54 protein-coding genes (2 of these 54 only partly in view) are annotated in these 55627 nt (G+C 72.0%); 26 read left to right on the top strand and 28 right to left on the bottom strand.

What is annotated here, in order from left to right:
• Nucleotides 1-713 carry the 5' portion of a RecB family exonuclease gene (locus AC29IT_RS09850; protein WP_488218493.1) on the bottom strand. 214 nt of this gene lie to the left of the window's left edge, so only the first 713 of its 927 coding nucleotides appear in the window; its start codon is at nt 711-713; its stop codon lies off the left edge, out of view.
• Nucleotides 714-801: 88 nt separating this feature from the next.
• On the opposite strand from AC29IT_RS09850, the gene AC29IT_RS09855 reads away from it, so the two are divergent.
• The gene (locus tag AC29IT_RS09855) at nt 802-1944 is read left to right on the top strand and encodes a site-2 protease family protein (RefSeq protein WP_488218494.1); all 1143 of its coding nucleotides are present in this window, start codon (nt 802-804) and stop codon (nt 1942-1944) included.
• Nucleotides 1945-2078: 134 nt separating this feature from the next.
• On the top strand, nt 2079-2909 hold the full coding sequence (locus AC29IT_RS09860) for a tRNA (adenine-N1)-methyltransferase (RefSeq protein WP_224960100.1): 831 nt from the start codon (nt 2079-2081) through the stop codon (nt 2907-2909).
• Nucleotides 2910-2954: 45 nt separating this feature from the next.
• Here the strand turns inward: AC29IT_RS09860 and AC29IT_RS09865 are convergent, their stop codons facing one another.
• The gene (locus tag AC29IT_RS09865; RefSeq protein ID WP_488218495.1) at nt 2955-3749 is read right to left on the bottom strand and encodes an Rv0361 family membrane protein; all 795 of its coding nucleotides are present in this window, start codon (nt 3747-3749) and stop codon (nt 2955-2957) included.
• A 570-nt stretch (nt 3750-4319) separates the two neighbouring features.
• Here AC29IT_RS09865 and arc point away from each other — a divergent pair.
• A complete protein-coding gene (gene arc / locus AC29IT_RS09870; protein WP_358442219.1) occupies nt 4320-6119 on the top strand; it encodes a proteasome ATPase in 1800 nt (599 codons plus the stop codon).
• A 127-nt stretch (nt 6120-6246) separates the two neighbouring features.
• A complete protein-coding gene (locus AC29IT_RS09875) occupies nt 6247-7191 on the top strand; it encodes an aldo/keto reductase (RefSeq protein ID WP_488218496.1) in 945 nt (314 codons plus the stop codon).
• A gap of 12 nt (nt 7192-7203) precedes the next feature.
• Here AC29IT_RS09875 and AC29IT_RS09880 read toward each other — a convergent pair whose 3' ends face one another.
• Nucleotides 7204-7719 carry an NUDIX hydrolase gene (locus tag AC29IT_RS09880; RefSeq protein ID WP_488218497.1) on the bottom strand — a complete coding sequence of 172 codons (516 nt, stop codon included), beginning with the start codon at nt 7717-7719 and terminating at the stop codon, nt 7204-7206.
• A 124-nt stretch (nt 7720-7843) separates the two neighbouring features.
• Here AC29IT_RS09880 and dop point away from each other — a divergent pair, with 124 nt between their 5' ends.
• From dop to prcA, 4 genes are all read left to right on the top strand, one after another.
• On the top strand, nt 7844-9343 hold the full coding sequence (gene dop / locus AC29IT_RS09885; protein WP_358442210.1) for a depupylase/deamidase Dop: 1500 nt from the start codon (nt 7844-7846) through the stop codon (nt 9341-9343).
• A 166-nt stretch (nt 9344-9509) separates the two neighbouring features.
• Nucleotides 9510-9701: a ubiquitin-like protein Pup gene (locus AC29IT_RS09890; protein ID WP_184478281.1), complete on the top strand. Its 192-nt coding sequence runs from the start codon at nt 9510-9512 to the stop codon at nt 9699-9701.
• A gap of 174 nt (nt 9702-9875) precedes the next feature.
• Entirely contained in the window at nt 9876-10724 is an 849-nt protein-coding gene (prcB, locus tag AC29IT_RS09895) for a proteasome subunit beta (protein WP_488218498.1), read from the top strand.
• Between the two features lie 74 nt (nt 10725-10798).
• Nucleotides 10799-11563, top strand: a complete 765-nt coding sequence (gene prcA / locus AC29IT_RS09900) for a proteasome subunit alpha (RefSeq protein WP_358442205.1) — start codon at nt 10799-10801, stop codon at nt 11561-11563.
• Between the two features lie 5 nt (nt 11564-11568).
• On the opposite strand, the gene AC29IT_RS09905 is transcribed toward prcA, so the two are convergent.
• Nucleotides 11569-12612 carry a zinc-binding dehydrogenase gene (locus AC29IT_RS09905; protein WP_488218499.1) on the bottom strand — a complete coding sequence of 348 codons (1044 nt, stop codon included), beginning with the start codon at nt 12610-12612 and terminating at the stop codon, nt 11569-11571.
• 74 nt (nt 12613-12686) lie between these two features.
• Here AC29IT_RS09905 and AC29IT_RS09910 point away from each other — a divergent pair, with 74 nt between their 5' ends.
• Nucleotides 12687-13268 carry a TetR/AcrR family transcriptional regulator gene (locus AC29IT_RS09910; RefSeq protein WP_488218582.1) on the top strand — a complete coding sequence of 194 codons (582 nt, stop codon included), beginning with the start codon at nt 12687-12689 and terminating at the stop codon, nt 13266-13268.
• A gap of 238 nt (nt 13269-13506) precedes the next feature.
• On the opposite strand, the gene AC29IT_RS09915 is transcribed toward AC29IT_RS09910, so the two are convergent.
• Nucleotides 13507-14991 carry a phosphatase PAP2 family protein gene (locus AC29IT_RS09915; protein WP_488218500.1) on the bottom strand — a complete coding sequence of 495 codons (1485 nt, stop codon included), beginning with the start codon at nt 14989-14991 and terminating at the stop codon, nt 13507-13509.
• 67 nt (nt 14992-15058) lie between these two features.
• Here AC29IT_RS09915 and pafA point away from each other — a divergent pair, with 67 nt between their 5' ends.
• Together pafA and AC29IT_RS09925 are read left to right on the top strand one after the other, a co-directional pair.
• The gene (gene pafA, locus AC29IT_RS09920) at nt 15059-16417 is read left to right on the top strand and encodes a Pup--protein ligase (RefSeq protein ID WP_224960113.1); all 1359 of its coding nucleotides are present in this window, start codon (nt 15059-15061) and stop codon (nt 16415-16417) included.
• 114 nt (nt 16418-16531) lie between these two features.
• Entirely contained in the window at nt 16532-16930 is a 399-nt protein-coding gene (locus AC29IT_RS09925) for a VOC family protein (RefSeq protein ID WP_488218501.1), read from the top strand.
• Nucleotides 16931-17014: 84 nt separating this feature from the next.
• On the opposite strand, the gene AC29IT_RS09930 is transcribed toward AC29IT_RS09925, so the two are convergent.
• Nucleotides 17015-17758: an SDR family oxidoreductase gene (locus AC29IT_RS09930; protein WP_358442194.1), complete on the bottom strand. Its 744-nt coding sequence runs from the start codon at nt 17756-17758 to the stop codon at nt 17015-17017.
• A 200-nt stretch (nt 17759-17958) separates the two neighbouring features.
• Here AC29IT_RS09930 and AC29IT_RS09935 point away from each other — a divergent pair, with 200 nt between their 5' ends.
• From AC29IT_RS09935 to tatC, 5 genes are all read left to right on the top strand, one after another.
• Nucleotides 17959-18966, top strand: a complete 1008-nt coding sequence (locus AC29IT_RS09935; RefSeq protein ID WP_358442192.1) for a helix-turn-helix transcriptional regulator — start codon at nt 17959-17961, stop codon at nt 18964-18966.
• Nucleotides 18963-19937 (top strand): helix-turn-helix transcriptional regulator, encoded by a 975-nt coding sequence (locus AC29IT_RS09940; protein WP_488218502.1) that lies wholly within the window; start codon nt 18963-18965, stop codon nt 19935-19937. Before AC29IT_RS09935 ends, AC29IT_RS09940 begins: the two co-directional genes overlap by 4 nt.
• Nucleotides 19938-20332: 395 nt before the next feature.
• A complete protein-coding gene (locus tag AC29IT_RS09945; protein WP_488218503.1) occupies nt 20333-20539 on the top strand; it encodes a bacteriophage holin in 207 nt (68 codons plus the stop codon).
• Nucleotides 20540-20609: 70 nt separating this feature from the next.
• A complete protein-coding gene (gene tatA, locus AC29IT_RS09950; RefSeq protein ID WP_358442184.1) occupies nt 20610-20882 on the top strand; it encodes a Sec-independent protein translocase subunit TatA in 273 nt (90 codons plus the stop codon).
• A gap of 102 nt (nt 20883-20984) precedes the next feature.
• Complete coding sequence (gene tatC, locus AC29IT_RS09955) at nt 20985-21860, top strand: twin-arginine translocase subunit TatC (protein ID WP_358442181.1); 876 nt, start codon at nt 20985-20987, stop codon at nt 21858-21860.
• A gap of 112 nt (nt 21861-21972) precedes the next feature.
• On the opposite strand, the gene AC29IT_RS09960 is transcribed toward tatC, so the two are convergent.
• From AC29IT_RS09960 to AC29IT_RS10020, 13 genes are all read right to left on the bottom strand, one after another.
• Nucleotides 21973-22818, bottom strand: a complete 846-nt coding sequence (locus AC29IT_RS09960; RefSeq protein ID WP_358441109.1) for an NADase-type glycan-binding domain-containing protein — start codon at nt 22816-22818, stop codon at nt 21973-21975.
• 452 nt (nt 22819-23270) lie between these two features.
• Nucleotides 23271-23840 carry a phage tail protein gene (locus tag AC29IT_RS09965; RefSeq protein ID WP_358441112.1) on the bottom strand — a complete coding sequence of 190 codons (570 nt, stop codon included), beginning with the start codon at nt 23838-23840 and terminating at the stop codon, nt 23271-23273.
• The gene (locus AC29IT_RS09970) at nt 23837-25801 is read right to left on the bottom strand and encodes a putative baseplate assembly protein (RefSeq protein ID WP_488218504.1); all 1965 of its coding nucleotides are present in this window, start codon (nt 25799-25801) and stop codon (nt 23837-23839) included. The genes AC29IT_RS09965 and AC29IT_RS09970 overlap by 4 nt, the downstream gene beginning before the upstream one ends.
• Nucleotides 25801-26223 carry a GPW/gp25 family protein gene (locus tag AC29IT_RS09975; RefSeq protein WP_358441118.1) on the bottom strand — a complete coding sequence of 141 codons (423 nt, stop codon included), beginning with the start codon at nt 26221-26223 and terminating at the stop codon, nt 25801-25803. The genes AC29IT_RS09970 and AC29IT_RS09975 overlap by 1 nt, the downstream gene beginning before the upstream one ends.
• Nucleotides 26220-26534 (bottom strand): PAAR domain-containing protein, encoded by a 315-nt coding sequence (locus AC29IT_RS09980; protein WP_358441120.1) that lies wholly within the window; start codon nt 26532-26534, stop codon nt 26220-26222. Before AC29IT_RS09980 ends, AC29IT_RS09975 begins: the two co-directional genes overlap by 4 nt.
• Nucleotides 26535-26613: 79 nt before the next feature.
• On the bottom strand, nt 26614-28431 hold the full coding sequence (locus AC29IT_RS09985) for a VgrG-related protein (RefSeq protein ID WP_488218505.1): 1818 nt from the start codon (nt 28429-28431) through the stop codon (nt 26614-26616).
• Nucleotides 28431-29150 (bottom strand): CIS tube protein, encoded by a 720-nt coding sequence (locus AC29IT_RS09990; RefSeq protein ID WP_488218506.1) that lies wholly within the window; start codon nt 29148-29150, stop codon nt 28431-28433. Before AC29IT_RS09990 ends, AC29IT_RS09985 begins: the two co-directional genes overlap by 1 nt.
• Nucleotides 29151-29163: 13 nt before the next feature.
• A complete protein-coding gene (locus AC29IT_RS09995; RefSeq protein ID WP_358441128.1) occupies nt 29164-29592 on the bottom strand; it encodes a phage tail protein in 429 nt (142 codons plus the stop codon).
• A 14-nt stretch (nt 29593-29606) separates the two neighbouring features.
• A complete protein-coding gene (locus AC29IT_RS10000; RefSeq protein ID WP_488218507.1) occupies nt 29607-32474 on the bottom strand; it encodes a hypothetical protein in 2868 nt (955 codons plus the stop codon).
• A 5-nt stretch (nt 32475-32479) separates the two neighbouring features.
• Nucleotides 32480-32638, bottom strand: coding sequence for a DUF6760 family protein (locus AC29IT_RS10005; RefSeq protein ID WP_358441133.1), 159 nt, complete (start codon nt 32636-32638; stop codon nt 32480-32482).
• Nucleotides 32635-33102 (bottom strand): hypothetical protein, encoded by a 468-nt coding sequence (locus tag AC29IT_RS10010; RefSeq protein ID WP_488218508.1) that lies wholly within the window; start codon nt 33100-33102, stop codon nt 32635-32637. The genes AC29IT_RS10005 and AC29IT_RS10010 overlap by 4 nt, the downstream gene beginning before the upstream one ends.
• On the bottom strand, nt 33099-33539 hold the full coding sequence (locus tag AC29IT_RS10015) for a phage tail protein (protein WP_224959754.1): 441 nt from the start codon (nt 33537-33539) through the stop codon (nt 33099-33101). Before AC29IT_RS10015 ends, AC29IT_RS10010 begins: the two co-directional genes overlap by 4 nt.
• 224 nt (nt 33540-33763) lie before the next feature.
• Nucleotides 33764-35284 (bottom strand): phage tail sheath family protein, encoded by a 1521-nt coding sequence (locus tag AC29IT_RS10020; RefSeq protein WP_488218509.1) that lies wholly within the window; start codon nt 35282-35284, stop codon nt 33764-33766.
• A gap of 234 nt (nt 35285-35518) precedes the next feature.
• Between AC29IT_RS10020 and AC29IT_RS10025 the strand changes: the two genes are divergently transcribed.
• Nucleotides 35519-36094: an eCIS core domain-containing protein gene (locus tag AC29IT_RS10025; RefSeq protein ID WP_488218510.1), complete on the top strand. Its 576-nt coding sequence runs from the start codon at nt 35519-35521 to the stop codon at nt 36092-36094.
• A gap of 87 nt (nt 36095-36181) precedes the next feature.
• Here AC29IT_RS10025 and AC29IT_RS10030 read toward each other — a convergent pair whose 3' ends face one another.
• Together AC29IT_RS10030 and AC29IT_RS10035 are read right to left on the bottom strand one after the other, a co-directional pair.
• Entirely contained in the window at nt 36182-36616 is a 435-nt protein-coding gene (locus AC29IT_RS10030) for a VOC family protein (protein ID WP_488218511.1), read from the bottom strand.
• Between the two features lie 388 nt (nt 36617-37004).
• Nucleotides 37005-37238, bottom strand: a complete 234-nt coding sequence (locus AC29IT_RS10035) for a hypothetical protein (RefSeq protein WP_488218512.1) — start codon at nt 37236-37238, stop codon at nt 37005-37007.
• Between the two features lie 662 nt (nt 37239-37900).
• Between AC29IT_RS10035 and AC29IT_RS10040 the strand changes: the two genes are divergently transcribed.
• The gene (locus tag AC29IT_RS10040) at nt 37901-38749 is read left to right on the top strand and encodes a helix-turn-helix domain-containing protein (protein WP_488218513.1); all 849 of its coding nucleotides are present in this window, start codon (nt 37901-37903) and stop codon (nt 38747-38749) included.
• The gene (locus AC29IT_RS10045) at nt 38746-38949 is read left to right on the top strand and encodes a DUF397 domain-containing protein (protein WP_358441155.1); all 204 of its coding nucleotides are present in this window, start codon (nt 38746-38748) and stop codon (nt 38947-38949) included. The genes AC29IT_RS10040 and AC29IT_RS10045 overlap by 4 nt, the downstream gene beginning before the upstream one ends.
• A 68-nt stretch (nt 38950-39017) precedes the next feature.
• Here the strand turns inward: AC29IT_RS10045 and AC29IT_RS10050 are convergent, their stop codons facing one another.
• Nucleotides 39018-40079, bottom strand: coding sequence for an aldo/keto reductase (locus AC29IT_RS10050; protein ID WP_488218583.1), 1062 nt, complete (start codon nt 40077-40079; stop codon nt 39018-39020).
• Nucleotides 40080-40211: 132 nt separating this feature from the next.
• On the opposite strand from AC29IT_RS10050, the gene AC29IT_RS10055 reads away from it, so the two are divergent.
• Together AC29IT_RS10055 and AC29IT_RS10060 are read left to right on the top strand one after the other, a co-directional pair.
• Nucleotides 40212-41042, top strand: a complete 831-nt coding sequence (locus tag AC29IT_RS10055; RefSeq protein WP_488218514.1) for a helix-turn-helix transcriptional regulator — start codon at nt 40212-40214, stop codon at nt 41040-41042.
• 574 nt (nt 41043-41616) lie between these two features.
• On the top strand, nt 41617-41958 hold the full coding sequence (locus AC29IT_RS10060) for a hypothetical protein (RefSeq protein ID WP_488218515.1): 342 nt from the start codon (nt 41617-41619) through the stop codon (nt 41956-41958).
• A 210-nt stretch (nt 41959-42168) separates the two neighbouring features.
• On the opposite strand, the gene AC29IT_RS10065 is transcribed toward AC29IT_RS10060, so the two are convergent.
• Nucleotides 42169-42804, bottom strand: a complete 636-nt coding sequence (locus AC29IT_RS10065) for a TetR/AcrR family transcriptional regulator C-terminal domain-containing protein (RefSeq protein WP_488218516.1) — start codon at nt 42802-42804, stop codon at nt 42169-42171.
• 49 nt (nt 42805-42853) lie between these two features.
• Here AC29IT_RS10065 and AC29IT_RS10070 point away from each other — a divergent pair, with 49 nt between their 5' ends.
• Entirely contained in the window at nt 42854-44290 is a 1437-nt protein-coding gene (locus AC29IT_RS10070; protein ID WP_488218517.1) for an FAD-dependent monooxygenase, read from the top strand.
• A gap of 593 nt (nt 44291-44883) precedes the next feature.
• Here AC29IT_RS10070 and AC29IT_RS10075 read toward each other — a convergent pair.
• Nucleotides 44884-45282 carry a hypothetical protein gene (locus tag AC29IT_RS10075; RefSeq protein ID WP_488218518.1) on the bottom strand — a complete coding sequence of 133 codons (399 nt, stop codon included), beginning with the start codon at nt 45280-45282 and terminating at the stop codon, nt 44884-44886.
• 155 nt (nt 45283-45437) lie between these two features.
• Here AC29IT_RS10075 and AC29IT_RS10080 point away from each other — a divergent pair, with 155 nt between their 5' ends.
• Both AC29IT_RS10080 and AC29IT_RS10085 read left to right on the top strand, forming a co-directional pair.
• Nucleotides 45438-45737 (top strand): hypothetical protein, encoded by a 300-nt coding sequence (locus AC29IT_RS10080; protein WP_358441173.1) that lies wholly within the window; start codon nt 45438-45440, stop codon nt 45735-45737.
• Nucleotides 45734-46039: a hypothetical protein gene (locus AC29IT_RS10085; RefSeq protein ID WP_358441176.1), complete on the top strand. Its 306-nt coding sequence runs from the start codon at nt 45734-45736 to the stop codon at nt 46037-46039. The genes AC29IT_RS10080 and AC29IT_RS10085 overlap by 4 nt, the downstream gene beginning before the upstream one ends.
• A 13-nt stretch (nt 46040-46052) precedes the next feature.
• Here the strand turns inward: AC29IT_RS10085 and AC29IT_RS10090 are convergent, their stop codons facing one another.
• The 4 genes from AC29IT_RS10090 to AC29IT_RS10105 form a co-directional block, all read right to left on the bottom strand.
• On the bottom strand, nt 46053-48014 hold the full coding sequence (locus AC29IT_RS10090; RefSeq protein ID WP_488218519.1) for an ATP-binding protein: 1962 nt from the start codon (nt 48012-48014) through the stop codon (nt 46053-46055).
• Nucleotides 48011-48703 carry a Pvc16 family protein gene (locus AC29IT_RS10095; protein WP_488218520.1) on the bottom strand — a complete coding sequence of 231 codons (693 nt, stop codon included), beginning with the start codon at nt 48701-48703 and terminating at the stop codon, nt 48011-48013. Before AC29IT_RS10095 ends, AC29IT_RS10090 begins: the two co-directional genes overlap by 4 nt.
• 46 nt (nt 48704-48749) lie before the next feature.
• Nucleotides 48750-51815, bottom strand: coding sequence for a hypothetical protein (locus tag AC29IT_RS10100; protein ID WP_488218521.1), 3066 nt, complete (start codon nt 51813-51815; stop codon nt 48750-48752).
• 119 nt (nt 51816-51934) lie between these two features.
• Entirely contained in the window at nt 51935-52564 is a 630-nt protein-coding gene (locus AC29IT_RS10105) for a helix-turn-helix transcriptional regulator (protein WP_358441187.1), read from the bottom strand.
• 138 nt (nt 52565-52702) lie between these two features.
• On the opposite strand from AC29IT_RS10105, the gene AC29IT_RS10110 reads away from it, so the two are divergent.
• The gene (locus tag AC29IT_RS10110) at nt 52703-54028 is read left to right on the top strand and encodes a COG1470 family protein (protein ID WP_358441190.1); all 1326 of its coding nucleotides are present in this window, start codon (nt 52703-52705) and stop codon (nt 54026-54028) included.
• A 485-nt stretch (nt 54029-54513) separates the two neighbouring features.
• Nucleotides 54514-55627 carry the 5' portion of a helix-turn-helix domain-containing protein gene (locus AC29IT_RS10115; RefSeq protein ID WP_488218522.1) on the top strand. It continues 362 nt past the right edge of the window, so only the first 1114 of its 1476 coding nucleotides appear in the window; the start codon lies at nt 54514-54516; its stop codon lies beyond the right edge, outside the window.

The following is a 55627-nucleotide window of genomic DNA, read 5'->3' on the forward strand; positions in this document are numbered from 1 at the left end:
GCCTCGTCCGGCGCGTAGGCCAGCGACTGCTTGTCCGACAGGTACATCAGCAGCAGCTGCTTCGGCACCTCACCGCGGGTGCGCCACAGCACCAGCGCGTAGAACTTCATCTGGAACATGGCCTTCGCCTCGCCGATCAGCCGAGGCGCCGCGCCCGTCTTGTAGTCGACCAGCCGGATCTCCCCGGTCGGCGCCACGTCCACCCGGTCGATGAACCCGCGCAGCAGCAGCCCCGACTCCAGCTCCGTCTCCACCCGCAGCTCGCATGCCTCCGGCTCCAGGCGGCGCGGATCCTCCAGCTCGAAGTACGAATCGAGCAGCCGGGTCGCCGACCCCAACCAGGTGCGCAGCTGCGGGTCGTCCGGTCCGTCGAACAGCTCCGCCAGCTCCGGCTGCCCCGCGAGCAGGTCCTGCCAAGCCGGTTCCAGCAGGTCCCGGGCGTGCTCGGCGTCGCGCTGCTCGGTGGGCAGCGCGAACATCCGCTCCAGCACCGAGTGCACCACCGTGCCGCGCACCTGCGCCCGCGTCGGCGTCTCCGGCAGCCGGTCCACCGCGCGGAAGCGGTACAGCAGCGGGCACTGCTTGAAGTCACCCGCGCGCGACGGCGACAACGCCGGTCTGCGCCTCCCCGCGGGCAGGCTCGCCCCGTCCGACCCGCCCACGGCGGCGAGCTCCGATCGGGTGCCATCGCTGGTCCGGGCCGGTTCCACCATGCCCGCACCCTAGAACAGGGGTCCGACGGGATCGCGCACGCGTGGCGGATCACCGGCGCCTCACGGGTCCCGCTCTACCCTGTGGGCCATGTCCGCCAACACGGCCCGCGGCCGAGCCGCTCCACCGGACAACGGCCTGCTGCTGTGCCGGGTGGCCGGGGTGCCGGTGCTGCTGTCGCCGTCCTGGTGGGTGGGGGCCGCGTTCATCGTGCTGCTCTACACCCCGCTGGTCGGCCGCATCCTGCCCGCCGCGAGCGTGTGGACCTGCGCGTTCCTCGCCGCCGGGTGCACCGTGCTGCTGGCCGCCTCGGTGCTGCTGCACGAGCTCGGGCACTGCGTGGTGGCGATGCGGCTGGGTCTTCCGGTGCGGCGGATCCGGCTGTTCCTGCTCGGCGGCGTCTCCGAGATCAGCCGCGAGCCCGCCGCCCCCGCGCAGGAGGGCCTGGTGGCCGCCGCGGGGCCCGCCGTGTCGGTGTTGCTCGCCGCGGGCACCGGACTCGGCTGGTACGCGATGGAACCCGGCGGGGCGATCTGGTTGCTCGTCGCGCAGACCTGCGTCGCCAACATCGCGGTCGCCGTGTTCAACCTGCTGCCCGGGCTGCCGCTGGACGGCGGGCGGATGCTGCGCTCCCTGCTGTGGGCGGTCACCGGGCGCAGGCAGCTCGGCACCACCGCGGGGGTCGTCGGCGCCGGGCTCGTCGCCGCCGGACTGCTGGTGTGGGCGCTGCTCGGGCTGCTGCAGGACGTGGACGACCAGTGGCTGCGGCTGCTGGCCTGCGTGTTCATGGTGTGGTTCGTCATCGCGGGCGCCACCGCCGAGCACGCCGCCGAACAGCGCAAGAGCCGGCCGGTGCGGTTCTCGCTGGCCGAGCTGATGCGCCCCGTGCTGCAACTGCCCGCCGAGAGCCCCGTCGGCGACGCGCTGGTCGCCGCCGCCGGGCGCGGGGTGGTGCTGGTGCGCGCCGACGGCGTCGCGGTGGGCCTGCTCGACCAGTCCGCCGCCGAACGCCTCGCGACCCGCGCGCCCCGCGACCCCGCCGAGCACGCCGCCGAACCCGTCGGCCCGGACACCATCCTGCTGGAGGGAGAGCCGGGGGAGGACGTGCTCGAACGGGTGCGTACCGTACTGGCCTGGCAGTTCCTCGTCATCGACACCGAAGGCAGGCCCTGCGGGGTGCTGCGCCGGGAGGACCTGCGCAGCGCGCTCCGCTCCCGCGCCCGCGAACGGTGAGCACCGGCGGGAACCGCCCGGACCCTCTGCGACGATGGTCCGCCGAACCCGCCGAGCCGCGGCACCCCCGCTCACTCCCGTGACGTCCCGCGCCGGCGGCCCTTGCCGAACGCGCACTTGGAGGAACGAAGCACGTGAGCACCGTCAGCGGTGAGTTCCAGCCCGGCGACCGGGTCCAGCTGACCGATCCGAAGGGCAGGCACTACACCGTCGTCCTCGAGACCGGCGGCGAGTACCACACCCACCGGGGCGCACTGGCGCACGACGACCTCATCGGCAGCCCCGAGGGCTCGGTGGTCACCTCGGCGGGCGGCACCTCGTTCCTGGCGGTGCGGCCGCTGCTGGCCGACTACGTGCTGTCCATGCCGCGCGGCGCGCAGGTCATCTACCCGAAGGACGCCGCGCAGATCCTGATGTGGGGCGACATCCGCCCCGGCGCGCGGGTGCTCGAAGCGGGCGCCGGTTCCGGTGCGCTGAGCTGCTCGCTGCTGCGCGCCGTCGGCGAGCAGGGCAGCGTCGTCTCCTACGAGGTGCGGGAGGACCACGCCGAGCACGCCGAGCGCAACGTGCGGAAGTTCTTCGGCGAGGTCCCGGAGAACTGGACGCTGCGCGTCGCCGACCTCGCCGACTACGACGAGGGCCAGGTCGACCGGGTCGTGCTGGACATGCTCTCGCCGTGGGACGTGCTGGACACCGTCTTCCAGAACCTGGTGCCGGGCGGCGTCCTGGTGGTCTACGTGGCGACCACGACGCAGCTGTCCAAGGTCACCGAGGCCATCCGCGAGCAGCAGTGCTGGACCGAGCCGCAGGCGTGGGAGACGCTGATCCGGCCGTGGCACGTGGTCGGTTTGGCGGTGCGCCCCGAGCACCGGATGGTCGCGCACACCGCGTTCCTGCTGGTCACGCGGCGGCTCGCGGACGGCGTGACGCCGCCGCGCCCGCAGCGCCGCCCCAGCAAGGGCTGAGCGGGGTCCGGTGGCACCGCGACCCCCGCGGTGCCACCGGCCACCTCACTGCCCGAGCTTGCAGATCTTCCAGGCACCGTCCTCGACGGTGAGCACGATCGTCTGGTCGACGGGCATCGTGGCGCCGCCCAGCGTGTAGTCGCCGTTGAGCTTCGCCCGCGCCTGCTCGCCCTGCGCGGTCACCTGCCCCAGCTCCACCTGGAACCGCCCGCTGGAGAGCTGCTGGAACTGCTGGTCCAGCTCTGCGCGGTTGGACTGGCACAGCTGCGGTCCGAGCGCGGCGAAGTCGCCCGCGTTCACCTTGTCGACGAGTTCCTGCGCGGCGGGCCGGGGCTCGCCCGGGCCGCCGCTGCCGCCGAACAGGAAGAGGCCGCCGACGACGGCCCCGGCGACGACGACCACGCCGACCCCGCCGAGGATCCACGGCAGCGGGGACCGGCCCCGCTCGTCCTCGTCGTCCTCGATCTCGGCGGGCTGCTGGGTCCAGGCGCCCGCGCCGAACTCGCCGCCCCAGTTCGGGGCGGGGGCGATCGACCCGTACTGGTCCTGGAACTGCCCGAACTGCGGGTCGAGGTGGGCCTGGCCGAACGTGGGCTGCTGGCCGGGCTGGGGCTGCTGCCCGAACGGGTCCTGCCCGGGCGCGGCCGGGAAGGGCTGCTGGCCCGGTTGTGCCGGAACCCCGGCGATGGGGCCCTGCGGCCAGCCCGCGTGCTGGTTCGCGTAGAACGCGGGCTGCTGCTGCGGAGGTGGGGTGCCCTGGGTTGCCGCGCCGTCCGCCTGGTTCCCGGCGGGCTGCGGGTCCCACCCGCCCGGGCCGGGCTGTTGCGGCGGATAGGTCATGGGATGTTCCTCCCCCAAGGTCTGTGCTTAGGCCGCACGGAGGTGCGGTCGCCGTCTTCTCGGCGCGCGTAAGTAGACCAGAGCGTTATCCGGCGCATGTCAGGAGTAGACCTTTCCGATCCGTACGCCCGGGGTGTCCCTCACCGGGTGAGATGCCCGACATGAGGATCTGGCCGGAGCACGTTTCGACTGCGGAAACCCCGCGTTGTTCCAAATGATGGGAGAAGTCGGACACGCCCGTCCGCAACGACACCCGGTTGTCAGCCCACCGACACCCGGATGCCGACGTTCGGCACCGAACGCGGTGGCGGAGCGGAAAACCCGTGGTCGTGCGCCCGGTCACGCGACCACCGAAACCGGGTGGTGCCACCGAATGGACCATGATCGTGGACGCACCGTGTTCACCGTCCACTCCCACCACGCCCGGGCCGGGTCGTCGACGACGCGCGAATCATGGGTATTCGCCGATTTTTGTGGCAGGCTGGCGCATCCGGCGGGCCAATCACGACGCCGCTGTCGTCGGTGATCGCCGGTACCGTGGTGGTACGAGCACGGGAGGAGGGTGCCGATATGCAGCACGACCGTCCCGGCAGCCGGCCTGAGGAGGGCGGCGAGCAGCAGCCCGGCGGGCAAGCCGAGCTCAACAGCCAGATTCGTCTGCTCCAAGACGAAGTGGCGTTGCTGCGCCGAAAGCTCAACGAGTCGCCCCAACAGGCCCGGTTGCTGGAGAAGCGGCTGGCCGAGGCATCCGAGCGGGTGAGCCAGCTCACCGAACGGAACGCCAAACTCACCGAGACCCTGAAGGAAGCGCGCGGCCAGCTCACGGCCCTGCGCGAGGAGGTCGACCGCCTAGCCCAGCCACCCAGCGGATACGGGACCTTCCTGTGCCGCTACGAGGACGGCACGGTCGACGTGTTCACCTCCGGCCGCAAGATGCGGGTCGCCGTCTCGCCCAACGTCGAGCTCGACGAGCTCGGTCTCGGGCAGTCGGTCCGGCTCAACGAGGCGCTGACCGTCGTGGAGGCGGGCGCCTTCGAGCAGATCGGCGAGGTGTGCACCTTCCGGGAGATCCTGCCCCCGAGCCTCACCGACACCGCGGGCACCCACCGCGCCCTGGTGCTGGGCCACACCGACGAGGAACGCGTCGTGTGGCTGACCGACCCGCTGGTGGAGGCCGGGCTCAAGTCCGGTGACTCCGTGCTGGTCGACAGCAAGGCGGGCTACGCCTACGACACGGTGCCGAAGGCCGAGGTCGAGGACCTCGTGCTCGAAGAGGTCCCGGACGTGGGCTACCTGGACATCGGCGGTCTGGGGAGCCAGATCGAGCAGATCCGGGACGCCGTGGAGCTGCCGTTCCTGCACTCCGACCTCTACGTGCAGTACCAGCTGCAACCGCCGAAGGGCGTGCTGCTCTACGGCCCGCCCGGGTGCGGGAAGACGCTCATCGCGAAGGCGGTGGCGAATTCGCTGGCCAAGAAGGTCGCCGCGGCGCGCGGGGACGACGACGGGCAGGCGAAGTCCTACTTCCTGAACATCAAGGGCCCCGAGCTGCTGAACAAGTTCGTGGGCGAGACCGAGCGGCACATCCGGCTCATCTTCCAGCGCGCCAGGGAGAAGGCCTCCGAAGGCACCCCGGTGATCGTGTTCTTCGACGAGATGGACTCGATCTTCCGCACCCGCGGCAGCGGCGTGTCCTCGGACGTGGAGACCACGATCGTGCCGCAACTGCTCTCGGAGATCGACGGCGTCGAGGGCCTGGAGAACGTCATCGTCATCGGCGCCTCCAACCGCGAGGACATGATCGACCCGGCGATCCTGCGACCCGGCAGGCTCGACGTGAAGATCAAGATCGAGCGGCCGGACGCCGAGTCCGCGAAGGACATCTTCTCCAAGTACCTCACCGAGGCGCTGCCGGTCCACGAGGAGGACCTGCTCGAGTTCGGCGGGGACAAGGCCGCCTGCATCGACGCGATGATCCAGACGACCGTCGAGCGGATGTACGCCGAGACCGACGAGAACCGGTTCCTGGAGGTCACCTACGCCAACGGGGACAAGGAAGTCCTGTACTTCAAGGACTTCAACTCCGGCGCGATGATCCAGAACATCGTGGACCGCTCCAAGAAGGCCGCGATCAAGTCGGTGCTCGACACCGGGCAACCGGGCCTGCGGGTGCAGCACCTGCAGGACGCGATCATCGACGAGTTCGCCGAGAACGAGGACCTGCCCAACACGACCAATCCGGACGACTGGGCGCGGATCTCGGGCAAGAAGGGCGAGCGGATCGTCTACATCCGGACCCTGGTCAGCGGCAAGAACCAGGAATCCGGCCGGGCGATCGACACGGCCACCAACACCGGCCAGTACCTCTGAGCCAGCACGGGAGCGGCCCCCCCGGAACCAGCGGCGGGGCCGCTTCTCGTTGCGCCACCGCGGTTTCCGCCCCGGTGGAGTGGTGCCCGAGTGTCGATCCCGACGGGCAGCGATTAGGTTTTCAGGCATGATCTCCACGTCTGCGGGCCGGTTCGGACTCGGGCTGGCCGCGCTCGGCCGCCCCGCCTACATCAACGTCGGCCGCAGCGACGCGCTGCCCGCGCACCGGACCGCCGAAGCGATGCGGGTGCACACCGCCCAGGTGCTCGACGCGGCCTTCGCGCGCGGCATCCGGTGGGTGGACGCGGCCCGCTCCTACGGCTCGGCGGAGGAGTTCCTCGCCGGCTGGCTCGCCGAACGCGGCCACGGCGACGTCACCGTCTCCAGCAAGTGGGGCTACGCCTACGTCGCCGAGTGGCGCATCGAGACCGAGGTGCACGAGGTCAAGGAGCACTCGGTGGAACGCCTCCGCGAGCAGTGGGCGCAGAGCCGCGCGCTGCTCGGCGACCGGGTCGACCTCTACCAGGTGCACTCGCTCATCCCGGAGAGCCCGCTGTTCGACGACCTGGCGCTGCAGCACGAGCTGGCCCGGCTCCGCGACTCCGGAGTGCGGCTCGGGTTCTCCACCAGCGGTGCCGCGCAGGCCGACGCCGTCGAGCGGGCCTGGGAGCTGGAGATCGGCGGGGCGCAGCTGTTCAGCGCCGTGCAATCCACCTGGAACTCGCTGGAGCCCTCGGCGGGGCGGGCGCTGACCGAGGTGCACCACGGCGGCTGGCGGGTGCTGGTGAAGGAGTCCCTCGCCAACGGCAGGCTCGCGGTGGACCCGCCGGAACTGCTGGCCAGGGTCGCGCGGCGGCACGGCACCACGCCCGACGCGGTGGCGCTGGCGCACGCGCTCGCCCAGCCGTGGGCGGACGTGGTGCTCGTCGGGCCCGCCGACGTGGCGCAGCTGGACTCGAACCTGGCGGCGGCCGAGGTGCGGCTCGACGCGACCGACCTGGGCGAGCTCGCCGCGCTGGCCAGGGATCCCGCCACCTACTGGGGCGAGCGCGCGTCGATGCCCTGGCACTGACCCCGCCGGCCGTCAGGCCTCCTGCCGGGTGAACCACTCGTGGATGAACTGCCTGCTGTCGGCGGCGAACGACCACTCCGGGTCCGCCAGGCGGGCGCGCAGCTCGTCCAGCGGCATCCACCAGCCGTCGGCGACCTCCTCCGGCTGGTGCACCACCGGCCCGTCCCAGCGCACCTCGTAGACGAAGCCGTGGTGGCGCACCGAGCCGTCCTGGAACACCGAGCGGAACAGGAACCGCAGCGGCACGCCCCGGACGCCCAGTTCCTCCGCCAGCTCCCGCTCGGCGCCCACCGCCGGGTCCTCGCCCGCGGCGACCACCCCGCCCGCGAAGCAGTCGTGCGCGCCCGGGTTGACGTCCTTGTGGTCGGTGCGCCGGTGCACGTAGACCGATCCGCCGTCGACCGAGCGCACCAGGATCGAGGTGGCCGCGTGCCACAACCCGTCCCGCCGCATCCGCCAGCGCGGCGCGGACCCCGCGACCCGGCCGGACTCGTCGTACACCGCCACCTGTTCGTCCTGAGCTCCCACGCCCGCATCCTCGCAGAGATCATCCGGTGGAAACCCGGAACGCGGTTCCCGGGACCACTCGGCAGGCGGAACCGGCACCGCCGGAAACTCTGCTTCCCGGCCCGGAACCCGTAGGCTTCCAGGTATGCGGCGGATCATGGGAACCGAAGTGGAGTACGGCATCGTCGTGCCCGGCGATTCGACGGCGAACCCGGTGCTGACCTCCACGCACATCGTGCTCGCCTACGCGGCCGCGGCCGACATCCCGCGCGCCCGCCGTGCGCGGTGGGACTACGAGGTGGAGTCACCGCTGCGGGACGCGCGGGGCTTCGACCTGGGCGCCTCGGCGCCGCAGAACAACGGCAACGACAGCGACGACCTCGGCGCGGCCAACGTCATCCTCACCAACGGCGCCCGGCTCTACGTCGACCACGCCCACCCCGAGTACTCGGCGCCCGAGGTCACCAACCCGCGCGACGCCGTCATCTGGGACAAGGCGGGCGAACGGGTGATGGAGGAGGCCGCGATCAAGGCGGCCAGCGTGCCCGGCACCGCGCAGATGCAGCTGTACAAGAACAACGTCGACGGCAAGGGCGCCAGCTACGGCACCCACGAGAACTACCTGATGGCCAGGGACACCCCGTTCACCGCGGTGATCGCCGGGCTCACCCCGTTCTTCGCGTCCCGCCAGGTGATGTGCGGGTCCGGGCGCGTCGGGCTCGGGCAGGCGGGGGAGAAACCGGGCTTCCAGCTCTCCCAGCGCTCGGACTACATCGAGGTCGAGGTCGGCCTGGAGACCACGCTCAAGCGCGGCATCATCAACACCCGCGACGAGCCGCACGCCGACGCCGACAAGTACCGCAGGCTGCACGTCATCATCGGCGACGCGAACCTCGCCGAGACCTCCACGTACCTGAAGGTCGGCGCCTCCGCGCTGGTGCTGGACATGATCGAGGCCGGGGAGCGCTTCGACGACCTCAAGCTGGCCGACCCGGTGCAGGCGGTGCACCTGATCAGCCACGACCCGACGCTGCGCCAGATCGTGGAACTCGCCGACGGCCGCCGGTTCACCGGCCTCGACCTGCAGCGCGAGTACCACGACCGGGCGGCGCGGCACGTGGCCGAGCACGGCGGCGACCAGGCCGCCAAGGACGTGCTGGCCACCTGGGGCGAGGTGCTGGACCTGCTCGGCGGGGACCCGATGGACTGCGCGGACCGGCTCGACTGGCCCGCGAAGCTGCGGTTGCTGGAGAACTACCGGGAGCGCGGCAACCTCGGCTGGGCCTCGCCGAAGCTGCACATGATCGACCTGCAGTACTCCGACGTGCGGCTGGACAAGGGCCTGTACAACCGGCTGGTGGCCCGCGGCTCGATGCGCAGGCTCGTCACCGAGGACGAGGTGCGCGCCGCCGTCACCAGCCCGCCGGAGGACACCCGGGCCTACTTCCGGGGACGCTGCCTGGAGCGCTACCCGGCCGCGGTCGCCGCCGCCTCCTGGGACTCGGTCATCTTCGACCTGGGCCGGGAATCCCTGGTGCGCATCCCCACCCTGGAACCGCTGCGCGGCACCCGCGCCCACGTGGGCGAGCTGCTCGACGCCGCCACCAGCGCCGAGGAACTGGTGGACTCGCTGACTCGCGGCTGACCACGATCCGGAACACCCGGTCCGCCCGCCGCGAAAGATCGCAAGAATGCCCGCTCGGATGTGGGCGAACAGGGGTTCCGCTAGGTACTGTTCCTCACAGGATGCCCTTTGTTCGACGACCGTTCGACCAGCCCGGCATCCGACGGACAAGCACCGGGAGGGCGAGATGTCCCAGGAAAAGGTCCAGCGGCCCGACGGCGGCGACGGCGACGAGGAATCGGGTCCCGAAGCAGCCGGCCAGGAACGTCGCGAGAAGCTCGGCGAAGACGTCGACGCCATCCTGGACGAGATCGACGACGTCCTCGAGGAGAACGCCGAGGACTTCGTCCGCGCCTACGTCCAGAAGGGCGGCCAGTAGGCACCGACACCGCGCGGCCGCCGGGACCCTCGCCCGGCGGCCCTCCGCCACGCGGACGGCCGTGATCTTCGCCGTCGCGGGCGATCTTGATTAGAGTTGCGGTACGGCCCAGATCAACCGGCCTCGCCGTCGCGGCGGCGGGGCAGTCCTTCGAAGCAGGAGACGATGTCGCCGATGGAATCCAGCGCGGCTCGGAACTTTCCGGGTCAGGCCCTGCCCGCTGCCTACCTCACCTCCGGATCCTCATCGTTCACCGACTTCCTCCAGGTCACCGCGCCCGAGCTGCTGCCGGGCAACCGGGACGTCCCGCAGGGCGTCGTCGAGGCGCCGCACGGCACCACCATCGTCGCGCTGACCTTCCGCGGCGGCGTGCTGCTGGCCGGTGACCGCCGCGCCACCATGGGCAACCTCATCGCCCAGCGGGACATGGACAAGCTCTACGTCACCGACTCCTACTCCGCGGTGGGAATCGCGGGTACCGCGGGCATCGCGCTGGAGATGGTGCGGCTGTACGCGATCGAGCTGGAGCACTACGAGAAGCTGGAAGGCGTGCCGCTGTCCCTGGACGGCAAGGCGAACAAGCTCGCCACCATGCTCCGCGGCAACCTGCAGGGCGCCATGGCGGGTCTGGCGGTGCTCCCGCTGTTCGCCGGGTTCGACACCGCGGCCGAGGATCCGGACCGGGCGGGCCGGATCATCTCCTACGACATCACCGGCGGGCGCTACGCCGAATCCGGTGGCTACCACGCGGTCGGCTCCGGTTCGGTGTTCGCGAAGTCGGCGCTGAAGAAGCGGCACGACCCGGACGCCGACGTGGACTCGGCGGTGCGCAACGCGGTCGAATCCCTCTACGACGCCGCCGACGACGACACCGCCACCGGCGGCCCGGACCTGTCCCGGCGGATCTACCCGACCGTCGTGACCATCACGGCCGAGGAGGGTGCGGTCCGGCTCGACGAGCAGCAGTCCGCCGCCATCGCCGAAGAGGTCGTGCAGGGCAGGCGCGAGAACCCGGGCGGCTGACGCCGCATTCCCCCGACGATGCCGTTCCCCGCCGAGCGGGGCTGCCGAACGATTCGATCCAGGAGTGCACAGCCGTGACGATGCCGTTCTACACCTCCCCCGAACAGCTGATGCGGGAGCGTTCCGAGCTGGCCCGCAAGGGCATCGCCCGGGGACGCAGCGTGGTGGTGCTCAAGTACGCGGGAGGCGTGCTGTTCGTGGCGGAGAACCCCTCCACCACGCTGCACAAGGTCTCCGAGATCTACGACCGGCTCGGGTTCGCCGCGGTCGGCCGCTACAGCGAGTTCGAGAGCCTGCGGGTGGCGGGGGTGCGCATCGCGGACTTCCGCGGCTACTCCTACGACCGGCGGGACGTGACCGGGCGGTCGCTGGCCAACACCTACGCCCAGCACCTGGGCGCGATCTTCACCGAGCAGATCAAGCCGTTCGAAGTGGAGATCTGCGTCGCCGAGGTCGGGCAGACCGCCGAGACCGACCAGCTCTACCGGCTCACCTACGACGGTTCGATCGTGGACGAGCCGCAGTTCGTGGTGATGGGTGGGCAGGCCGACACGATCAACTCGGCGATGAAGGACTCGTTCGAGGACGGCATGGAGCTGGGCCCGGCGGTGGAGCTGTCGGTGCAGGCGCTCGCGGCCAGCGGGGAGAGCACCCGCGAGCTCGGCGCCAAGCAGCTGGAGGTCGCCGTGCTGGAGCGGTCCCGGCCGCACCGCACGTTCCGGCGCATCGCGGGCGCGGCGCTGGAAGCACTGCTGCCGAAGCCCGCCGCCGAGTCCGAGAGCTCCGAGGAGTCCGCGGACTCCGGCGACGGCGGGAACGGCTCCGCGAACGGGAAGTAGCCCGCTCAGCGGTCGACCAGCACGAGCTTGCCGACGTGCCGCCGCGAGGTCAGCTCGGCCTGCGCCCGGTGCACGTCGGCGAGCTCGTACGTCCCGGCGATGACCGGGCGGACCGCGCCGTCGCGGGCGATCTCGGCGAGCTGCCGGAAGTGCGCCGGGGTGTGCATGCTCGATCCGACGAGCGCGATGTTGTGCAGGTACAACCGGCGCACGTCGAGCTCCACCAGCGGGCCGGCGAGCGCCCCCGCCACGACCCACCGGCCGCCGTCGCGCACCGCGGACAGGCCGTCCGGGATGTTCTGACCTGCGGCTACGTCGAGGACCACGTCGACCCGGCCCGCTCCGACGGCGTCCCAGGGCCGGTCAGCGCGGTCGACGACCTCGGTGGCGCCCGCCGCGCGCACCGCGTCGAGCTTGCCCGCGCTGCTGATCGCGAGCACCTCCGCGCCGCGGGCCGCGGCCAGCTGCACCAGCGCCAGCCCCACCCCGCCGGAAGCCCCGGTGACCGCGACGGTGTGCCCGTCGCGCACGTCGCCGCGTTCGAGCATGCCCAGCGCGGTGCCGTAGGCGGTGGGGAAGCAGGCGAGCTCGGCGTCGTCCAGCGGTGATCCGCTCATGTCGTGCGCCCGGTCGGCGCGCGCGGTGACGTACCGGGCGTAGCCGCCGTCGCGTTCGCTGCCGAGCAGCCCGACCGGGTTCGCGTCCTCGCCGTCGCCGTCGTAGATCGCGGGGTCGAGCAGCACGCGGGTGCCGCGCAGAGCCGGATCGGCGCCGGGACCGACGTCGACGACGGTGCCCGCGACGTCCGCGCCCTGGATGCGGGGGAAGTCGACGGGGCCGCGCCAGCCCGCGCGGGCGTCGGGGTCTCCGGGCCTGCCGTAGGCGCCCTCGCGGGTCCACAGGTCGGTGTTGTTCAGCGCGGCCGCGCCCACCCGGACCAGGACTTCGCCGGGGGCGGGCGTCGGCACCGGGACGTCGGTGAGCTGCAGGACCTCGGGTCCGCCGTGGCCGGTGAGGCGGGCTGCGGGCATGGTGCCGGGAACGGTCATCGGGGGCCTCCGCACGCTAGTACACTGATCTGTGAAGTCGACGCGAGCGTAAGGTATACCGATCGGTGAACACAATGCCGCTGGATCCGCAGACCCTCACCCCCGGCGCGCGGCGCATCCTCGACGCCGCGGCCGCCCTGTTCTACGAGCTCGGCATCACCGCCGTCGGCGTGGATCTGATCGCCGAGCGCTCCGGGGTGACCAAGCGGACCCTCTACGACCGGTTCGGTTCCAAGGACGTCCTGGTCGCCACCTACCTCGCCGAACGCGACCAGCGGTGGCGCGCCGAGGTCACCGCCGCCCTGGAGCACCCGGGCCTGTCCGCGCTGGACCGGGTGACCGCGCCGTTCGACGCGCTCGCCGCGTGGACGGCGCAGCACTCGCGGGGCTGCGCCTTCATCAATGCGCTCGCCGAGCTACCCGACGGCGGGCACCCGGCCCGCGAGGTAGCCGCGGACGAGAAGCGGTGGCTGCTGGCGCTGTTCGAGCGGCTGGCGGCCGAGGCGGGCCTCGCCGACGCCGCGCCGCTCGCCGGCGAACTGCTGTGCCTGCACGAAGGGGCGCTCGTGGTGGGCTCGGTCCTGCCCGGCGACGCCATCGGCGACGCGGGACGAGCGGCCCGCGCGCTCGTCGCGGCCCGGGCCTGGTCGGGCTGACCGGGTCGGGTTCGGCCCGGTCGGGGGTGGCCGGTCGGGCTCGGTTCCGGTCCAGCTCGTGTCGTGTCGGGCTCGGTGCCCGTGTCGGGCCGGGCTCGTTTTCGGTCGAGCTGGTGGGTGGTCGGGCTCGTGCCGGGGCGGGCGGGCCGGTGGCCGATCGGGCTCTCGCCGGGTCGGGCTCGTGCCGGGGCGGGCCGGTGGGTGGTCGGGCTCGTGCCGGTGCCCGATCAGGCCCGCGCTAGTCGAGCTCGCGCCGGTACACGCTCAGCATCTGGTCGTGCGCGGTGAACGCGAACCGGTTGCCCGGCGTCCCGATCTCCCCGTCGGTGGCCACCGCCACCGCGGGACCCCGCACCACCACGTCCAGGAACCGGTGCTCCTGCTCCACGTAGGTGCGGCTGCGGTGCAGCGCACCGGTCATCGCCGCCAGCACGAACCGCGGCCGGGACCAGCGGACGTCGGCGCGCACGTAGCGGACGTCGAGCCGCCCGTTGTCCAGGCGTGGCCGCCACGAGGGCGCGAACCCGCGCGGCGCGTACGAACCGTTGCCCGCGAACAGGATCCAGACCTGCCGCCGCACGCCGTTGAGCTCCACGTCCAGCGGGCTCGACTCGTACAGCACCCGAGCCAGCGCCAACGCACCCGCGGGCCACTTGCCCCAGCGCCCGGCCCACTGCTCGCGGAACCGCACCAGGTCCGGGTAGCCGCCGATGCTGGCGGTGTTGAGGAACCAGCGCGTCGGCCGGGCGTCGACGGTCACCCCGCCCAGGTCGACGCGCACCGCCGTGCCCTGCTCCACCGCGTCGGCCACCGAATCGGAGTCGGACACCCCGGCGTCCCTGGCGAAGTGGTTCAACGTGCCCGCCGAGAGCACCGCGAGCGGAATGCCCCTGGTGGTGGCGAGGGCCGCGACCGCGGCCACCGTGCCGTCGCCGCCCGCGACGCCCAGCGCGCGGATGGTGCCGCCCTCCTGGTCCAGCCGGTCGGTGAGGTCCGCGACCACGTCGCGACCCGGCTCCGCGAGCACCACCTTCGCCGCCGGCCAGCGGGTGCTCACCCACTGCTCCGGGTCGAAGGTGCCGTCCCCGGAACCGGGGTTGACCAGCACCAGCACGCCTTCGCCGTCGTGTAACGCGGGCACGTCCGCCGGGTGGCGCACCGCGGCGGGCTCGTCCGGGCGGACCGGCCACCAGCGCCGCGTCGCCCACGCCAGGCCCGCGCCGATCGCGGCGCCGCACACCACGTCGCTGGGCCAGTGCACCCCGGTGTGCACCCGGGAGTAGCCGACGGCCGCGGCGAGCGGGGCCACGGCCAGCCCGAGCGCGGGCGATTCCATCCCCACCGCGGTGGCGAACGCGGCCGCGGAGGCGGCGTGCCCGGACGGGAACGACGAGGAGCTCGGCGGATCGCTGAGCCTGCGGTGCCGCGGCACCAGCCGCGCGGCCGGCCGTCGGCGCGGGAACAGCGGCTTGCCCAGCAGGTTCGTCGCCGCGCTGGACGCCGCGATCGCCGCGAGACCGCGCAGGGCGGCCCGCCGCGGCGTCCCCTTGCGAACGGCCAGCCCGGCGGCGACCGAGAGCCACAGCGCGCTGTGGTTGGCCGCCGTGCTCAGGGCTTTCAACCCCGGATCGGCGGCGGTGCGGGGGAGAGCGGCGCTGCGCCGGGCCAGGTCGCGGTCCACCGCGTCCACCTTGCGGGTGATCTTGGGAAGCCACGTCTGCACGTCCCGCACGCTACCGATGCCCGAACGGCGGACCGCCGACGGCCGTCGCAGCGCCTACTGTGGAGACATGCAGCGGCGGATCTTCGGCATCGAAACCGAGTTCGGGGTCACCTGCACGTTCCACGGGCAGCGGCGGCTCTCCCCGGACGAGGTGGCCAGGTACCTGTTCCGGCGGGTCGTGTCGTGGGGACGTTCCTCGAACGTGTTCCTGCGCAACGGCGCCCGCCTCTACCTCGACGTCGGCTCGCACCCGGAGTACGCGACCGCCGAGTGCGACGACCTGACCCAGCTGGTCACCCACGACAAGGCGGGCGAGCGGATCCTGGAGGACCTGCTCGTCGACGCCGAACGCCGCTTGGCCGACGAGGGCATCGGCGGGGACATCTTCCTGTTCAAGAACAACACCGACTCGGCGGGCAACTCCTACGGCTGCCACGAGAACTACCTGGTCGGGCGGTCCGGCGAGTTCTCCCGGATCGCCGACGTGCTGCTGCCGTTCCTGGTGACCCGGCAGCTGATCTGCGGGGCGGGCAAGGTGCTGCAGACCCCGCGCGGCGCGGTGTACTGCCTCTCGCAGCGCGCCGAGCACATCTGGGAGGGCGTCTCCTCCGCCACCACCCGGTCCAGACCGATCATCAACACGCGGGACGAGCCGCACGCGGACGCCGAGCGCTACCGCAGGCTGCACGTGATCGTGGGCGACTCGAACATGTCCGAGGTGACCACGCTGCTCAAGGTGGGCACCGCGCACCTGGTGCTGGAGATGATCGAGAGCGGCGTGCAGTTCCGGGACTTCAGCCTGGACAACCCGATCCGCGCGATCCGCGAGATCAGCCACGACCTCACCGGCAGGCGGACGGTCCGGCTGGCAGGCGGGCGGGAGGCCTCGGCGCTGGACATCCAGCGCGAGTACCACAGCCGGGCGGTGGACCACGTGGCGCGCCGCGGCTCCGACCCGATGTCCGAGCGGATCCTGGACCTGTGGGGCCGGGCGCTGGACGCGGTGGAATCGCAGGACTACTCGTCGATCGACCGCGAGGTGGACTGGGCGATCAAGCTGCGGCTGCTGGAGCGCTACCGCAGCAAGCACGGGCTGGAGCTGTCCAGCCCCCGCATCGCGCAGCTCGACCTCGCCTACCACGACATCCGGCGCGGCCGGGGCCTGTTCGACATGCTGCAGCGCAAGGACCTGGTCGACCGCGCCACCGAGGACGGGGAGATCGAGGCCGCGAAGGACACCCCGCCGCAGAGTACGCGGGCGAAGCTGCGCGGGGACTTCATCGCCGCCGCGCAGGCCGCCGGGCGCGACTTCACCGTCGACTGGGTGCACCTGAAGCTGAACGACCAGGCGCAGCGCACCGTGCTGTGCAAGGACCCGTTCCGCGCGGTGGACGAGCGGGTGGAGCGGCTGATCGGGTCGTTGTAGCGGGTCGTCGCGGCGGGGGCCACACGATGCGGTGAAGCGGCACCCGAGATCGCCTATTCGAACACGGGTTCGGATAAGGTGATCTCAGTGTCGCCTCACCGGAAGGATCCCGCCATGATCACTCAGCCGAAGTTCGCGGTGCTCCACGTCGCCGACCAGGAGCGGGCGCTGGAGTTCTTCGCCGAGACCCTCGGGTTCGAGGTGCTCACCGATGCGCCGTACGGCGACGGTGACCGGTGGCTCGAGGTGCGGCCACCAGGGGCGCGGACGTACCTGGTGCTCGCCGCCGGAGATCCGGAGCTCGCCGCTCGCATCCGGGAGCAGCGCGGGCCGATGAGCACGGTGTGGTTCGACGCCGACGACCTCGACGCGACCTTCGCGGAGCTCAGCGCGAAGGGCGTGCTGTTCCCGGTCGAGCCGCAGGCCGCGCCGTGGGACCCCGGTGGGACGACGCGGTGGGCGCAGTTCGCCGATCCGGAGGGGAACCTGTACGGGGTCAGCGCCCAGGACTAGCGCGCGAGCGGGCGTGGCGACCGGTGCCTGAACCGGTGTCCGAGTCGATGGGTGAGTCGGTGCGCGTGCTCGGCGCGGCGCCGGTCAGCGCAGCGGGTGCTGGCCGGTGGGGCGGATGAGCAGTTCGTTGACGTCCACGGTGGCGGGCTGGTTCAGCGCGTAGAGCGCCGCCTCGGCGATGTCGGTGGCGTGCAGCTTGGGGCGGTCGGCCTGCTCCGGGGTGTTCATCCCGGTCTCCACCAGGCCGGGCTGGAGCAGCGTGACGCGCACGCCGGTGCCGACGCACTCCGCGCGGATGTTCTGCGCCATGCCGGTCACCGCCCACTTGGTGGCGGAGTAGAGGTTCCCGGGCCGGATGCCGCGCCCCGCCGCGGATCCGGTCAGCAGCAGGTGTCCGCGGGTGCGCACCAGCGCCGGGAGCGTCGCGCGGGCGGTGAGCGCCGTGCCGTGGACGTTGGTGAGCACCATGTCCCGCCAGTCCGCGGGATCCGCGCCGTCGGTGCCGAGGAACGAGGTGGCGACGCTGCGGCCCGCGTTGGCGAACGCCGCGTCGAGCCTGCCGAAGTGCTGCTCGACCTGCGTCACGGCGTCGCTGAGCTCGGTCCAGTCGGTGACGTCGCAGGGCACGGCCAGTGCGCGGGGTTCTCCGGTGCGCCCCGCATCGGCGTCCAGCTCGCGGACCAGCTCGGCGAGCGAGTCCGCCGATCGGGAGAGCAGGGCGAGCCGGTAGCCGGCGCGGGCCGCGGCTCGTGCGGTGGCGGCGCCGATCCCGCGGGAGGCGCCGGTGATGAGCAGGACCGGGTCGGACGTGTCCGCAGGCGCTGGCATGACCGCAGTCTAGGAGCGGAGGAGGTGTGATGAACGACTTCACGGCCACGACACCTTCAGTGTCGAATGAAATCAATGCGGCGGCGGTGCGGAGCGCGTGGCGGGCGAAAGGGCACGTCCACCGCGGCCGAGGACGCGGCCCGCCAGGGATTCGCGTGCCCGAAATACCTGATCAACTGCGATGGAGCTAGAGTTTCAAAGTGGCCACTGCGCGTGCTGAACGCTTGGTGAACCTGGTGCTGTGCCTGCTCTCGACACGCCAGTACCTGACGGCGGAGCGAATCAGGGGGATTGTTCCGGGTTACACCGACGCGCCCAATGACGAGGCGTTCTTCCGGACCTTCGAGCGCGACAAGTCCGAACTGCGGGACCTGGGCGTGCCGTTGGAGACCGGCCGGAACTCGGCGTTCGACGCCGCCGACGGCTACCGGATCGCCCGGCGGGACTACGAACTCGGCGACATCGGGCTCGAACCGGACGAAGCGGCGGCCGTGGCGCTGGCGCTGCGGCTGTGGGATTCGCCGGAGCTCACCGGCGCGGCCCGGGGCGCGCTGCTGAAGCTGCGGGCCGCAGGGGTGGACGTCGACGACCGGGCCGCGGGCACCATCGAACCGAAGGTCCGCACCAGCGAGCCCGCGTTCCCCGCGCTGCTCGCCGCCGTGCAGGCCGGCCGGGTGGTCACCTTCGACTACCGGCGGCCCAACGAGGCGCTGGCGCAGCTGCGCACCGTGGAACCGTGGGGCGTGGTGGCTTGGCGGGGGCGCTGGTACCTGGTCGGGCACGACCGGGACCGGCGGGCGCCGCGCTGCTTCCGGCTGTCCCGCGTGCAGGGCGACCCGAAGGCGCAGGGCCGGGCGGGCGCGGTGAGCAGGCCGCCGGACGTCGACCTGCTGTCGATGGTGGCCGGGGAGCAGCGGGACGCGCCGCCGAGCACGCCGGTGCGGCTGTGGGTCGTGCCGGGGCGCGCGCAGGGCCTGCGCCGCCAGGCATCGGTGGTGGACTCGATGCGGCTGGACGGCATCGAGGGCGACGTGCTGGAGCTGGACCTGTCGTACCCGGACTTCGCGGCCTCCTGGATCGCGGGCTACGGGCCGGACGTGGTGGTGCTGGAGCCGGACGTGCTGCGGAAATCGGTGCACGAAGCGCACCTGGGTGCCGCGGCCGCGGCTGCGGCCGGAAGCGACGAAGCAGGGGAGGTGCGCCGATGACGGCCGGGGCGACGCAGCGGTTGCCGCGACTGCTGGCACTGGTGCCGTACCTGCTGAGCAGGCCGGGCATCCCGGTCGCCGATGCGGCCGCCGACTTCGGGGTCGGGGAGCAGCAGCTGCGGCGGGACCTGGAGCTGCTGTGGATGTGCGGTCTGCCGGGGTACGGGCCGGGCGACCTGATCGACCTGTCCTTCGAAGGCGAGACGATCACCGTCACCTACGACGCGGGGATGCGCCGCCCGCTGCAGATGACGGCCTCGGAAGCGACCTCGCTGCTGGTGGCGTTGCGCGCGCTCGCCGACACCCCGGGCATCGCCGACACCGAGGCGGTGCAGCGGGCGCTGTCGAAGGTCGAGGAGGCCGTCGGCCAAGCCGGTCCGACCGGGGTCGTGGTCGGGCTGTCCGGCCGGGAAGGCCCCATCGCGCCCGGGGTGCAGGACGCCGTGCAGCGTGCCGTGACCGAACACCGCGCGCTGCGGATGCGGTACTACACCGCGTCCCGGGACGAGATCAGCGAACGCACCGTGGACCCGATGCGGCTGGTGATCGTCGACGGCCGCAGCTACTTGGAAGCGTGGTGCCGCTCGGCGGTGGCGGTCCGCCGCTTCCGGCTGGACCGCATCGACGCCGCCGAGGTGCTCGACGAGCCGGCTCGGCCGCCGTGGGACGCCGAACCCACCGACTTCTCCGCCGGGCTGTTCCGCCCGATGCCGGACCAGCCGAGCGCGCTGCTGGAGCTGGACCCGGACGCCCGCTGGGTCAGCGAGTACTACCCGGTGGACGAGCTCACCGAGCTGTCGGAAGGCCGGATCCGGGTGCGGATGCGGTACTCGGACCGCTCGTGGATGGTGCGGCTCGTGCTGGGGCTCGGCGGTCAGGGACGCGTGGTCGAGCCGCGCGACCTCGCCGAGGACGTGCGCAAGCGCGCCGAGGAGGCGCTCGCACGGGTGCGGCACCTGCCCGCGCACTGACCGCAGCGGCCCGGCCGGTACCCGGCCTCGCTTCCGGCGAGCATCCGCTCGTCGCGGTCGCGGTCGCGGTCGCGTCGGTGTCCGGCTCCGTGGTCGGTGGGCTCCTGCACGTCGCGGTCGGTGGACGGCGTGGTGCCGCGCGGGTTCCGGTTCGGGCTTCGGGCGGCGTCGCTCGGCGATCTCCGGTTCGGGCTTCGGGCGGGTGCGTCGTGGGGCGGGTCCCGCTCCTCGTGGGCCGTGCCTGGGGCGGCCCCGCCGGTCGTCCGGGGGCGCCGGATGCGCTTCCGGGCCGCGCCGGGTTCGTCGCGAGGCCGGCGCCGGGCTCGGCGGAACGACCACCGCTCGCCCGGCCACGCCGCTGCGGGGGCGGCCGTCCCGCGCGCTACGGTGATCCGGTGCCGTACGTGTGGAGTCTTGTGCTGTTCGTGGTGGGAGTGCTGCTCCTGCTCGCCTTGCTGATCAGGTTCTTCGTGCTGCTCCGGAGGGTGCGCGCGGTGCAACGCGAAGTGACGGAGGACGTGGCGAACCGGTCGGGTCTGCTGAAAGCACGAGTCGCGGGGCTCCAGGTGGCGCTCGCAGAGCGGCGTAAAGGTGCCACGTGACGGCCTATGAGAGCGTCATCCGCCCGCGTACCATTGCGGTCGCAGGAAGCCCCGAGAAAGGTGTGCACTGATGGGTTTGCCAGGTGGGTGGGAACTCGTACTCATCGTCGCTGTGCTGGTGTTGCTGTTCGGTGCCACCAAGCTGCCGCAGATGGCGCGTTCGCTCGGCCAGTCCGCGCGCGTGTTCAAGGCCGAAGCGCGCGGCATGAAGGAAGACGAAGCCGCTGCCAAGCGCGACAAGGAGGCCTCCTCCGAACCGCAGCAGCTCACCACCGGTGAGCCGAGCGCGCCGGTGACCGCGACCAACGCGGAAGAGGCGCCGCGCAAAGAGAACAAGAACTGATCGGAGACGGAACGCACGGTGAGTTCAAACCCGTTGCGCCGTTTGAACCCGTGGCGCAGTGACCGCCGCCGTTGGGGGCGCAGGCACAACCCCGACGGCACCATGACCCTCATCGATCACCTCTACGAATTGAGGTATCGACTCGGTTGGGCGGCATTCGGCATTCTGGTCGGCGCGATCCTCGGCTTCATCTGGTTCTCGCACGAGATCTTCGGCCTGCCGAAGCTCAGCGATATCTTGATCCACCCGTATTGCCAGTTGCCGGCAGACGTGCGCTTCAGCCCGAACGGCGAGTGCCAGCTGTTGCAGACGAAGGCGTTCGAAGTCTTCATGCTGCAGTTGAAGGTCGGCATCGCGGTGGGCTCGTTGCTGTTCAGCCCGCTGTGGCTGTACCAGGTGTGGGCGTTCATCACGCCGGGCCTGCACGCGAACGAGCGGAAGTTCGCCCGCACGTTCGTGAGCATCGCGAGCCTGCTGTTCGTCGCGGGCGGGGTGCTGGCCTACTTCGTGGTCCCCGAGGGCCTGGCCTTCATGACCGGCTTCGGCGGCGGCGCGTTCTTCACCGCGCTGACCGGTGGCGAGTACATCAACTTCGTGCTGCTGATGCTGCTGATGTTCGGCATCAGCTTCGAGATGCCGCTGGTGCTGGTGATGCTGAACCGGGCTGGCGTGGTCAGCTACGCGAAGCTGAAGAGCTGGTGGCGGGGCATCGTGTTCGGCCTGTTCGTGCTGGCCGCCGTCGCCACCCCGGGGCAGGACCCGTTCTCGATGCTGGCGCTGGCCGCGTGCCTGGTGGTGCTGTTCGTGATCGCCTTGGTGATCTGCCGGGCGCAGGACCGCTCGAAGGCGCGGAAGCTCGCCGGGCAGGGCATGGAGGGCGTCGGGCTCGACGAGGCCTCGAAGATCGATCATCAGCCGTCGAAGCTGGACACCACCGCGTCGCAGGCGCCGGTCGGCAGCAACGACGACGCCACGTAGCACGGCGCACGACATCCCGGTGCTCTTCGTCGGCGGGCCCCCCACCCCCGGGGGCTCTCGGCGGCCGCCCCCCCCGCCGGGGGGGGCGCCCCGACTTCGTGCACGGGCCCGGTCACCGGGTGAAGAACTCGACGGCGGCGAGCGCGATGTGCTTCTGCGGGGTGAGGCCGCGGGCATCGAGGATGGTCACCCGCACCTGCGTGATGTCGCTGCGCCCGATGTCGAGGTCGAACCCCTCCGGCTGGTCGGGGATCTGCTCCCGGGTGGATTCGACCCGCCCCCGCTTGTCGGTGGTGGTGATCTCCACTTCGGACGGGTGGGCTTCGGCGTAGAACTTCTCGACGTCCCGGGACTGCCCGACGGTGATGATCATTCCGACCAACCGGGTCGGCTTCTCGAGCTCGAACTCGATCCACTCGCCGGGGGCCGACGTTCCCCAGTACTCGTTCACGACGATGGTGGAGGCGTTCAGCGCGGGGTGGCCGGGGAGCTCGCTGCTGGCGGTGGTCTTCGAGATGGTGGCCGGCACGGGGGCGAGCGTCTTGTCCAGCACGTCCTGCACGAGCCACACGCCGAACGGCCAGAGCAGGTAGCCGGCCAGGACGATCGCGAGGACGGTGCCGAGGATGGCGATCCGGCGCCAGAGCCAGCGCAGTCGGCTGCGGTCCGGGCGCTGCCGCCAGCGGAGCCGGGTCGGTTCCTCGTCGGGGGCGGGGTTGAGCGGGGTGGCGCAGCGGACGCAGAACCGCCGGGTCGGCGGGTTGGGTGTCTTGCAGGACGGGCAGGGCGGCCCGTCCTCGGTGACGGGCGTGGGTTGCACGACCTGCTGTTCGGGGCGGGGCGCGACGGGTTTCGCCGGTTGCACTGCGGCGGGCTGCTCGTCGTCCGCTTCCTCGTCGCTCGCCGCGGCCTGCGCGGGAGCGGGGCTGGAAGTGGGGGCGGGTGGTCGCGGTGGCATCGCGGCCGGTGGGAGCGGAGCTCCCGGCGGGCCGGGCGGTGGTGCCCCGGCGGGGCCGGGGCCCGAACCGGGTCCGGGCCTGGGGCCGGGTCCGGGCGGGGGCGTGGAACCCGGGCCGCCGGGCCGTCCCGGTCCGGGTGGTGCTTGACCGTGGACCGGCCCGTTGCGCGGCGGTGCCTGCCCGGGGAACGGGCCGGGTGGTGCGGCTCGTCCGGAGCGGTCCGGCCCGGCTGGCCCCGGGGGTGGTACTCCTCGTCCGGGCTGCGGAGGTGCGGCGGGCGGTGGTGCCTGCCCGCCGGTCCGGGGCGGTGCGGCCAGGCCGGACCCGCCGGGCGCCTCGGCACCGTCACCCGCGGGCGGGGTCGACCGTTCCCAGCCGAGGTAGCTGCCGCAGTTGCCGCAGAAGTCGTCGGTCTCGGCGGTGCGGGCACCGCAGTTCGGACACGGTCGCATCAGCGTTGCCCCTGTTCTGGCGAGGGTGGCCCGGGCAGCACTTCGACGGTGCAGGTGAGGTGGATCGGGCTGACGGAGTCGACGAGCGCGGTGACCTGGGCGTGGTCCACGGCGGCGCGGCCGGGCCACACCTGCACGCGCACGGTGGTGTTCGGTTCGCCGCCGAGGACGTTGCCGGGCCGGGTGGACCAGGTGGCGCCGGGTCCGTCGAGGATCCGGCAGTGCACGCCGAGGCACAGCCACAGCCGGTGCGCGAGCCCGCGGGCGGTGCCCTTCCAGCGGTGCAGTTCGACGGCGCGGGCGACGACGGCGCGGCGCAGTTCCAGCGGCCAGTCCGGTTCGAGTTCGGTGGCGACCCAGGTGCCGAGCCAGGCCACGAAGTCCTCCGGTGCCAGCGCCGGGTCGAAGTAGTGCGCCAGGTTGTCCAATGTGGACAAGATGGGCGCGAGCACGTCGTCGAGCCCCGCGGTGAACTGCTGCGCCAGCTGGTCGCCCGCGTACATCCCGGGCAGCTGTTCCCCCATCGGGTAGCGGCTGCGCAGTCCGGGTACCGCCGCCCGCCCCGTCATCGGGGCTCCGCGCCGTCGTGCGGGGCGACCACGACCTGGTGCTGGTGGGAGAACACGAGGGCGTGCGCGGGCAGGTCGATGCGGTCGGCGGGGGTGCCGCGCCTGCCGGTGATCGGATCGGCGGGGAACAGCCGCACCTCTTCGACGAGCCCGACGCCCTCGACGCGCTGGAGGACGGCGAAGATCTCCCCGACCTGCACGGGTCGGCCGAACGGCCAGCCGCCGCCGTCGACGCCGCCGCGCAGCGGGTTCAGGTACGCGTACAGCGCATCGAGGGCGTCGCGGTCGATCCGCCCGGTGTCGGCGCCGGTGGAGCGGAGCCGGGCCACGACGGTGATGCCCTGGTAGAACGGCGGTTCCACGACGATCCGCGCCCCCAGCAGCCTGCGTTCGTCGAGTCGCGAGGCGATGGTCGCCAGCAGCTGCTCGCTGGGGATGAGCTGCTCGAAGCGGATGCGATCACCGGTGTCGGCGACGGCGCCGGGCACGACGAGCAGCCGGGCGGCGCCGGGGTCCTGCTCGGCCGCGGCGGGCAGGCAGCGGATGCGGGCGGCGGCGGGTGCGGCTTGGCGGGCGATCTGCTCGTGGTCGGAGGCGGTGACGGCGCGCTCCTGCAGCTGAAGCTGGTGCGGGGCGCGGATCTTCGCCTCGGGGACGGTCTCGCCGTCGACGCCGCCGATGGCGGCTTCCCGGTTCTCCACCTCGGAGATGTAGGGCTCGGAGCTGCGCAGCACGGAGATGGCGCCGCGCGCGACGTTGCCGGCGCGGCCGCCTCCGGTGCGGTAGCGGGGAACGCGCACCTGGGCGCCCTTCGGCGGGACGGCGCCGTAGTACCGCAGCGACCCGTCGGCGAGCCGCACGGCCGGCGGGAATCCGAACTCGCCGGTGGTGGGGTCGAGGGTGACGTGCCGGTCGGTGGGACCGGAGCGGCCGAAGTGGTCGACGACGGTCCAGTCCTCCCAGCCGTCCTCGGTGGAGACCTGGACGACGACGGGGTCGCCATCGGTGAGCACCGGTGCGATGTCCGCGGTGAACCGCTGCCCGGGGACGCCCTCGGATTCACCGAGCGGCACGTCGGCGTGCGTCTCGGCGTGCTCGACGCCGGTGGTGCCGCCGACGGTGGAGACCTCGGCGATGCGGACGGTGGGGGATTCGGAGTAGAACGGCTGGTCCGGCACGGGCGCGATGACGCGGCAGCGCAACCACCCGGCGCGCACCCCGGCGACGGTGGAGGGCGTGTGCCCGGGTCCGATCTGCAGCAGCACCTCACCGGGCTTGTTGAGCCCGCCGGTGGTGTCCTCGAACGCCTCGCACTCGGCCCAGCGGGTGCCGTCCCACGCCTCCCACACCAGCGGCGGCTGACGAGGGTCGACGCCGATGCCTTCGACCTGGCTGTCGAGTTCGACGGCGATGACGCAACGCGGCACGGCACCGCTGAGCCCGAACAGCATGGCGTCGCCGACGGCGGGTTGGGCTTGGAAGCACGGCACGTCCTTGGCGGCTTCCAGGTCGGCGGTGCGGTCCTCGATGGTGCCGGTGGCGGAGATCGTGACGAGGGTGCGCAGCTCGCACGGCACGATGGGCAGGTCCTGCTCGGTGGCGAACACGACTTCCCGGTCGGCTTCGGTGTGCGCGGTGGCGACCTCGGTGCCGCGGGGCAGCAGCACGGTCTCGTTCTGCGCGGCGGACAGCCAGAAGGTGACGTCGCCGCGCGCGGCGGTGGGCGGGAACAGCCGCACGCCCATCAGGTCGAGGAACGCGAGGTAGTTCTTCTCCGGCACCCGGTTGAGCCGGTAGACGAGCTGGTCGACCATGTGCGCGAAGGTCTCGATGAGCGTGACGCCCGGGTCGGAGACGTTGTGGTCGGTCCATTCGGGGGCGCGCTGCTGCACGTAGCGCTTCGCTTCGTCGACGAGCTGCTGGAAGCGCCGGTCGTCGAGGTTGGGCGTGGGGATCGCCATCAGGCCGCTCCTCCCGCTCCGGGCTCGCCGCCGTCGGGGATGGTGTAGAAGGGGAACACGAGGTTGCGGCGGTCGTTGGTGGACCGCAGCACGTAGTGCACGTCGATGTAGAGCACGCCTTCCTCGTCGGGGTCCAGGGCGATGACGACGTCCTCGACCTCGATGCGCGGTTCCCAGCGCTGCAGCGCGGACCGCACCTCGAAGGCGATGCGCCCGGCGGTCGCGCCGTCGGTGGGGGAGAAGACGTAGTCGTGCACGCCGCAGCCGAACTCGGGCCGCATGGGGCGTTCGCCGGGTGCGGTGCCGAGGACGAGGCGGATGGCCTCCTCGATCTCCTGCTCCCGCCCGACGAGGCCGATGCCGCCGGTGGGGGTGACGCGCAGCGGGAATCCCCAGCCGCGGCCGATGAACCGCTCGCTCACATCGGGCCCCCGATCAGGACGTTGGGGGCGCCGATCAGGACTTGCGCGCCGCAGGAGGACTTGTCGAGCATCTTCGCGGCGGGCATGCCGCCGATCAGCACGACGCCGCCGCGGGGCGGGCTGGGCAGCAGCACGTTCGCGGGGCCCAGCAACGCGTGCGGGGGGATCGGGCAGCCGACCGTGCACGTGGTGACGGCGGCCGGTTTGCCGCCGATGAGGACGGTCATGACCTTGGCGGCCGCGGGGCCCACCGGGGGGCCGACGGTGCCGCCGTGGCTGGTCGGGTCGCCGATGCGGGCTGCTGGGGCCATTGCGGTGCTCCTCGTGCTGGGCGGGTGCCGGTAGTGCCGGGGCGAGTTCCGGTGGTGCCGCGGGCGTGGTGCGCGGCGGTCAGTTGATCCGCACCATCGGTGCGTGCAGGGCGGCGGAGGCGGTTCCGCTGACGTCGGTCATCGCGCCCCGCACCGTGGTGCTCTGCATCGCGCTGACCGTGGCGTTGGAAATCGCGTCCACGTTGATGTTCTTGCCCTTGATGGTGATGTCGCCGGTGCCCGCGTCGAGCGTGATCCCCTTGTCGTCCAAGGTGATGGCGCGGTCCACGACCCGGCCGCCCGCCTTCTTCAGCGAGATCGCGATGCTCTTCGCCTTGTCGTCCATGCGGATCTCCAACCGGTCGTCCCCGCTGGCGATCCGCACGCCCGGCGGTCCCTTCTTGCTGTCGATCAGTTCGAGCCGGTGCCCGTCCCGGGAGACCAGCGAGCGCCACGCGACCTTCCCGCGTTCGATCAGCGGGAGCTTGTGCTCGGACGGCTTGTCCTTGCCGTTGTAGAGCCCGCCGAGCACGTAGGGCTTGTCCAGGCAGCCCTGTTCGAAGGCGACGAGCACTTCGTCCTTGACGCTCGGGGTGATCACGCCACCGCCCTGCCCGCCGAGCTGCACGGTGCGCGCCCAGTCGGAGGTGTACTTGGCGTCGAGCCACGGGAAGGCGAGCTTCACCCAGCCGCGCCCGCCCCCGGCGGGTTCCTGGACGTCGGTGACGATCGCGTTGACCACCCCCGGGATGCGCGGTCCCCGGTCGGGCGCGTTGGCCCCGGTGGCGAGCCCGGCCAGCGACCGGTCCGGGCTGGTGCTGACCTGCACGGTGGTGCGGTAGCCGAGGCTCGGTTCGATGACGTGCTGCACTGCGGTGGCGGTGTACTTGCCGGAGAACTTGTCGCCCGCGTTGCCGAGCGCGATCGGCACGCCCGCGCGGAGCTTCGGATCTCCTTCGACGACCGCTTCGATCTCGCCGAGCCCGGCGCTGGTGGCGGCCGACAGCGAGTCCGCCAGCGCATCGGCTTCGGCTCGGGTGCCGTAGGCCGTGTCGGTGACGACGGTGTCGTTCTTCTTCCCGAACCGCTTGATCGCCTCGGCCGGGGTCATGCCGGGAACGGTGGTCTTGCTCGGGGTGACGGGCTTCTTGGCGACGACGGGTTTCTTCGTCTTCACGTCCCAGCCGCGGACCTCCACGCTGCCGACCTGGTCGGTGGAGGTGAGCACCGCGCGCAGCGCCATCAGGTTCCGCCCGTACTCCAGCACGAACGGGCTCTTCGCCGCGGAGGTGGTGGGTGCGGGCGCGGAGGCGGCCGGGGTGAGCGGGGCGAAGTCGAGCTTGCCGGTCTCGTCGACGCGGACCGTGGCGCCGTGCTCCTGGGCGAGGTTCTGCAGGAAGTCCCAGTCGGAGATGTTGGGCTGGGCCAGCTGGGTGTAGGTGATCGGCTTGGCCTGCACCTTCCCGACCGTCAACCCGGCACCGACGGCGACCTTCTCCACGATGGCGTCGGCCTTCATGTTCTTGAACGCCACCACTTTCCGGCCGCGCAGCAGCCGGTGCGCCTTGTTCATGGCCCGCACCACGGTGAACGAGCCGGTGCCGTCGGAGTCCAGTTCCAGCGCGGTGACCTCGCCGGCGAACAGCTTCTCCGGTGTCTTGCCGCCCGTGGTGGACATGGACACGGTCAGCGCGACCCCGATGGTGATGGAGGTGGCGGTGAGCAGCTCGTGGTTCGGGTCCCGGAAGGTGAGGGTCGCCGCGTCGGGCAGGCCGACGTTCTCGTCGACGACGCAGGACACCAGCTGTCCCAGCCACGGCTCGGGCAGCTCGTCCGGGCACTTGATGATCGGATCGGCGGCGAAGGACCTGCCGTCCTGCTCTGCGGAACTTCCCATCACGCACCGTCCTGTTCGGACTCGTCGAGGGCGGGGACGAGCAGTTCGCTGCCCGGCACCAGGACCATCGGGTCGTCGATCCCGTTGGCTTCGGCCACGTACCGCCACGCCGTCGCGTCGCCGTACTCGTTCCAGGCGATCTGCGCGAGGCTGTCCCCGGCGATGACCCGGTGGGTGCGGCGCGCGGCGTCCGAGCCGGAGGTGGGGTTCTGGCCCGGGGTGTCGACGCTGGCTTCCTCGATGCCCAGCGAGCAGGTGGCGCGCAGCGGTTTGCCGTCGACGTCGAACAGCGAGTAGTTCACCGAGAAGCTGTTGAGCACCCCGTCGAACGAGGTGGTGCGGGCGGTGCCCCACTCGAACCGGACCCACGGGCTGGCGGGTGTCTTGGTGGCCAGGCTCTTCGAGGTGGGCACGCAGGCCACCATGAGGTCCTCGACCTTCTGCTCCACCGAGTCGTCGTGCTTCTCGGTGGCGTCGAGGAACACCTCCAGCTGCAGCGACCGGGGGCCGCTGCCGACGAACTCGGGCATCGCCGATTCGGCGGCCATCCGGGCCGGTTTGCGCCGCCACTCGGTGCTCTTGGTCAGCGCGAGCTTGCTCGGGTTGAACTGGAGCTTGACGCGTTTGAGCGTCGCCCCGGGTTTCGCGCCGACCTTGGTGGGCGGCTCCATGATGAGGATCTCTGCGCGGGCGAGGTTCTTGGCGCTGGTGGCGGCCATCCGGCTCCTCCTCTCAGGACGGTTGCAGGCCTTCGTGGGCGATCTCCAGGGTTTCGATCGCCGCCTGGGAGTTCGACGGGTCGAAGGACGGTCCCTGCCAGCTGACCGGCACGATGCCGATGACCTGCCAGCGGGCGATGGGCGTCAAGTTCGGCTGCAACGCGACGATCTCGCCGTTCTTGCGCTCGGCCTTGCGCATCGTGTCCGACAGCCATTTCGCGATCTTGGTGGTGTCCTTGGTGACGGGACGGGTGAACGTGATGTTGGTCCAGGTGATGCGGGTGGGCAGCTGCCAGGAGAACGAGTTGTTGCCGCCTTCGGCGAACTGCTCCACCTCGACCTGCGCGCCGAGCCCGGAACAGGTGTGGAACCGGCCGAGGTCGTTGCCCGCGATGGCCAGCCGGAAGAACACGCTGCTGGCGAAGATGTCCTTGGACGACATCGGTTTGCTCCTTCTCAACGCCTGCGGTCGTAGGTGCGGCCGAACCGTTCGCGGCCGTGGCGCAGCTCGGTGCGCAGCAGCCTGCCGACCGGTTCGACGAGGCGGCGGGCGAGTTCCTCGACGTCCTGTCCGCCGCCGGTACCGGTGCTCTCATCGGAGTCGGGGTCGGAGTCGGTGCTCTCCTCGTGCTGCTTGGGGACGACGGTGACCGGGACTCCCGGTGGGACGCCGGGAACCTGCGGGGTGGGCTGGTCCTGCTTCGGTGCTTCCCGTGCGGGAGGCGGGGTTTCCGGGGCGGTGTTGCGCTGCACGGGCCGGGCCGTGCGCACCGGCGGCGGCGTCCCCGGTTCGTCCACTGTGGATTCCACCGGGGTCGGCGGTGGTGCGGCCGCCGCCGCGGGGACGGTCGCCGAGGTGCCCGAGCGTTGCACCGGTGCCGGTTCGGCCGGTCGGTCGCCGGGCTCGCGGCGGGTCCAGCGCAACGGCGCCGCGGCCCGGTGCTCGGCCGGCGGCGCCGTCGCGTTCGGCCGCGGCTGGTCCAGGCGGGTCCTGGTGGTCAGCGGCCGGGCCGTGAGCAGCGAGCGGGCCCGCTGCACCGGTGCGGCGGGGTGCGCCGGACCGTGGTGCAGCCGGGGGACCAGGTCGGGTTCGTCCGGCGCGGTCGAGGAGTCCGGTCGTGCGCGCTGGACGGGGTGCGAGCCGGTGGCGACCTCGTGCTGGTCGGCGGGGGTGTTCGCGGTGGGCGGTGTCTCCGGCGCGGCCGCGCTGCTCGGTGCGGTGCGCCGCTGGACCGGGGTGGTGCCGTGCGGGGCGGTGGTGCTCGGGCGCGCTGGGGTGACCGCGTGGTGCGGTGCGGTCGATGGTCCCCGGGCGGCGCCGGACGGCTGCTGCGCGGCAGGACCGGGCGACCGCCGCGCGGTGGTGCCGGAGGGTTCCTGCGTTCCGGTGGCGCTCGGGACGGCCGGATTCCGTTGTGCGGTCGGCAGATCGGCGCTGGGCGAGTGCTCCGGCGTCGACTCCGCGGTGCCGCCGGCCGGGCGCGAGCGCTGGATCGTGGTGTCGCCGAGCAGCGGCGCGGTGCCCTCCGCGGTGCCGTGGCCCGTGCTGCCGTGCGGCGCGTCTCCGGCAGCGTCCGGGGTCCGGCTGCGCTGAACCGGAGTCGTCGGACCGGTGCTCGCGGGCTGGGTGTTCTCCTGCCGCGAGCTCGCCGACCGGGAGATCGCGGGCGGGGAGCTCTCCTGCTGGGAGCCCGCGGGCTCGGCGCTCGCACCGGCGAGCGGAGTGGCGACCGGATCCGCCGGTGCGGGGTCGTCCGGCGTCGTCGCCTGCGGTTCGCGCTGCGAGCTCGTGGTGCGCTGGACCTGCGGGGCGTCGCCGAGCAGCGGCGCCGTCTCCGCCGCACCGCCCGGGCCGACGGCGCTGCCGGGACCTACCGCGCCGCCGGGCTCGCCCTGGCCGGGTGCGGGCAGGGTGCCGCCGGGGCGCAGCGGGGTCGCGGTCTCCGGCAGCCGCTCCAGCGGTTCGCCGAGGCCACCACGGGAGCTCGGCGTGCTGCGCTGCACCTCGGTGTGCGTGGTGTTCGGGCGCTTCCGGCCGCGCGTGGCCGGGGAAGGACGCTCGGGCCGCTGCTCCGGGACCGGTTCCGCGGCGCGCTGCACCGGTGGCGGTGGCTCGGGGGAGCCCGTCGCATCGTGGTGCAGCGGCACCGCCCCGGACGGCATCCGCTGCACGGGCCCGCCCAGACCCGACTGCCCGGCACCGCGGTCCGGGCCCAGCGTGGGGCGAGTGGCCTGCGGTTCGCCCGAGGCGGTCGATCCGGCTCCGGTGGTGGAGTCGCCGGTCACGGCGGTGCCGGGCGCGGTGCCGGAGTCCGCCGGTGGGCCGGGGGTGCTCGGGGCGGTCGGTCGAGACACGTCGGATCGTGCCGGGGGCGCACCGGAGTCGGCGTGGCGCTGCACCACGAGATCCACCTCCGAGCCCGGCTCCTCGGCACCCGTCGACGTCGCGGGCTGCACCGGATCCGCGGCGTGCGCGGTGGTCGCGGGCAGCCGGCGCGGGGTGAAGCGGGTGATCGGCCGCGCCCTGGTCAGCGGCGGCGCGAGCCTGCGCAGGGCGACCCGTTGCACCGCGCCCGAGCCGGGGGAGCCGCCTCCGGCCGGGGTGGCGGACACCGAGGCGGCGGAGGGCCCTGCTCCGGCGGACGTGGCGTCGGCAGAAGCGGTGCCGGAGGACGCCGTGCCGGTCGAGCTCGTTCCCGACGGCGGAGCGCTGGACGAGCTCGGCGCGCTGGAGGTGGCCGCCGTGCCGGGTGAACCGGCGTTCCCCGACGATCCGCTCCCGGACGAACCGGTCGAGCCCGACCCGCCACCGGCCGGAGGACTCGCCGAACCACCGGACGCAGCCGGCGAACCCGCCGAACCGGAGCCGCGCCCCGCACCGCCCCCGGACATCGCCCCGCGCGCGGCGTCCCGGCCCGACGACCGCCGCTGCACCGCCCGGCGCGAACGCGGGACGGCGGCTTCCGAGTCCGAAGTGGACTCCGATTCCGGTTGCACCCAGGTGAACTCCGGGTCGTCCGACCGCTGCACCGGCCGTCCGTCCGCGCGCGCCAGCCCGCGCATCACACCGCTCGGCGCATCGCCGGAGAGCCGGTGCCCCAGCCCGCCGCCCAACACCCCGTGGTCCCGGAACGAGGCGACGGACGCGCGGAAGCGCTCGGGCCGGATCACCTCGCCCGAGTCGCGCTGCAGCACCCCGCGCATCGGCGCCGCGCTCCGCCAGCCATCACCCGGTTCCGCGACGGGGACGGCCGGCGCGGCGGGATCCGGCGCCGGGGCGTCGTCCCGGCCGAAGAGGCGGCGCAGTGCGGTCCAGCGGCTCATCCGGCTCACCTGCTCTCGTTCACCCGCGTGTTGATGCGGGCGATCTCCCGCACCCAACGCCCGCGTTCCAGGTGGTCCAGGTCCAAGATCTCCTCGCGGGTCCAGTGGAAGTGGTAGGCGATGTACGCGACCTCCTCGTGCAGCCGGTCGGCCGCGTACGTCACGATTCCCCCAGGCCGTCACCGGCCAGGTCGATCTCGAAGGACGTCTGGCAGGACGGGCAGGTGACCCCGGCGCGGGTGTGTCCCTCGCTGTTGATGCGCCGGTAGAAGTCCTGCAGGAACGCGATGTCGGTGGCGTACATGTTCTCCACCAGGCCCGAGTGCACGTCGGTGATGTCGCCGAGCCGCGTGATCACCTGGCTCAGCAGCACCACGCTCAAGTACGCCGGGTTCTCCTTGACCCGCAGGTCGATCTGCGGGCGCAGCTCGTCGCGCGCCGTCGCCAGCCGCATCCGCCCGTGCCGGTGCAGCGTGCCGTCGGTGTGCCGGTAGCCGCGCGGCAGCTCGAACTCGAACTCGTCGTGCGGTGCTTGCGGCGCGGGGCGTGCGGCGGTGGCCGTGGTGGTGTCGGGCTTGCGGGCTCTGAACTGGTCCAGGTCGTCGAGCGAGTTGACCCGCCGCCTCATTCGACCTCGATCCGCTCGAAGGTGATCGTGGCCTTCTCGGTCGCCGCGTTGGACTCGCCCGCGTTGAGGCCGGGGCCTTCCCACTTGCTGACCCACGCGTCGTAGAGCTGGATCCGCCGCACGACGGTCCCGTTCGGTTCCATCACCTCGATGGTCAGGTTCTCCCGCGCGTCCTCGACCTCGCCGTCGGACACCGTCTTCTTGAGCCACTTGGTGAACTCGGGGCTCTCGGTCATGCCGCGGGTGATCGTCACCTCGCCGCCCTTGTGCCCGCCGGGCTGCTTCTTGTTCATCATCTTGCCGGTGTCGGTGACCTGCTGGGTCTCGACCACGTCCTGTTCGACGGTCAGCCCGCTGACCTCTTTGATGGACTCGACCGTGACCCCGCCCAGCTGCACGCCGAACCGGTGAACGGAAAGACTGTCGCCTTCTGCCATGAATGCTCCTTCGGGATGTTCTGTGTCGTGCCTTCGTCTTGTCAGCGGCGAAGCCGCTGAGCCGCCGACCACCTGATCCACCGGCACCGCCGCGGGTTCTCAGCTGGTTCCTCGCGAGGACAGCGATTTCTCCTGTGGCGGAGCCACCGGTGACATCGATCCCGCAGCGAGGGACCAGCTGAGGTTCCGCCACCCGCTCTGCTAGGCAGGATGAGCGAGAAGAGTCACTCGCTCAGGAGGCTGGAGCTGTCGGAGAACTGGGAGAGGCGGAAGATGACGAACTCGGCGGGTTTCACCGGGGCCACGCCGATTTCGCAGACGACCTGGCCGAGGTCGATGGATTCCTGCGGGTTGTTCTCCCGGTCGCACTTCACGTAGAAGGCTTCGGCCGGGGTGCGGCCGAACAGGGCGCCGTCCCGCCAGGTCTGGGTGAGGAATGCGCTGATGTTGCGGCGGATGCTGGACCACAGCCGGTCGTCGTTCGGCTCGAACACCACCCACTGGGTGCCGATCAGGATCGACTCCTCCAGGTAGTTGAACAGCCGCCGCACGTTCAGGTAGCGCCACGCCGGGTCGGAGGACAGGGTGCGGGCGCCCCAGATGCGGATGCCGCGGCCGGCGAACGCGCGCACGCAGTTCACGCCGACCGGGTTGAGCAGGTCCTGCTCGCCCTTGCTGAGCGTGGTCTCCAGGTCCACGGCACCGCGGATCACCTCGTTCGCGGGTGCCTTGTGCACGCCGCGCTCGGTGTCGTTGCGCGCCCACACCCCGGCGACGTGCCCGCTCGGCGGCACCATCTTGTTGCGGCCGGAGGACGGGTCGAACACCTTGATCCACGGGTAGTACAGCGCCGCGTAGTTCGAGTCGTACCCGGCTTCGTCCATCCGCCAGGTCCGCACCTGCTGCGCGTTCAGCCCGGGCGGGGCGTCGAGCAGGGCGACGCGGTCGCCGAGCTGCTCGCAGTGCGAGATCGCCGCCAGCTGCACGGTCTTCACGCCTTCGGCGTCGATGAGGCCGCGCTGGTGGGCGCTCATCAGGTCGGGGACGGCGACGATGGTGATCTCGTCGATGGTCTCCAGGCCGCCGAACCCGGTGCGCGCGGCCAGATCGCCCACGTACTCCCGCGCGTCGAGCTTCGCCGGGGTCGTGGCGCTGGGCGGCGTGCCGGGGACGGTGATGCTCTGGTTGTCGGGGCGGGCGAGGGCGCCGCTGGACTGCTCGGTGACCTCGATGAGCTTCGAGTGCTCCTTGACCTGGGTCACCACGTAGCTCTTGACGTTCTTGCGGGTGGAGACGTCGTGGGTTTCGGCGACCTTGCCGCCTTGGCGCACCACGAGCTTGAACCGGTCGTCCGGCGGGTTCTCGCCGTCGGCGTCGGCGACCTCCACGGTCACGTCGGAGGTGGTCGCGGACAGCGCGGAGACCGCCAGGCCGCCCAGCTCCACCGGTTTCGGCGCGGGCGCGGCGGGCGCCGCGGCCTCGGACGGGCCGCCGATGCGCACCACGTAGGCGGAGCCGCCGCCGTTGGCGAAGTAGCCGTAGACGGCGTGCGCGAGGTACCCGTCGTCGAAGCCGCCGAAGTGCTGCACGTACTGGTTCCAGTTCGTGACCAGCGTCGGCTGGTGGAAGGGCCCCTGCGGCGCGAAACCGACGAAGGCGGCCACCGCGGTCCCGACCCCTTCGATCGGCCTGGCCCCGCTCTGGACTTCCTCCACGTACACGCCAGGGGACAGGTACGACGGCATGCTCGCTCCTTCGTCTGCGGCGTTCGTGCACCCAGAGCTTTCGCCACCGCCCGGCCGCGCCGCCATGTCCGCTCGACCTGCGCCGAGGGCAGCACGAGTGCCTTCTCGGGCAACCCGGCGTTGCCTCGGCAGGCAGGCGTGGGTGGTTGCCCCGCCCTCTGCCCTTCCGGGCATTCCCGGTGCGCGGCCGGGTCAGGTAGGAGTGGTGCCGTTGCCGGGTCAGGAGGAGGGGCCATGCGGGAGCACGAACAGCACGAGACGGCGAAGTCCGCGGCGAAACCCGAGCGCACGACCCGAGCACCCGAGCACTCCGGCGGCGCCGAGGAACTGCTGCACCTCCAGCGCACCCTCGGCAACGCAGCCGTGACCCGGCTGATCCAGCGGCGGATGGCGCCTCCGGAACCCGCTCCGGAGCCGGCCCCGGAGCCCGCCTGGTCGGGCGAGGACGTGTTGAAGTCGTCCGGGAAACCGATGGACGCGCCGGTGCGGCAGGAGATGGAGACCCGGTTGGGGGCGGACTTCTCCGACGTGCGGCTGCACACCGGCGCCACCGCGCAGCGCTCGGCCACCGAGATCGGCGCGCGTGCCTACACCTCCGGCAACAACGTGGTGCTCGGTTCCGGCGCCTCGGACAAGCACACCCTGGCCCACGAGCTCACCCACGTCATCCAGCAGCGCTCCGGCCCGGTCGCGGGCACCGACAACGGCAGCGGACTCAAGATCTCCGACCCCTCCGACCACTTCGAGCGGGCCGCCGAAGCCAACGCGCACCGCGCCATGCGCGCCCCGCTGGAGGATTCGGAATCCTGATCCGCGCACCAGGTGAATGGCCCATTCGCCCACTCGGCACGGTCCGATGGGCCATTCACCTGGGCGCATCCGAGTGACAGGCCCCGTTCAGCCGAGCGGCTGGGCGAGGGCGACGATGACGCCCGCGGGGCCGCGGACGTAGCAGAGCCGGTAGGCGTCCTCGTACTGCGCGATCTCGCCCACGAGCTCGCCGCCGTGATCGCGCAGCCGCGCCACCGAGTCGTCCACGTCGTCCACCGCGAACATCACGCTGCGCAGGCCCAGCGCATTCGGCGGCTCCGGGTCCCCGCCGATCGCGGCCGGGTTGTGGAAGTTCGTCAGCTCCAGCTGACCGTGCCCGTCCGGGGTCCGCATCATCACGATGTCGACCCGGACGTCGTCGATCCCGTTGACCCGGTCCACCCACGGCCCCTCGACGGGAGTGCGGCCCGCCTCCTCCATCCCGAGCTCGGTGAAGAACGCGACGGCGCCGTCGAGATCCTCGACGTTCACCCCGACATGGTCCATTCGCAGAATCGCCATCCGGTGACGGTAGAGGCGACCACCGACGTTCGGCGCGGAACACGGCCGTCACCAGCCGATCGAAGCCCCGGCGGAGATCGGTTGGGCCGCTCGCGCAGGCTGCGAGTACTGAACGAAAACAGCCCGACCGCCGGGTAGAAGGCCAGGTCGAGAAGTATCGGACCTGCGCAGACGGGGACGGCCCCAGCGCTCGGTCAGAGCTTTCTGAGGCCGTGCAGCACGCGTTCGTAGAGCGTGATGGTGCGATCCGGGGTGGTGTCGGCCTGAAGGTGACCGGTCAGGTGGAGGACGTACCCGGTCGATCCAGGTCGGGCGAGGAGACCGGGGCGTCGGCCGGGTGGGAGCGCCGAGTTCGGGTCGGCCGGGAGCTGCTCGGGCATCGCGGCCCTCAGGAGCGGGGGTTGTTCTTGGCCCAGGTGTGGGCTTTTCGGGCGACGTCGTGGTCGTTCACCCAGGGCTGTGCGACGGGAACGGTGTCGATGAGGGCGTGGTCGCCGCGGTCTCCGCGCCGGTCGCCGGAATGCACCGTGAAGGCCGGGTCGGGGCGGCCCCAGCGCACGGTGATGTCGCGACCCGGCTCGTAGTGCCAGGCGCAGGGAAGCCCGTAGGCCCTGGGAATCATGGGGCGTCCTGGGGGAGCGGCCGTCCGGGCCTCCGCTCGGACGGGAGGGGAAGCTCGGACGGAGAGGGAATTCAGGCAGCTCAAGGGAAAACGGGAATCCGGCCGCACGACGGGGGAGGGAAAGTCGTGCGGCCGGACGTTCCGGGCCGCGCTCGGGGAGGACGCGGCCCGGCCCGGAACCGGCACCGGTCGAGGGGCAGCAACAGGTGCCGGTCCAACCCGGCGGGACATCGGTGGGCGTCCCGCCGGGAACCGGTGGATCAGTGGAACCCCGTCGGCCACCCGAGTTCGGGGGCACCGGCGGCCGACGGGGCGCGATCACCCACCGGAGCATCGGCACAGCGGGCGACCGGGACCGCTATCCGGAGAGGGTGGAACGTGCGGCGTGTGATCGGGTCAGGACGTAAGTTCTTCTAGCTGTGGCAACGTTTTCCGGCGACGCCGAGGCCAGTGCGGAGCGCTCAGCAGACGTCCATGCGCCGTACCTCCTACGACTGGTCGGCTGCGCGAGGGAGATCCGCGCCGACGGGAAGATGAGATCCACCAAGGTGGTACCAAATGGTTCACTCGGTCCTGAACAAGATCTCAGCTGCCGGAAAGATCGCGCAATTCCCTGATCGGGGGACATATAAGTGCAGCTCGGAGTGCTTATGATTTGGTACATGGCTGGTACCACTCCGAAGGCGCGCGCGATCGGCGCCGAACTGCGCAAGGCAAGGAAAGCCGCCGGGTTCACGCTGCGGCGGCTGGCCGTCGAACTCGGCACGTCGCACGCGTCGGTGTCGAGATGGGAGACCGGGGCGCGCACCCCGCGACCGCACGACGTCGCCGCGTACCTGGCGCGGGTCGGCGCCGGCGCCGACATCCGCGAAGAACTCGTTGAGCTCGCGCAGGATCCGGACGGATCCCACTGGCTCTCGGTCGGCATGCCGGATCAGCAGCGGCAGGTCGCGACCCTGCTGGAGATCGAGCGCGAGGCGGCGAGGATCACCACGGTGTCACCGCTGTTGATTCCGGGACTTCTGCAAACGGCTGAATACGCGCGTTCGATCATGAACCTCGCCGGGGTCCCGACCGACGAGATCGATACCCGAGTAGCAGTGCGGGTGGGGCGACGCGATGTCATCGCGGGGAGGAATCCCGCACAGTTCCGGGCGTACGTGGGAGAAGCCGCGCTGCGCACGATCATCGGTGGCCCTGCGGCGATGTCCTACCAACTGGAGCAGTTGGTGCAGTTCGGGCAGTGGGACAACGTCGAGCTCCAAGTGGTGCCGCTTCGCGCTGATTGGCATCCAGGGCTGGAAGGGCTCTTCTCGATCGCCTCGTTCGGTGACGGCCGAGATCCCGTGGTGCACCTGGAAAATCGGATCTCAGGGTTGTTCCTGCATGAGACCGCCGAAGTCTCCGCCTACGAAGAAGCACTTGGCAGGATGGACGAAGTGGCGTTGAGTCCGGCAGAGTCGACCAAGTTCATCGTCGGCATCATCGAGGAGACGGAGGCGACGGTATGACGGTGCGGCAGGAGATTCCCAGCGGCTGGCGGAAGTCGAGCCGGAGCAGCCAGACCGACAGCTGCGTCGAAGTCGGCCGGGTGACCGGTGGTGCTGCGGTCCGGGATACCAAGGATCGGGGCGCGGGTCACTTCACGGCGACCAGCGCGCAGTGGTCGGCGTTCGTGGGCGCGATCAGGCACGGCCGCTTCGACGCGTGAGTCGCGAGGACGAGCCCTGGCGGAGGAATCCGCCGGGGCTCGTCCCGTAACGCGCGCCGCTGCGCTCGTCAGCGTGCTTCGAGCTTCAGGTCTCCCGCGGTGGCCTGGCGGATGTGGTCGCCGGCGAGCATGTCGTGCGGCAGGCCGAGTTCGATCGTGCTGGCCGCGTCGAGGCGGGACAGCTGGGTTTCGGTGAGGTCGACGTCCAGGGCGCCGAGGTTGTCCACCAGCTGTGCGGTCGTGCGGGCGCCGATGATCGGCGAGGTGACGGCCGGGTTCCGCAGCGTCCAGGCCAACGCGACCTGGGCGGGGCTGTGCCCGATCTCGGTGGCGACGTCCCGCACGGTCTCGGCGATGGCGAGGTTGCGTTCGGTGACGGTGCCGAGGGCGTGGTTGAACTCCTTCCGGTTGCTGCCGTCGTTCGCGCTCCCGCCGCCGGTGAGGTCCGCGCGGGTGTACTTGCCGCTGAGGACGCCGCCGGCCAGCGGCGAGTACGGCACCACGCCGAGCCCCATCTCGCGGGCCATCGGGATCAGGTCGCGTTCCCCGCCGCGCTCCACGAGGTTGTACTCGATCTCCAGCGCGATCAGCGGTGACCAGCCGCGCAGGTCGGCGATGGCCTGCATCCGCGACACCTGCCAGGCGGGGGCGTTGGAGATCCCCACGTACAGCACCTTGCCGCTGCGCACCAGGTCGTCGAGCCCGCGCAGGATCTCCTCGACGGGCGTCGTGAAGTCCCAGACGTGCAGGTACAGCAGGTCGAGGTGGTCGGTGCCGAGCTGCCGCAGGCTCGATTCGACGGAGCCGACCAGGCTCTTGCGGTGCGCGCCGCGCGAGTTCGGGTCGCCGGGCCTGCGCAGCGTCGTGTACTTCGTCGCCAGCACCAGGCGTTCGCGGTCGTGGCGGGTGAATTCGCCGAGGAGCCGTTCGGAGCTGCCGTCCGTGTAGGTGTTGGCGGTGTCGATGAAGTTGCCGCCGCGCTCGACGTAGGTGTCGAACAGCGCGCGGGATTCGTCCCGCCCGGCACCCCATCCCCACTCGGTGCCGAAGGTCGCCGCGCCCAGCGCCAGCGGCGAGACCCGCAGCCCGGAGCGGCCCAGCGGCCGGTAGGTGTCCAGGGTGAGCGGCATCGCGTCCTGCTGAGTTCCCATCGTGTTCTCCCGTGTTCGTCGTGCTCCGACGAGCCTCCGCCGACGCGGGGAGGGGGGTAAGGGAAGGCGCTTCCTGGGAACACCGGTCCTACCCCGGCTGTTGGAGCTGTCATGACGCCCAGCACGGTGGATCCGACGCAGGAATTGGCCGCGTTCCTGCGGACCCGGCGCGAACGCCTGGACCCGGACGACTTCGGCCTGCCGAAGCGGCGGTCCCGCCGGACTCCGGGATTGCGCCGCGAGGAGGTCGCCGAGCTGGCGGGGATCAGCATCGACTACGTGGTGCGGCTGGAGCAGGCGCGCGGGCTGCGGCCCTCGGCGTCGGTGGTGGAGGCGCTGGCCAGGGCGCTGCGGTTGAACCCGGACGAACGCGCCTACCTGTTCGCCCTCACCCGGCACTACCCGCGGGGCTCCGACGGTGTCGCCACCGCCGCGGCGCCGCCGCTGGCCAGGTTGGTCGACGACCTCTCGCCGCTGCCCGCGATGCTGATGAACCACCGCTTCGACGTCCTCGCCTGGAACGCGGAGATGGCGGGGCTGCTGCTGGACTTCGGCTCGCTGCCCGCGCCGCACCGCAACGCGATGTGGTTGTGCCTGGCGCATCCGGAGATCCGCGAGTACTACGTCGACCGCGAGCGCGTCCTCCGCGAAGGCGTCGCCCACCTGCGCACCGCGTGGGCCGCGCACCCGGAGGACCGGGCGCTCACCGACCTCATCACCGAGATCACCGAGCAGGACGCGGAATTCGCGCGCCTGTGGTCGCAGCGCGACGTCAAGCTCAACGGCCGCGGTGGCAAGGCGATGCGGCATCCCCGGCTCGGCCCGATCGACGTGCACTTCGAAGTCCTGATGCCCCTGCAGGACTCCGACCAGCGCCTCATGATCTGCCGCCCGGCCGACGAACCCACCCGCCGAGCCCTGGCTCGACTCCCGAACCGTTGACCCTCACACAGCCCACCCGGACCAAGGGCAACGGTTTCGCGCGTGCCGGGTGGTGAAGTTCGGCCGATCGCGCGCATGAGTGGATTGGCTGACGTCGATCCGATGTCGGGGCTCTGCTCGTCGTCTCGTTCACGTGAAGACGACGCTGCAAGCGCCGTCGACGTACGTCCGGTGATGGGTCCGCAGATCTCAAGGAGGTGCGAGAGACCGGAAAATTCATCCTCTCGGTACGGGAACCGAACGATTGATCAAGCCTGTTTCGAGCAACAGCTCATCTTCTTCTCAGAGGTGGCTCGTTCGGGGAAATGGGGGTGTCGGGATCATGTTCGCGTAGGCAGAGGAGGATGATGGGATATTGGAAGAAACATCCGCGCAAAGACATGGAGAAGGTCCTCGAGGTCTTCCACCGGCACGGTTGGCGCATTGAAGATCCGCCCACGTACTACCGGGTGAAGTGTCCATGCGGAGATCACCAGCGTTCGATCCACCTCACGCCCAGCAATCCCGAATACGGACGGCAGGCGCTAAGCTGGCTCCATCGGCAACCGTGCACACCGAACGAAGGAGGCTCCAAGTGACGGTCGGCGTACTGATCCACTGGCAGTTCAGTGTGCAGAGCAGCACTGTCGACCTGTTCGATCACGGCGACCGGCTCACCGAGGCGCTCCTCGAGCAGGAGGTGTGCACTCCTGAGCTCGCCGACTCGGCGGTGTCCGTCGACCGAGGTCTGGGTCTCGTGGAGGTCGAGGCGAGCGCCAAGGCGGACTCCGTCGATGAAGCCATAGCGGTCGGGCAGTCAGCCATCCGGGCTGCCTTGCACGCCTGTGGCGTGAGCACCCCGTTCTGGCCGTCGCACGACGACTTGCTGACTCTGATTCCGCGGAAGCTGGCGACCGAGGAGCAGGCGGTTTCCTGAACCGAATCCCAGCCCGCTGAATGACAACGGCGTGGCTTCGGTGCGAATGGTCGGGGCGAGAAGTGTCATTACCTCACGCGCGCGGATGGGCCGCGTGATTTTCCTGCCGGGACTGGTCGTCCGCGCGGCCTGCATCTGCGGGACGTCTCCCAGCTCACGGCCGAGGTCGGCGTCGTCGAGCCGCGTCGCGTTGAGGGCTCGGTGACGTGTTCATGTCGAGTCTCGGCCAACGGTCTTGCCAGAGCTTCCTGCCAGCAGCCGCCGGATTCCGTCTTCGAAGCGGTCGTCGAAGGTGTCGGTGGCGAGGGTGTGCAGCGAGGCGATCAGGGCCGGGTGGGTTTCGGGGTCCGTGGCCCGGGCGAGCCGGTCCTGGTCGGCGTCGCCGGTGGTCTGCTGCTCCTGGGAGAGGCCGAGGGTGAAGTAGACGAGTGCGTAGAAGATCCGGGTGGCCGCCACGGGATCGTCGTGCGATTCGCGGAGGGCGGCGAGCAGCGCTTCGCCGAAGCGCAGCGTGTGCGGTTCGGGAACGTGGGTGCCGGTGACGAGGGCCGCGCCGTCGCGGTGGGCGAGCAACGCGCCCCGGTAGCGGCGGATCAGCTCGCCCGCGCGCTCGTCGGCCGCCTCCGGCAGGCCGGTGTGGTCGATGGTGCCGACGACCGCATCCGCCATCAGCTCCAGCAGCCGCTTCTTGGTCTTGACGTGCCACAGGACGGTGTTCATCTGCACGCCGAGCCGGTCCGCGACCGCGCGCACCGTCACGGCGTCGAGGCCTTCCTCGGCCAGCAGCCGCATGGCCGCGTCGACGACGTCCGCGGGGCTGAGCGCCGCTCGTTGCGCCTTGGTCATTGACCTAGTTTACTGGAGACGGTCATTGGTCACTGACTAAGGAGTGCTCGTGGAAGACGTCGTGATCGTCGGAGCCGGGCCCACCGGGCTCTGGCTCGCCGCGGAGCTTCGGTTGCAAGGGGTGTCCGCGACCGTCCTGGAGGCGAAGCGCGAACCGGAACCGCACTCGAAGGCGCTCACCCTCCACCCGCGGACGATCGAGATCCTGGGCATGCGCGGCATCGCCGACGACTTCGTCGACGCGGGGATTCCGCTGCCCACCGGCCACTTCGGCGCGCTGGACACGCGGCTCGACTTCCGCGAGCTCGACACGCCCTACCCGTTCACCCTGTTCCTGCCGCAGGTCCGCACCGAAGAACTCCTGACCGCGCACGCGCGCGAGCGGGGCGTGCCGATCCACCGCGGGCATCGGGTCACGGGCCTGGAACAGGACTCGGACTCCGTACGCATCGAGGTCGAGGGGCCGTCCGGGCCGTACCGGCTGGCGGCCCGCTACGTCGTCGGCTGCGACGGAACCCGCAGCACCGTGCGGACCTCCGCCGGCATCGGATTCCCCGGCACCGGCACCACGATCTGGGGCTGGCTCGCCGACGTCGTCCTCGCCGACCCGCCCGCCGGAGCGATCAGCGAATTCGGGCCCGACGGCGGCGTGCTGGCCGTTCCGATGCCCGGTGGCCGCACCCGGTTCGTCGGCATCGCCCCGGAAGACCACGTGGCCGAGCATCCCGGCGAGCTGACCACGGCGGAAGTGCGGGACAAGCTGGAACGCGCGCTGGGCACGGACTTCGGGCTGCACTCGCCGAGCTGGACCTCCCGGTTCGGCAACGCCACCCGGCAGGCCGACGCCTACCGGCGGGGGCGGGTGCTGCTCGCCGGGGACGCCGCGCACATGCACTTCCCGACCGGCGGAGTCGGGCTCAACGTCGGATTCCAGGACGCCACCAACCTCGGCTGGAAGCTCGGCGCCACGCTCAACGGCACCGCCGACGCCGGACTGCTGGACGGCTACCACGCCGAACGGCACCCGGTCGGCGCGGACCTGCTCGACTCCACCCGGGCGCAGACCGCGCTCATGACCACCGGTTCCGTCGAAGGCCTGGCACTGCGCGGATTCCTGTCCGGCATGATCCGCGACATCCCCGAGTTCTCCCGCGCGCTCGCCGAACGCCTCGGCGCGCTCGACGTCCGATATCCGGCCGCCGACTCCGCGCACCCGCTGACCGGGTGGCGCGCGCCGAACCTGGCGTTCGCGGACGGGGGCGAGCTGTTCTCCCTGCTGCACGGCGGAAACCACGTGCTGCTCGACTTCACCGCCGCCGGAGCCGACACCGCGCTGCCACCCGGAACGCGGCGGCACCGGACCGAGCTGCGCGGCGCCGCCGAACCCTGGGCGAGCGCCGAGGCCGTGCTCATCCGCCCGGACGGCCACGTCGCCTGGGCCGTCGACGACGCCGCCGCCCACCGCTCCGGCTCCGCCGCGGCGTGAGTAACCTGACCAGACCGAACGAAAACGGCCCTACCGCCAAGCAAAACCCCAGCTCAAGAAGTATCAGCCCCGCGCACGCGGGGATGGACCGTAGCGGAGGGACGGGCGGTTCGACTCGGCGAAATCGGCCCCGCGCGCGCGGGGATGGGCCACCGAGCGGGTGACGGTGTGCGGGCGGGGGTGCATCGGCCCCGCGCCCGCGGGGATGGGCCTCCCGACGAGATCGCCCCGATGGACCCGATCACATCAGCCCGCGCACGCGGGGATGGACCCTCGGTGAGGACCAGGCGGGTGTCGGCGTCGTTCATCGGCCCCGCGCACGCGGGGATGGACCGGCGCGCAGCAGGTCGTGCATGATCCAGCCGCGATCAGCCCCGCGCACGCCGGGATGGACCCGTGGGGCCGATCACCTGTATCAAGCCCATCGAATCGGCCCCGCGCAAGCGGGGATCGACCACCGCGCCAGTGGTGGAGTGCGAGTGCCGGGGATCGGTGAGCGCGCGGGGTGGGCGTGTTCCGGGGGAGGTTCGTTCTCGTTCGCTCGCGTGGGGCGGCCGCCGGTGGTGCAGTGCTGATCGGGGGCGTGGGGGCCGCTACCGCCGCTCGTCGTCCTGGACGATCCAGGGCATGTTCTCCGGTTCGGCCCGGCCGGGCAGGTGTGCGTTGAGCACCGGGGGCAGCCAGGTCGTGATCGGCACGCCGAGTTCGGCTGACCACCGCTCCAGCAGCGCGGCCTGCTCGGCGTCCGGGCGGATGCGGACCTGCACCGGACCGGAGCCGAGGTAGTGCACCTCGTCCTTGGCGTGCGGCGACCGGAGTCGCGCCCGCGCGCCGCGCACCACGTCCGGCACCCGGTCGTGCACCGCCCCGATCGCCTCGAACACCACCGCGGTGGCCGTGCGCCCGTCCGCGCAGCAGGTGTCCAGCCGGGCCTGCAGCGCGTCCGACACGAACACCGTCCAGGGCGCCGATCCGCCCTCCCACATCGCCATGTCGGGATGTCTACCAAACGGTGCTCCTGGCTTCCTGGCCGAGCCGCACCGGGCTAGCGGCGGTTCCGGCGGACCCTGGACCGGCACATGTGGGTATTGCCCACCTGCCCACTCGTGGCATACTGGCTGGGAGGGCTACGAGCAGGGGAGAACGCATGGGCGCGATAGCTGAAACCGATGCCGACTTCGAGCGCATCGCCGAGGTCGAAGCCGATGAGCGTTCCCGCATCGCGCTCGGGCGCGCGGGCGTGCGCCGGAAAGACCGCTACCTCGTGTTCAAGAACGAGGGAACCGGTGAGATCCGCATGATTCCGATGGCCAGCGTCCCCGCCCGCGAAATGATCATTTGGGAGAACGACGAGCTGCGCAACTCCTTGCTGCAAGGGCTCGCGGACAGCTCGGCCGGACGCATCTCCTACCGGGATGACTACTTGGAAGGCGACGACGACGAGTGAGCGCGCCCCCGTTCATCCTGGCTTACTCCGCTCAGGCGCAGAAGGTCATCGAAGATCTGCAGCGGCCGCGCCACAAGGAGAAGTGGACGAAAGTTCGCAAGACCTTGCGGCTGTTGCGCGACATCGGCCCATCGCACCCGGGGCTCCAATCCCACAAGTACCACTCGATCACCGGGCCGGACGGTGAGGGCGTGTGGGAGTCCTACGTCGAGAACCACACTCCGGGTGCATGGCGAATCTGGTGGACGTACGGCCCAGGAGTGGACGAACTGACGATCATCACGGTCGGTCCGCACCCGTAGCAGCCACCGCCGATCACTCGAATTCGGCGTCGAAGGTGAGGCGGCCGAGCTTGGCGTACTCCTGGCGGATCGCGGTGCGGAGGTCGGCCATCGCGACCGGGCGGTCGGCTTCCGCGGCGAGGTAGGCGGCGGTGACGGCGCAGGCCCGGATGGAGCCGCCGGCGAGTTCGAAGTGCTCGGCGCAGAAGTCCAGGTCGAGGTCGTCGGCCCGGGGGAGGGCGTCGCCGAGGGTGCGGTGCCAGAGGGCGCGGCGCTGGGCGGGCTCGGGCATCGGGAAGTCTGCGATGACGTCCAAGCGGCGGGTGAAGGCCTCGTCGAGGTTGGCGCGCAGGTTCGTGGTGAGCACCGCGATGCCGTCGAAGGACTCCATCCGCTGCAGCAGGTAGGCCGATTCGACGTTGGCGTAGCGGTCGTGCGCGTCCTTCACCTGGGAGCGCTTGCCGAAGATCGCGTCGGCCTCGTCGAACAGCAGGACGCCGTTCACCCCGGCGGCTTCGGTGAAGATGCGCTCCAGGTTCTTCTCCGTCTCACCCACGTACTTGTCGACCACTGTGGACAGATCGACGACGTAGAGCTCCATGCCGAGGTCGGCGGCCACCACCTCGGCGGACATCGTCTTGCCGGTGCCGGACTCACCGGCGAACAGCGCGACCACGCCGCGGCCGCGACCACCGCCGGGCCGCATCCGCCACTCGCCGAGCACCCGGTCCCGGTGCCGGGCGCGCACCGACAGCTCCGCCAGCGCCCGCGTCGTCCGCTCGGGCAGCACCAGGTCGTCCCAGGTCACGCCCGGTGTGATGCGGCGGGCCAGGCGTTCCAGCCCGGCGCCGTTCTGCGCGCGCACCCCCGCCCGCAGGTGGCCGGGGTCGAGCGGCCGTCCTTCGAAGCGGGCCAGACGGGTCGCCACCGACGCGGCGCGGCGCACCTGGTCGGTGCCCAGCCGGTACGCGCTCAGCGGTGCGACGTCGACGTCCCCGGCGCCCGCCTCGGCGAGCGCGCGGCGCCACTGCGCGCTCCGGTCCGGTTCGGGCAGCACGATCGACAGCGGCGCCTGCCGCGCCCAGGTCGGGTCCCAGCCGCCGGAACCGTGCAGCAGCAGCGGAATCCGCTCCGACTCGTCCAGCAGCCGCCGCACGGTGCGCGCGGATTCGTTGCGGGGCAAGGATTCCAGCGGGCCGAGCACCACGCCCGCCCGCCGCAGCCGCGCCTCCCGCACCAGCTCCGCCACCGGGGGCTCGGCTTCGGCCGCCAGCGCCGTCGCATCCAGCACCAGTGCCGCGCGTCCGCTCACCGCCAGCGCGTCCACCGCCTGCTGCTCGGCGCCCGCCGCCCCGCGCAGGTGCACCGCGCCGATGCCGGCGTCCAGGCCGGTTGCGAGGCGTTTCGCCAGCTCCGCCGGTTCCGCCACCGGCTCGTCCACCACCCGCGCCAGGCCGCGCAGCACCGGGTCCGGCTCGTCCCCGCCGAGCAGGTGCGCCACCACCCGGTCCGGCACCCGCAGCGTCCTGGTCAGCAGCGGCCGCTCCGGCTCCTGCACCTCCAGCAGGCCGCCCGCGACCAGCGGCGCCTCGGCGGCGAAGCGGAACCGGTCCGCGCCCGCCGTCGGCATCCCGCACAGCTCCAGCACCATGCCCGCCGTCGCCCGCCGCCGCGTCACGTCGTCGTTGAGGTAGCCGTAGAGCCGCTCGAACCGGGCGTCCAGCTCGGGAGCCAGCGCGACCAGCAGGAACTCCACGTCCCACGCGTCCAAGCCGAAGTCCGCGGCCAGCCGCGCCAGCCGCCCGCCGGGCTCGGCGACCTCGACCGGCTCCGCCGACCAGGACGCCGACGGGGATGCCAGCACCCGCCGCACCATCTCCTCGGTGAGGTACAGGCCGCGGTACGGGTCGTCGCGGTCCGGGTCGGCGCGGGCGTCCAGCGCGGCCCGCACCCGCTGCTCCACCGCGCGCAGCCGCTCCCACAGCTCGCCGCTCACCGCGGGCCCCGCATCCGGCGGCGGCCCTGCGGGCGCGGCTTCGGCGAGGAGAACCCGTCGCCCTCGGCGCCGGTGCCGTCGTAGCGCAGGTGCCGCTGCTCGTCGGCGGGCCCCTCCGGGAACGAGGCCCGGCCGCGCAGCGCCATGCCCTCCGTGACCGGCGGGCCGACCGGGCGCAGCACGCCCGCCAGCGGCGCGGTCACCCGCAGCGAGAGCGACGGCTTCAGCTCGCCGCCCAGCGCCGACCACACGTCCGTCGGCGACCGGTTCTCCGCCAGCTCCCCGCCCGTCTCCAGCGACACCGCCAACCCGAGCTCGCCCAGCGAACCGGTGCGCCACTGCGGATCCAGCGCCTCGTACCGGATGAGGCCGCGCAGCGCCCGCGCCAGCAGCCGGTGCTCGTCCTGCGGGCGGTTCGTCCACGCCGTCACCAGGTAGGACAGCTGGAACCAGCGCGGCGGGTCGAACCGGCCCACGATCTCGCCGGACTCGTCGAACCGGTCCACCGCACCGGAGTGGCGCAGACCGGGCTGCTCGCGGATGTCGTAGAGGAACACGTTCACCGTCGGCGCGTTGCGCTTCGCCGCCCAGTCCGTGGTGGGCGGGTCGAACGCGAGCTCCACCCCGGAACCGGGCACGCCCTCCTCGGCCAGCAGCAACCGCAGGCCCTCGTCGACTTCGTGGATCATGCTGCCTGCACTCCTGTTCCGGGCGGGCGTGCGGAGCGGGCCGGGGTCACCGCCGTCCCACCAGCGGCGGCGGCACCCCGGGCGCGACGACCAGGAACGGTTCCGGGATGTGGACCGGGCTGAAGCCGGCGCCTGCGGCGGTGATGTCGCGCGGGCCGAGCCGGTCCTTCGGCAGGATCAGCAGCTGCGCCGCGAACCTCCCGTCGGCGCCGGGGAACGTGGGTGCGGCGGCCGCGGTGATCCCCGGCGTCCAGTTCAGCCGCACCGGCACCCCCGGCGGGAAGTCGAAGCCGCGCACCGAGGTCACGAATCCGGGCTCACCGACTTCCGGCACCGCGATGATCCGCGGTTGCAGCACCCGGTACGGGGCGCGCGCCACGTTGTCCGCCGGGGTCGTGTCGGTGCCGGTGGTGCGCAGCGTGCCGGTGATCTGGCCGTCCAGCGCGGCGTCCGGCGCCAGCAGGAGCCGCACCGGCCGTTCCGCGCCCGGCGGCAGGTCCGGCAGCAGGCACTGGCTCGCGGAGCAGCCCGGCGGCAGCGCCCGCACCGGAATCCCCGGCGGTAGCGCCATGTCCAGCGTCAACCCGGTGGCGGTCGAGCGGCCCGCGTTGCGCACCGTGAACGTCACGTCGGTGCGGCCGCCCACGTAGGACGGGTTCGGATCGACCCGCACCGTCACGCCCGGGGCCGCGGGCGGCGGTGGTGGCGGAGGCGGTGGAGGTGGCGGGGGCTCCGCCGCCACGACCGGCACGATGGTGGTGGCGGTGTTGTCGGCGGGCCTGCTGTCCCGCATCCGGCTCTCCGCGCGCCAGCGGAGCCGCTGGTCACCGCCCCGCACGCCGACGACGGTCGCGGTCACCCGCACCTGCTGGTCCGGTTCGAGCAGGCCCAGATCGCACTTCCCGCCCTCTCCGCAGCTGCCCTCGGTGGAGTCGATCCCGGTCAGCCGCGCGCCGTCCGGCACGGTGAGCTCGGCGGTCGTGCGCGGTGCGGAGGCGGGGCCGTTGTTGGTGATCTGCGCCGAGATCCGCACCTCGTCGCCCACGTCGATCTCGTCGGTGCGCTCCGGTGCGGACACGCTCACGTCGACCGTGGCCTGCCAGGTGGCTTCCTTCTGCCTGCCGGGGAAACCCTGGGTGAGCTGGGTGATCCGGCCGGTCTGCATGTCCACTATGGACTGGTGTTCGGGGGCGTTGACGTCGGCCCGCTCGGAGAACACCGCGCTGCTCCCGTCCGGGGACCAGCTGAGGTCCCGCGGCTGGAAGTGCTCCGGTGGATCGCCGCCTTCCCCCGGTTTGTCGCGGCAGGCGTCCTCGGACTCCGGCAGGAGCACCGAGCAGGACTGGTCGTCGATCTCGTAGCGGTACAGCCCGTGCGGTTCCCGGTTGAACGCCAGGCTCTCGCCGTCCGGGGAGAACGCGGCGCTGTCGTCGACCACCCGCTGCGGGCAGTCGCACAGGTGCTCGGTGACGTTGCGCTGCTGATCCAGGTCGCCGACCTGGGCGAACCAGATGTGGTTGTAGCGCTGCTCGTCCGGCACGATCAGCTGCCCGCGGCTGAACGCGAGCCGCTGCCCGTCGGGGGAGAAGACCGGCTGGGTGTCGTCCTCCGCCTCGTTCCGCACCGGCACCCGGTCGAGGACCTTGCCGGTGGCCACTTCCACGATCACGATCCGGCTCTTGCCTCGGTTCTGATCACCGGGCTGGCCGCCGGGGGAGCGGCGCGCCACCGCCATCTTCGTGCCGTCCGGGGACCAGGCGGCGTCGGTCTCCCAATCGCCCTGCTTCCGGTCCGCGATGGGCAGTTCGCGCCGGTTCGAGCCGTCCGCGTCCACCAGCTGGATGCGCTGCCGCCGGTCGCCCTGCGGTCCGCTGAACACGCTCACCGCGAGCGTCGCGCCGTCGGGGGAGTAGGACTGCCGCTGCGTCCACGGGTCGTACTTCGGATCCGGCTCGAACAGCTTGCTGGAGTCGTCCGCCGCCGCCGGGTCCTCGTGCAGCACGTCCACGCCGAGGCTGCGCGGATCGCTGCCGTCGGGGCGGATGTCCTGCAGCTGAGCCACGTTGAAGCAGCACGCCGTCGTGCGGGCCACCAGCAGCCGCCCGCCCGGCAGCAGCGCGGGGGAGTCGACCTCCCGCACCTCGTCGAGCATGAGCACCGGCGTGTTCGAGGTGGGCGCGCTCGGCACGTCCACCCGGTACACGTAGTTCGTGGTGAACCGCCCGCTCGGCAGGTCGTGGCTCAGGAACAGCAGGCACTCGCCGTCCGCCCGCCACACCGGCCAGAAGCTCGTCCACGCGGCCTGGTCGCCGCCGAGCAGCGCGTCCCCGGTGGTCTGTCCCGAGCTCGACAGCACTCGCACCTGCTGGTCGTAGCTGTCCGAGAGGTTCCCGTCCGGGTCGAAGGTGTAGGCGATCCGGTCCTCGTCCACCGGGTTCCACGCGGGCTGCACCGCGGCCCCGCTCGGTTCCCTGGTGCGCTGCTGGGCGAACGCGCCGGTGACCTCGCGGGTGTAGATCTGCCAGCGTCCCGACGCGTTCCCGGCGAACGCGATCCGCTCGCCGTCCGGGGAGAACGACGGCCACGTCTCGTCCGACGCGGAGGTGGTCAGCCGGGTCAGCTGGGTCCCGTCGGTCCGCACCCGCCACAGGTCCCGCTGCGTGCGTTGCCCGCCGGCCGGTTCCGCGGAGTCGAACACCACCCAGCGCCCGTCCGGGGACAGCTTCGGATGCGCGGCGTCCCGGCCTTCGGTCAACCGGCGCACCTCGCCCGCCCCGTCGCGCAGGTACACCTGCGCGGTGGCCTCGTCGCGGAGGCTGGTGAACACCACGAGGTCGCCGCGGGTGGCCGGATCCTGGTCGAAGTGCGCGGGCCGCTCCGCCAGCAGCGGTTCCGAGGTCTTCCCGTCCGCCGACCCGGAGGTGTCGTCGACCGACCCGATGCTGCGGTGGCCCGGCCCCGAGAACGCGATGCGCCCCGGCGGCGGGTCCTCCGGCTCCTGCTGCGCCGTCGCGGGCGGCAACCAGATCAGCCCGCACAGCACCACGAGCACCCCGAGCAAGGCGCCCCCGACGCGCATCCACCCGCGCCGGAACGCGCCCGACACCTGCATTCCCCACCTCCGAGCTCGGCACCCGCACTGATCCTGTCCGTCGGCGGGGGCACCCGGGAGGTCCGGTCAGGCACCGGAACGGGAAGCCCGCGGGGGACTTTCGGGCAACCCGGGGCGGGTCAGATCAGTCCCTGCCGCATCACGTGGCCCACCGCGTGCGCGCGGTTGCGCAGCTGCAGGCGGGTGGTGACCTCGTGCAGGATGTTCTTCACCGTGCGCTCCGAATACGACATCTTCACCGCGATCTCCCCGGTGTCGAAGCCCTCCGAGATCAGCCGCAGCACCTCCACCTCCCGCGCCGTCAACGTCGACAGGTTGAACCCCTGCGCGGCGTCGGCGGAATTGCGCTGCAACCGGCCCACGTGGTCCAGCAGCCGGGAGAGCATGTCGCCGGGCAGCATGCTCTCCCCGCGCACCAGGGCGGTGATCAGCCCGACGACCCGGTCCTGCTCGGCCTCCGCCCGCCGCAGCACCGCGGACACCCCGCACTCGATGACGATGCGCAGCGCGTTCTGCCCGAACTCGCCGACGATGAGTCCGGTGCGGGTGCTCGGCGTCCGCTGCAGCCGCCGCAGCAGCAGCACCGCCTCGTCGTCCACCCGGTCCACCACGACCAGCGACACCTGGGCTCGTTCGTGCTCGTCGAGCTTCAGCACGTCCACCTCGGGACGTGGGCGCAGCTGCGCGGTCACGCCCGCGTGCAGCAGCGGATCGCCCGCGTGCACCGCGACGGGCACTCTCGTGGTCATGTGCGCTGTCTCCTCACCTCGGGTGGAGTGTCCGGGAGGTCCGGGCAGTGGAGTTGCGTCGTTGCGGGCAGCCGCCTTGCCCGCCCGCTGCCCGCGCGGCCCTGCCGCGGACGGCCGGGGGCACCTAGCTTTCGTCGGGTGAGCACCTCAGCTGAGTGGGAGAACGAGACGATCGTGGTCGCCCCGGGAGGGGAGGCCACCACGACCCTGACCGTGCACAACGGCACCGACATCGTGGAGGCCTACGAGTTCGAGGTCGTCGGCCGCTGCGCGCCGTGGACGGTCGTCGAACCGGCGCGGCTCTCGCTCTACCCGGGGACGCGGGGCAGCGTGACGCTGGTGCTGCGCCCGCCGAGGTCTCCCGAGGCGCCCGCGGGGGAAGTGCCGCTGGGGGTGCGGGTCACCCCGGTGGAACGACCGGACCTGGCCGCGGTGCCCGAGACGACGGTGCACATCGAACCGTTCCAGCAGCTGCGCGCGTGGCTCGCGCCGCAGCGCCGCCGCGCCTGGCTCACCGGCCGCTACGACGTGATGCTGCACAACCAGGGCAACACGCCGGTCGACGTGCCCCTGGAACCGAGCGACGCCGCCGAGGAACTCCGCTTCCGGCTGGAGGAGACCCGGCTGCGGGTGGACCCGGACGACCAGGTGGAGGTGCGGCTGCGGGCGCGCGCCCCGAAGCTCCTCTGGTTCGGGAAACCGGTGCACACGCCGTTCATCGTCACCGCCTCGCCGATCGCCGTCCACGACGCGGCGCCGGTGCCGACGGGGGCCGGCCCGCTGCCTGCACCGGGGCTCGACGCGTACCCGGAACAGCTGGACGGCGAGCTGCACCAGCTGCCGATCCTGCCGAAGTGGCTGCTGGCGTTGCTGGCGCTGCTGCTGGCGCTCGTGCTCGCCTGGTTCGCGCTGATGAAACCGGCGCTGGAGTCGGCGGCGAGGGAAGCCGCGGAAGAACGGGCGCAGGAGCTGGCGCGCAACGGCGAACTCGCCCCGCCCCCGCAGCCGCAACCCGAACAGCCGCCCGCGCAGGAACCGGGCGGGGACCAGCAGCAGGGCCAGCCGCCCGGAGCGGTTCCACCCGGGAGCAATACGGCGCCGGACGGCGGGCAGTTCTCCACGACCATTCGAGTGACCACGAATGGCGGAGGCAGCGCGGCGGAGCCGTACATCGTTCCGGAGGGCAAGGTGTTCTTCATCACCGACTTGGTGTTGGCGAACTACCAAGGGGACGAAGGCGTTCTCACCATTTGGTTCGGCGGCCGCCAGATCAGCGTGATCGCGCTGGAAACGTTCCGGAACCAGGACTACCACTGGGTCACACCGATCGCGGTACCGGCGGAAGGGCGAGTCGTCGGACAGGTGAATTGCAGCCTGCCCGGAACTCCGCCGTCCGGTCAGCGCGCGGACCGGTGCCGGGAGGTGCTCAACGTGAGCGGTGTGCTGCGCGATGTGCCGAGATGATCCGGAACTCCCGAATTCCGGCATTCCGCCGAAGTATCGCGAACGCCGGTCGCACCAGCGCCGATGGCCCGCACGGTGCCCCGGCATGCGCATCCCTCCCCGAATCGATCGCACGCCGCCCGACCGGCGCCCCCCTGATCCAGCGAAGCACGAAATGCCGAGCCCGGCCAGGAAGATCCACCGGAAGAACCGGGGTGCCGATTTCTTCCGGTCCGGCGGCGCCGCTCGGCTGATCGAGTGTCTTTCCGCTGCCATTCGGATGCGTCCATTCGAGCGGCCGGAATGCGCCCGGTGACAACGGATCCGCGGGAAAGGGAATCGCGAGTCCCCGGGCGTTGTGCGGCGCGACGCGGCACCGGATAATGGTGTCCGGAGAGCGCCGGGGGGCGTCGGGAAAGAAGTTCGCACCGCAGCGCGGCGGTCGGAATTCCGGCAGGGCACGTCGGCGGACCGGGTCCGCCGCTGCGGAAGAAGTGGTGGGGTAGATGGCGCAGGTCGGTCCCGGCGACACCCCGCACCCCGGTTTCGGGACCGTGCTCCGGCGGCGCCGCGCCCGCGCCGGGCTCACCCAGGAGGAACTGGCCCGCCGCACCGGCATCAGCGCCCGCGCCATCGGCGACATGGAACGCGGGCGGGTCGCGCGCCCGCAGGCCCGGACGCTGCGCTCGCTCGCGGCGGCCCTCGCCACCGACGAAGCGGAACTGCGGAACCTGCTGCCGCGCCCGGACGCCGCGCCACCCGCGGCCGACCCGGACTGGGGCGGGCTGCTGTGCGCCCCGCCGCCCGAGATCGCCGACCTCACCGGCCGCGAACGTGCGACCGACGAGCTGCGGTCCGCGCTGGCCGCGTCGCGCCGCCCGCGCAGCGCCCCCGCCGTCGCCGTCACCGGAGCGCCCGGCGTCGGCAAGTCCACGTTCCTGGTGCACACCGCGCACCGGCTCGCCGAGCGCTACCCCGACGGCTGCTTCTTCCTGCCCATGCACCGGAACGGGCGGGTGCCGCCTGCGGACGCGCTCGGCGTGGTGCTGCGCGCGCTCGGCGTCGCCGAGCACCGGTTGCCGACCGGCACCGACGCGCGCTCCAGCCTGTACCGGTCGCTGCTGCGGGACCGGGCGGTGCTGGTGGTGCTCGACGACGTCACCGACGAAGCGCAGGTGCGGCCGCTGCTGCCCAGCAACCCGGACTGCCTGCTGCTCATCGCCGGGCGAGGCGGGCTGGCCGGGCTGGAATCGGTGACGCGGATACCGCTGGACGTGCTCGCCCCGGCCGACGCGGTGCGGCTGCTCGGCGGCATCGCCGGAGCCGAGCGGGTGCGCCGCGAACCGTCGGCGAGCCTGGCGCTGGCCGAGGTGTGCGGGTACCTGCCGCTGGCGCTGCGCATCGCGGGCAACCGGCTCGCCGGGCGCCCCACCTGGCGGGTGTCCGACCTGCTGCGGTTGCTGGGGGACCGGCGCAGGCGGCTCGACGCGCTCACCGCGGGCGATCTGGGGGTGCGGCCCTCCTTCGAGGCGGCGCACCGGCGGTGCGGGCAGCCGGCCAAGGTCGTGTTCCGGCGGCTGGCGCTCGGCGCGGACGCGGAGATCACGGTGCGGCGGGCGG

This window comes from Saccharopolyspora sp. MMCC62, from assembly GCF_057736575.1.

Bases quoted from the DNA above. Each gene is read 5' to 3' on its own strand.
- AC29IT_RS09855 (WP_488218494.1), top strand. From the start codon at position 802: ATGTCCGCCAACACGGCCCGCGGCCGAGCCGCTCCACCGGACAACGGC.
- AC29IT_RS09865 (WP_488218495.1), bottom strand. From the start codon at position 3,749: ATGACCTATCCGCCGCAACAGCCCGGCCCGGGCGGGTGGGACCCGCAG.
- arc (WP_358442219.1), top strand. From the start codon at position 4,320: ATGCAGCACGACCGTCCCGGCAGCCGGCCTGAGGAGGGCGGCGAGCAG.
- AC29IT_RS09875 (WP_488218496.1), top strand. From the start codon at position 6,247: ATGATCTCCACGTCTGCGGGCCGGTTCGGACTCGGGCTGGCCGCGCTC.
- dop (WP_358442210.1), top strand. From the start codon at position 7,844: ATGCGGCGGATCATGGGAACCGAAGTGGAGTACGGCATCGTCGTGCCC.
- AC29IT_RS09890 (WP_184478281.1), top strand. From the start codon at position 9,510: ATGTCCCAGGAAAAGGTCCAGCGGCCCGACGGCGGCGACGGCGACGAG.
- prcB (WP_488218498.1), top strand. From the start codon at position 9,876: ATGGAATCCAGCGCGGCTCGGAACTTTCCGGGTCAGGCCCTGCCCGCT.
- AC29IT_RS09905 (WP_488218499.1), bottom strand. From the start codon at position 12,612: ATGACCGTTCCCGGCACCATGCCCGCAGCCCGCCTCACCGGCCACGGC.
- AC29IT_RS09910 (WP_488218582.1), top strand. From the start codon at position 12,687: ATGCCGCTGGATCCGCAGACCCTCACCCCCGGCGCGCGGCGCATCCTC.
- pafA (WP_224960113.1), top strand. From the start codon at position 15,059: ATGCAGCGGCGGATCTTCGGCATCGAAACCGAGTTCGGGGTCACCTGC.
- AC29IT_RS09925 (WP_488218501.1), top strand. From the start codon at position 16,532: ATGATCACTCAGCCGAAGTTCGCGGTGCTCCACGTCGCCGACCAGGAG.
- AC29IT_RS09930 (WP_358442194.1), bottom strand. From the start codon at position 17,758: ATGCCAGCGCCTGCGGACACGTCCGACCCGGTCCTGCTCATCACCGGC.
- AC29IT_RS09940 (WP_488218502.1), top strand. From the start codon at position 18,963: ATGACGGCCGGGGCGACGCAGCGGTTGCCGCGACTGCTGGCACTGGTG.
- tatA (WP_358442184.1), top strand. From the start codon at position 20,610: ATGGGTTTGCCAGGTGGGTGGGAACTCGTACTCATCGTCGCTGTGCTG.
- tatC (WP_358442181.1), top strand. From the start codon at position 20,985: ATGACCCTCATCGATCACCTCTACGAATTGAGGTATCGACTCGGTTGG.
- AC29IT_RS09960 (WP_358441109.1), bottom strand. From the start codon at position 22,818: ATGCCACCGCGACCACCCGCCCCCACTTCCAGCCCCGCTCCCGCGCAG.
- AC29IT_RS09965 (WP_358441112.1), bottom strand. From the start codon at position 23,840: ATGACGGGGCGGGCGGCGGTACCCGGACTGCGCAGCCGCTACCCGATG.
- AC29IT_RS09970 (WP_488218504.1), bottom strand. From the start codon at position 25,801: ATGGCGATCCCCACGCCCAACCTCGACGACCGGCGCTTCCAGCAGCTC.
- AC29IT_RS09980 (WP_358441120.1), bottom strand. From the start codon at position 26,534: ATGGCCCCAGCAGCCCGCATCGGCGACCCGACCAGCCACGGCGGCACC.
- AC29IT_RS09985 (WP_488218505.1), bottom strand. From the start codon at position 28,431: ATGGGAAGTTCCGCAGAGCAGGACGGCAGGTCCTTCGCCGCCGATCCG.
- AC29IT_RS09990 (WP_488218506.1), bottom strand. From the start codon at position 29,150: ATGGCCGCCACCAGCGCCAAGAACCTCGCCCGCGCAGAGATCCTCATC.
- AC29IT_RS09995 (WP_358441128.1), bottom strand. From the start codon at position 29,592: ATGTCGTCCAAGGACATCTTCGCCAGCAGCGTGTTCTTCCGGCTGGCC.
- AC29IT_RS10000 (WP_488218507.1), bottom strand. From the start codon at position 32,474: ATGAGCCGCTGGACCGCACTGCGCCGCCTCTTCGGCCGGGACGACGCC.
- AC29IT_RS10010 (WP_488218508.1), bottom strand. From the start codon at position 33,102: ATGAGGCGGCGGGTCAACTCGCTCGACGACCTGGACCAGTTCAGAGCC.
- AC29IT_RS10015 (WP_224959754.1), bottom strand. From the start codon at position 33,539: ATGGCAGAAGGCGACAGTCTTTCCGTTCACCGGTTCGGCGTGCAGCTG.
- AC29IT_RS10020 (WP_488218509.1), bottom strand. From the start codon at position 35,284: ATGCCGTCGTACCTGTCCCCTGGCGTGTACGTGGAGGAAGTCCAGAGC.
- AC29IT_RS10025 (WP_488218510.1), top strand. From the start codon at position 35,519: ATGCGGGAGCACGAACAGCACGAGACGGCGAAGTCCGCGGCGAAACCC.
- AC29IT_RS10030 (WP_488218511.1), bottom strand. From the start codon at position 36,616: ATGGCGATTCTGCGAATGGACCATGTCGGGGTGAACGTCGAGGATCTC.
- AC29IT_RS10035 (WP_488218512.1), bottom strand. From the start codon at position 37,238: ATGATTCCCAGGGCCTACGGGCTTCCCTGCGCCTGGCACTACGAGCCG.
- AC29IT_RS10040 (WP_488218513.1), top strand. From the start codon at position 37,901: ATGGCTGGTACCACTCCGAAGGCGCGCGCGATCGGCGCCGAACTGCGC.
- AC29IT_RS10045 (WP_358441155.1), top strand. From the start codon at position 38,746: ATGACGGTGCGGCAGGAGATTCCCAGCGGCTGGCGGAAGTCGAGCCGG.
- AC29IT_RS10050 (WP_488218583.1), bottom strand. From the start codon at position 40,079: ATGCCGCTCACCCTGGACACCTACCGGCCGCTGGGCCGCTCCGGGCTG.
- AC29IT_RS10055 (WP_488218514.1), top strand. From the start codon at position 40,212: ATGACGCCCAGCACGGTGGATCCGACGCAGGAATTGGCCGCGTTCCTG.
- AC29IT_RS10065 (WP_488218516.1), bottom strand. From the start codon at position 42,804: ATGACCAAGGCGCAACGAGCGGCGCTCAGCCCCGCGGACGTCGTCGAC.
- AC29IT_RS10075 (WP_488218518.1), bottom strand. From the start codon at position 45,282: ATGGCGATGTGGGAGGGCGGATCGGCGCCCTGGACGGTGTTCGTGTCG.
- AC29IT_RS10080 (WP_358441173.1), top strand. From the start codon at position 45,438: ATGGGCGCGATAGCTGAAACCGATGCCGACTTCGAGCGCATCGCCGAG.
- AC29IT_RS10095 (WP_488218520.1), bottom strand. From the start codon at position 48,703: ATGATCCACGAAGTCGACGAGGGCCTGCGGTTGCTGCTGGCCGAGGAG.
- AC29IT_RS10100 (WP_488218521.1), bottom strand. From the start codon at position 51,815: ATGCAGGTGTCGGGCGCGTTCCGGCGCGGGTGGATGCGCGTCGGGGGC.
- AC29IT_RS10105 (WP_358441187.1), bottom strand. From the start codon at position 52,564: ATGACCACGAGAGTGCCCGTCGCGGTGCACGCGGGCGATCCGCTGCTG.